At 68.4% G+C, this 55,364-nt stretch carries 55 protein-coding genes and 1 pseudogene (2 of these 56 running past the window's edge); 33 read left to right on the forward strand and 23 right to left on the reverse strand.

Features of this window, described 5'->3' with window-relative positions; all coding sequences use genetic code 11:
- The 5 genes from BrevBR_RS10595 to flgK form a co-directional block, all read right to left on the reverse strand.
- Nucleotides 1-356, reverse strand: partial view of an ABC transporter permease gene (locus tag BrevBR_RS10595; RefSeq protein WP_332640031.1) — the start only. 760 nt of this gene lie to the left of the window's left edge; 356 of the gene's 1,116 nt are visible here — the first part of the coding sequence; its start codon is at nt 354-356; its stop codon lies beyond the left edge, outside the window.
- Nucleotides 357-474: 118 nt separating this feature from the next.
- Nucleotides 475-1,902: a UdgX family uracil-DNA binding protein gene (locus BrevBR_RS10600; RefSeq protein ID WP_340000922.1), complete on the reverse strand. Its 1,428-nt coding sequence runs from the start codon at nt 1,900-1,902 to the stop codon at nt 475-477.
- Entirely contained in the window at nt 1,903-3,144 is a 1,242-nt protein-coding gene (locus BrevBR_RS10605; RefSeq protein ID WP_340000923.1) for a putative DNA modification/repair radical SAM protein, read from the reverse strand.
- 64 nt (nt 3,145-3,208) lie between these two features.
- Complete coding sequence (locus BrevBR_RS10610) at nt 3,209-4,138, reverse strand: flagellin (protein ID WP_332640034.1); 930 nt, start codon at nt 4,136-4,138, stop codon at nt 3,209-3,211.
- Nucleotides 4,138-6,252 (reverse strand): flagellar hook-associated protein FlgK, encoded by a 2,115-nt coding sequence (gene flgK, locus BrevBR_RS10615; protein ID WP_340000924.1) that lies wholly within the window; start codon nt 6,250-6,252, stop codon nt 4,138-4,140. Before flgK ends, BrevBR_RS10610 begins: the two co-directional genes overlap by 1 nt.
- Nucleotides 6,253-6,645: 393 nt before the next feature.
- Between flgK and BrevBR_RS10620 the strand changes: the two genes are divergently transcribed.
- The 10 genes from BrevBR_RS10620 to BrevBR_RS10665 all read left to right on the forward strand — a co-directional run bounded on the left by BrevBR_RS10620 (nt 6,646) and on the right by BrevBR_RS10665 (nt 16,536).
- A complete protein-coding gene (locus tag BrevBR_RS10620) occupies nt 6,646-8,043 on the forward strand; it encodes a flagellar hook-length control protein FliK (protein WP_340000925.1) in 1,398 nt (465 codons plus the stop codon).
- Between the two features lie 3 nt (nt 8,044-8,046).
- A complete protein-coding gene (locus tag BrevBR_RS10625; RefSeq protein WP_332640037.1) occupies nt 8,047-8,727 on the forward strand; it encodes a flagellar hook assembly protein FlgD in 681 nt (226 codons plus the stop codon).
- A gap of 51 nt (nt 8,728-8,778) precedes the next feature.
- Complete coding sequence (flgE, locus tag BrevBR_RS10630) at nt 8,779-10,233, forward strand: flagellar hook protein FlgE (RefSeq protein ID WP_332640038.1); 1,455 nt, start codon at nt 8,779-8,781, stop codon at nt 10,231-10,233.
- Nucleotides 10,234-10,397: 164 nt separating this feature from the next.
- On the forward strand, nt 10,398-10,685 hold the full coding sequence (gene sciP / locus BrevBR_RS10635; protein WP_055831520.1) for a CtrA inhibitor SciP: 288 nt from the start codon (nt 10,398-10,400) through the stop codon (nt 10,683-10,685).
- A 160-nt stretch (nt 10,686-10,845) separates the two neighbouring features.
- On the forward strand, nt 10,846-11,214 hold the full coding sequence (locus BrevBR_RS10640; RefSeq protein WP_340000926.1) for a BlaI/MecI/CopY family transcriptional regulator: 369 nt from the start codon (nt 10,846-10,848) through the stop codon (nt 11,212-11,214).
- The gene (locus BrevBR_RS10645) at nt 11,204-12,796 is read left to right on the forward strand and encodes a M56 family metallopeptidase (RefSeq protein WP_340000927.1); all 1,593 of its coding nucleotides are present in this window, start codon (nt 11,204-11,206) and stop codon (nt 12,794-12,796) included. Before BrevBR_RS10640 ends, BrevBR_RS10645 begins: the two co-directional genes overlap by 11 nt.
- A gap of 42 nt (nt 12,797-12,838) precedes the next feature.
- Nucleotides 12,839-14,368 (forward strand): GMC family oxidoreductase, encoded by a 1,530-nt coding sequence (locus tag BrevBR_RS10650; RefSeq protein ID WP_340000928.1) that lies wholly within the window; start codon nt 12,839-12,841, stop codon nt 14,366-14,368.
- Nucleotides 14,365-14,703 (forward strand): hypothetical protein, encoded by a 339-nt coding sequence (locus BrevBR_RS10655; protein ID WP_340000929.1) that lies wholly within the window; start codon nt 14,365-14,367, stop codon nt 14,701-14,703. The genes BrevBR_RS10650 and BrevBR_RS10655 overlap by 4 nt, the downstream gene beginning before the upstream one ends.
- Nucleotides 14,704-14,759: 56 nt before the next feature.
- Complete coding sequence (mnmA, locus tag BrevBR_RS10660) at nt 14,760-15,971, forward strand: tRNA 2-thiouridine(34) synthase MnmA (RefSeq protein ID WP_332640042.1); 1,212 nt, start codon at nt 14,760-14,762, stop codon at nt 15,969-15,971.
- Complete coding sequence (locus BrevBR_RS10665; RefSeq protein WP_340000930.1) at nt 15,964-16,536, forward strand: hemerythrin domain-containing protein; 573 nt, start codon at nt 15,964-15,966, stop codon at nt 16,534-16,536. Before mnmA ends, BrevBR_RS10665 begins: the two co-directional genes overlap by 8 nt.
- A 177-nt stretch (nt 16,537-16,713) precedes the next feature.
- On the opposite strand, the gene BrevBR_RS10670 is transcribed toward BrevBR_RS10665, so the two are convergent.
- Nucleotides 16,714-17,550: an acyl-CoA thioesterase gene (locus tag BrevBR_RS10670; protein ID WP_340000931.1), complete on the reverse strand. Its 837-nt coding sequence runs from the start codon at nt 17,548-17,550 to the stop codon at nt 16,714-16,716.
- Between the two features lie 170 nt (nt 17,551-17,720).
- Between BrevBR_RS10670 and BrevBR_RS10675 the strand changes: the two genes are divergently transcribed.
- The 3 genes from BrevBR_RS10675 to BrevBR_RS10685 all read left to right on the forward strand — a co-directional run bounded on the left by BrevBR_RS10675 (nt 17,721) and on the right by BrevBR_RS10685 (nt 20,240).
- A complete protein-coding gene (locus BrevBR_RS10675; RefSeq protein ID WP_340000932.1) occupies nt 17,721-18,224 on the forward strand; it encodes a winged helix-turn-helix transcriptional regulator in 504 nt (167 codons plus the stop codon).
- Between the two features lie 3 nt (nt 18,225-18,227).
- A complete protein-coding gene (locus tag BrevBR_RS10680; RefSeq protein WP_340000933.1) occupies nt 18,228-18,977 on the forward strand; it encodes a glutathione S-transferase family protein in 750 nt (249 codons plus the stop codon).
- A gap of 81 nt (nt 18,978-19,058) precedes the next feature.
- Entirely contained in the window at nt 19,059-20,240 is a 1,182-nt protein-coding gene (locus tag BrevBR_RS10685; protein ID WP_332640047.1) for a thiolase family protein, read from the forward strand.
- A 3-nt stretch (nt 20,241-20,243) separates the two neighbouring features.
- On the opposite strand, the gene BrevBR_RS10690 is transcribed toward BrevBR_RS10685, so the two are convergent.
- On the reverse strand, nt 20,244-20,726 hold the full coding sequence (locus BrevBR_RS10690; protein ID WP_340000934.1) for an SRPBCC family protein: 483 nt from the start codon (nt 20,724-20,726) through the stop codon (nt 20,244-20,246).
- Nucleotides 20,727-20,744: 18 nt separating this feature from the next.
- Nucleotides 20,745-21,095: an ArsR/SmtB family transcription factor gene (locus tag BrevBR_RS10695; protein WP_332640049.1), complete on the reverse strand. Its 351-nt coding sequence runs from the start codon at nt 21,093-21,095 to the stop codon at nt 20,745-20,747.
- A 104-nt stretch (nt 21,096-21,199) separates the two neighbouring features.
- On the opposite strand from BrevBR_RS10695, the gene BrevBR_RS10700 reads away from it, so the two are divergent.
- On the forward strand, nt 21,200-22,171 hold the full coding sequence (locus BrevBR_RS10700; RefSeq protein ID WP_340000935.1) for an alpha/beta hydrolase: 972 nt from the start codon (nt 21,200-21,202) through the stop codon (nt 22,169-22,171).
- A gap of 178 nt (nt 22,172-22,349) precedes the next feature.
- On the forward strand, nt 22,350-22,688 hold the full coding sequence (locus tag BrevBR_RS10705) for a VOC family protein (RefSeq protein ID WP_340000936.1): 339 nt from the start codon (nt 22,350-22,352) through the stop codon (nt 22,686-22,688).
- Here BrevBR_RS10705 and BrevBR_RS10710 read toward each other — a convergent pair.
- From BrevBR_RS10710 to thiE, 5 genes are all read right to left on the reverse strand, one after another.
- Entirely contained in the window at nt 22,685-23,530 is an 846-nt protein-coding gene (locus BrevBR_RS10710) for a hypothetical protein (protein WP_340000937.1), read from the reverse strand. The two genes, BrevBR_RS10705 and BrevBR_RS10710, sit on opposite strands and share 4 nt — an antisense overlap.
- 160 nt (nt 23,531-23,690) lie before the next feature.
- Nucleotides 23,691-24,722 carry a cytochrome d ubiquinol oxidase subunit II gene (gene cydB / locus BrevBR_RS10715; protein WP_332640053.1) on the reverse strand — a complete coding sequence of 344 codons (1,032 nt, stop codon included), beginning with the start codon at nt 24,720-24,722 and terminating at the stop codon, nt 23,691-23,693.
- Complete coding sequence (locus tag BrevBR_RS10720; protein WP_340000938.1) at nt 24,722-26,143, reverse strand: cytochrome ubiquinol oxidase subunit I; 1,422 nt, start codon at nt 26,141-26,143, stop codon at nt 24,722-24,724. Before BrevBR_RS10720 ends, cydB begins: the two co-directional genes overlap by 1 nt.
- 91 nt (nt 26,144-26,234) lie before the next feature.
- The gene (locus BrevBR_RS10725; RefSeq protein WP_332640055.1) at nt 26,235-27,911 is read right to left on the reverse strand and encodes a sensor histidine kinase; all 1,677 of its coding nucleotides are present in this window, start codon (nt 27,909-27,911) and stop codon (nt 26,235-26,237) included.
- Nucleotides 27,912-27,985: 74 nt separating this feature from the next.
- Complete coding sequence (gene thiE / locus BrevBR_RS10730; protein WP_340000939.1) at nt 27,986-28,645, reverse strand: thiamine phosphate synthase; 660 nt, start codon at nt 28,643-28,645, stop codon at nt 27,986-27,988.
- Between the two features lie 116 nt (nt 28,646-28,761).
- Between thiE and BrevBR_RS10735 the strand changes: the two genes are divergently transcribed.
- Complete coding sequence (locus BrevBR_RS10735) at nt 28,762-28,947, forward strand: (2Fe-2S)-binding protein (RefSeq protein ID WP_332640057.1); 186 nt, start codon at nt 28,762-28,764, stop codon at nt 28,945-28,947.
- A 160-nt stretch (nt 28,948-29,107) separates the two neighbouring features.
- Nucleotides 29,108-29,608, forward strand: coding sequence for a bacterioferritin (gene bfr, locus BrevBR_RS10740; protein WP_340000940.1), 501 nt, complete (start codon nt 29,108-29,110; stop codon nt 29,606-29,608).
- Here the strand turns inward: bfr and BrevBR_RS10745 are convergent.
- Nucleotides 29,605-30,330 carry an ABC transporter permease gene (locus BrevBR_RS10745; protein WP_340000941.1) on the reverse strand — a complete coding sequence of 242 codons (726 nt, stop codon included), beginning with the start codon at nt 30,328-30,330 and terminating at the stop codon, nt 29,605-29,607. The two genes, bfr and BrevBR_RS10745, sit on opposite strands and share 4 nt — an antisense overlap.
- Nucleotides 30,330-31,268 carry an ABC transporter ATP-binding protein gene (locus tag BrevBR_RS10750; protein WP_340000942.1) on the reverse strand — a complete coding sequence of 313 codons (939 nt, stop codon included), beginning with the start codon at nt 31,266-31,268 and terminating at the stop codon, nt 30,330-30,332. The genes BrevBR_RS10745 and BrevBR_RS10750 overlap by 1 nt, the downstream gene beginning before the upstream one ends.
- 108 nt (nt 31,269-31,376) lie before the next feature.
- On the opposite strand from BrevBR_RS10750, the gene BrevBR_RS10755 reads away from it, so the two are divergent.
- The 5 genes from BrevBR_RS10755 to BrevBR_RS10775 all read left to right on the forward strand — a co-directional run bounded on the left by BrevBR_RS10755 (nt 31,377) and on the right by BrevBR_RS10775 (nt 34,285).
- Entirely contained in the window at nt 31,377-31,877 is a 501-nt protein-coding gene (locus BrevBR_RS10755; protein WP_340000943.1) for a DUF2975 domain-containing protein, read from the forward strand.
- A complete protein-coding gene (locus BrevBR_RS10760) occupies nt 31,877-32,119 on the forward strand; it encodes a helix-turn-helix domain-containing protein (RefSeq protein ID WP_332640063.1) in 243 nt (80 codons plus the stop codon). Before BrevBR_RS10755 ends, BrevBR_RS10760 begins: the two co-directional genes overlap by 1 nt.
- 54 nt (nt 32,120-32,173) lie before the next feature.
- Entirely contained in the window at nt 32,174-32,722 is a 549-nt protein-coding gene (locus BrevBR_RS10765) for a tryptophan-rich sensory protein (RefSeq protein WP_340000944.1), read from the forward strand.
- An 88-nt stretch (nt 32,723-32,810) separates the two neighbouring features.
- Nucleotides 32,811-33,377, forward strand: coding sequence for an elongation factor P (gene efp / locus BrevBR_RS10770; protein WP_332640065.1), 567 nt, complete (start codon nt 32,811-32,813; stop codon nt 33,375-33,377).
- 104 nt (nt 33,378-33,481) lie between these two features.
- A complete protein-coding gene (locus tag BrevBR_RS10775; protein ID WP_340000945.1) occupies nt 33,482-34,285 on the forward strand; it encodes an inositol monophosphatase family protein in 804 nt (267 codons plus the stop codon).
- 67 nt (nt 34,286-34,352) lie between these two features.
- Here BrevBR_RS10775 and recN read toward each other — a convergent pair whose 3' ends face one another.
- Both recN and BrevBR_RS10785 read right to left on the reverse strand, forming a co-directional pair.
- Nucleotides 34,353-36,053 carry a DNA repair protein RecN gene (recN, locus tag BrevBR_RS10780; RefSeq protein WP_340000946.1) on the reverse strand — a complete coding sequence of 567 codons (1,701 nt, stop codon included), beginning with the start codon at nt 36,051-36,053 and terminating at the stop codon, nt 34,353-34,355.
- A gap of 90 nt (nt 36,054-36,143) precedes the next feature.
- Nucleotides 36,144-37,001, reverse strand: coding sequence for an outer membrane protein assembly factor BamD (locus BrevBR_RS10785; protein WP_442881321.1), 858 nt, complete (start codon nt 36,999-37,001; stop codon nt 36,144-36,146).
- A gap of 206 nt (nt 37,002-37,207) precedes the next feature.
- Here BrevBR_RS10785 and BrevBR_RS10790 point away from each other — a divergent pair, with 206 nt between their 5' ends.
- From BrevBR_RS10790 to ychF, 7 genes and pseudogenes are all read left to right on the forward strand, one after another.
- A complete protein-coding gene (locus BrevBR_RS10790; RefSeq protein WP_332640069.1) occupies nt 37,208-38,143 on the forward strand; it encodes a ribose-phosphate pyrophosphokinase in 936 nt (311 codons plus the stop codon).
- Between the two features lie 69 nt (nt 38,144-38,212).
- Complete coding sequence (locus tag BrevBR_RS10795; RefSeq protein WP_340000947.1) at nt 38,213-39,436, forward strand: hypothetical protein; 1,224 nt, start codon at nt 38,213-38,215, stop codon at nt 39,434-39,436.
- Nucleotides 39,437-39,562: 126 nt separating this feature from the next.
- Nucleotides 39,563-40,651: a hypothetical protein gene (locus BrevBR_RS10800; RefSeq protein ID WP_332640071.1), complete on the forward strand. Its 1,089-nt coding sequence runs from the start codon at nt 39,563-39,565 to the stop codon at nt 40,649-40,651.
- Between the two features lie 141 nt (nt 40,652-40,792).
- A pseudogene (locus BrevBR_RS10805) lies at nt 40,793-41,365 on the forward strand (50S ribosomal protein L25/general stress protein Ctc); the annotation flags it as partial.
- 212 nt (nt 41,366-41,577) lie between these two features.
- Nucleotides 41,578-42,198, forward strand: a complete 621-nt coding sequence (gene pth / locus BrevBR_RS10810) for an aminoacyl-tRNA hydrolase (protein WP_332640073.1) — start codon at nt 41,578-41,580, stop codon at nt 42,196-42,198.
- Between the two features lie 63 nt (nt 42,199-42,261).
- On the forward strand, nt 42,262-42,738 hold the full coding sequence (locus BrevBR_RS10815; protein ID WP_340000948.1) for a copper chaperone PCu(A)C: 477 nt from the start codon (nt 42,262-42,264) through the stop codon (nt 42,736-42,738).
- A 126-nt stretch (nt 42,739-42,864) separates the two neighbouring features.
- Nucleotides 42,865-43,959: a redox-regulated ATPase YchF gene (ychF, locus tag BrevBR_RS10820; RefSeq protein WP_340000949.1), complete on the forward strand. Its 1,095-nt coding sequence runs from the start codon at nt 42,865-42,867 to the stop codon at nt 43,957-43,959.
- Here the strand turns inward: ychF and BrevBR_RS10825 are convergent.
- Nucleotides 43,952-44,437 carry a hypothetical protein gene (locus BrevBR_RS10825; protein ID WP_340000950.1) on the reverse strand — a complete coding sequence of 162 codons (486 nt, stop codon included), beginning with the start codon at nt 44,435-44,437 and terminating at the stop codon, nt 43,952-43,954. The two genes, ychF and BrevBR_RS10825, sit on opposite strands and share 8 nt — an antisense overlap.
- A 130-nt stretch (nt 44,438-44,567) precedes the next feature.
- On the opposite strand from BrevBR_RS10825, the gene BrevBR_RS10830 reads away from it, so the two are divergent.
- The gene (locus BrevBR_RS10830; protein WP_332640132.1) at nt 44,568-44,831 is read left to right on the forward strand and encodes a hypothetical protein; all 264 of its coding nucleotides are present in this window, start codon (nt 44,568-44,570) and stop codon (nt 44,829-44,831) included.
- A gap of 76 nt (nt 44,832-44,907) precedes the next feature.
- Here the strand turns inward: BrevBR_RS10830 and BrevBR_RS10835 are convergent, their stop codons facing one another.
- The 3 genes from BrevBR_RS10835 to ppdK all read right to left on the reverse strand — a co-directional run bounded on the left by BrevBR_RS10835 (nt 44,908) and on the right by ppdK (nt 49,229).
- On the reverse strand, nt 44,908-45,438 hold the full coding sequence (locus BrevBR_RS10835; RefSeq protein WP_340000951.1) for a porin family protein: 531 nt from the start codon (nt 45,436-45,438) through the stop codon (nt 44,908-44,910).
- 161 nt (nt 45,439-45,599) lie between these two features.
- Nucleotides 45,600-46,487, reverse strand: coding sequence for a 2-dehydropantoate 2-reductase (locus BrevBR_RS10840; protein WP_340001191.1), 888 nt, complete (start codon nt 46,485-46,487; stop codon nt 45,600-45,602).
- Between the two features lie 48 nt (nt 46,488-46,535).
- A complete protein-coding gene (gene ppdK / locus BrevBR_RS10845; protein ID WP_340000952.1) occupies nt 46,536-49,229 on the reverse strand; it encodes a pyruvate, phosphate dikinase in 2,694 nt (897 codons plus the stop codon).
- A gap of 185 nt (nt 49,230-49,414) precedes the next feature.
- On the opposite strand from ppdK, the gene BrevBR_RS10850 reads away from it, so the two are divergent.
- From BrevBR_RS10850 to BrevBR_RS10860, 3 genes are all read left to right on the forward strand, one after another.
- Nucleotides 49,415-50,494 (forward strand): site-specific DNA-methyltransferase, encoded by a 1,080-nt coding sequence (locus tag BrevBR_RS10850; RefSeq protein ID WP_332640126.1) that lies wholly within the window; start codon nt 49,415-49,417, stop codon nt 50,492-50,494.
- A gap of 124 nt (nt 50,495-50,618) precedes the next feature.
- Nucleotides 50,619-51,731 (forward strand): glycosyltransferase family 4 protein, encoded by a 1,113-nt coding sequence (locus tag BrevBR_RS10855; protein ID WP_332640124.1) that lies wholly within the window; start codon nt 50,619-50,621, stop codon nt 51,729-51,731.
- A 110-nt stretch (nt 51,732-51,841) separates the two neighbouring features.
- On the forward strand, nt 51,842-53,989 hold the full coding sequence (locus BrevBR_RS10860) for an amylo-alpha-1,6-glucosidase (RefSeq protein WP_332640122.1): 2,148 nt from the start codon (nt 51,842-51,844) through the stop codon (nt 53,987-53,989).
- 10 nt (nt 53,990-53,999) lie between these two features.
- Here the strand turns inward: BrevBR_RS10860 and BrevBR_RS10865 are convergent, their stop codons facing one another.
- Entirely contained in the window at nt 54,000-54,485 is a 486-nt protein-coding gene (locus tag BrevBR_RS10865) for a hypothetical protein (protein ID WP_332640120.1), read from the reverse strand.
- 60 nt (nt 54,486-54,545) lie between these two features.
- On the reverse strand, nt 54,546-55,364 hold the 3' portion of the coding sequence (mutY, locus tag BrevBR_RS10870) for an A/G-specific adenine glycosylase (RefSeq protein WP_340000953.1). 222 nt of this gene lie beyond the right edge of the window; only the last 819 of its 1,041 coding nucleotides appear in the window; its start codon lies off the right edge, out of view; it ends in the stop codon at nt 54,546-54,548.

A 55,364-nucleotide genomic window follows, 5' to 3' on the forward strand; every position in this document is an offset into this window, starting at 1 on the left:
TCGCCGACCCCACGTCCGACCTTGGCGAAACCACGCACCCAGCCGGGGGACCTCCGCGGCGGGCCGGCGCTTTCGCGTTCCAGCTTCTCGACCAGGGCGTAGGTGCGGCCAGCCTCGGGGCGTTGCGCCCAGGCGGACTGCGGCAGGACGCAGTTGGCGGCCTGCACGATGGCCAAGGCGCCCGCCGTGTCGAACCGGCCCATGTCGGACAGGTCGACGGCCTCGACCTTGCGGTCATGCAACTGTTCGTCGAGCCGGCGCGAGACCCGGCCGAGTTCGGTCGCGGTCCAGTCGCCGGTCAGACGCAGGGTCAGCCCGGGTTCGCCGTCGTCGATCTGGAAATCCGCTGCGGCCATGCCCCTACCTAGATTGCGCCGGTCGTTTTGCCTACGCCGCCCGAACGGCAAAGCTGGGGCAGACATCACAACGCCGCCCGGCCGTATTCGTTCAGCCACGGTTTCAGGCGTTTACGGATCAGAGCAACCTGCGGACGCGTTTCAGATCGTCAGCGAACCGTCCGCGTTCGGCAGCCCGGGTTTCCTCGTCAGGCAACCGCAGCAACCAGGACGGATGGACGGTCAGCAGCACCCTCGAACCGTCGGGCTGGGCGATCGCCTCGCCGCGCTCCTTCGTGACCGCGACCTTGCGGTTCAGTACGCCCAGCGCCGCCGTCGCTCCCAGGGTCAGGATCACCTTCGGCTTCACCAGACGTCGCTCGGCGTCCAGCCACCATCGGCAGGCGCTGACCTCGCTGACCAGGGGCGTCTTGTGGATGCGCCGCTTGCCCCGCGGCTCGTGTTTGAAATGCTTCACGGCGTTGGTGACGAAGACATCCTCCCGCTTGATCCCCGCTTCCGCCAGCGCGGCGTCCAGCACCCCGCCCGCGGGCCCCACGAAGGGCCGGCCCGCGAGATCCTCCTGATCGCCCGGCTGTTCGCCCACGATCATCAGTCGCGCCCGCTTCGGTCCCTCGCCGCAAACCCCTTGGGTCGCGTCGCGCCACAGGGGGCAGCGACGACAGGCCTGCACCGCCTGCCCCAGTTCCTCCAGCGTCGACGGGACAAAGCCCTCGTCGAACGAATGATCGCGGTTCATTCGCGAAAGCGTCTTCGCCAGACGCAGGTTCGGCTGGGCGGCGGGGGCGGCGACCATGGCGTCTGTTCGAACCGCCGACTGCGCCACCAGTTCCGGGATCAGCGACGCTTCCGGCAGGTTCTTCCAGTACCGTTTGGGCATTTCGCCCTGCATCGTCTTCGTCTTCAGCCGCGCCGGGTTGAAGGTCGAGGCGTAGTAGGTTTTCCAGAATTCCTCGATCCCGTCCTCGGCCGGCGCCATGTCGCGCGTCGCCGGCGGGCCGAGACTCAACGCCTCCCGGTCCCAGATCGCGCTCCCGTCCGGCGTCAGGATCGACCACCGCATCGTGGTGAAGCGCCGGACGAAGAAGGGCGCCGTCTTCTCCATCACCCTGTGCGCGGGCTCGAACCAGGCCACCCACCGTTCGCCTTCGTCGTCCTCGACCTGCCTGAAGCGGACAAAGGCCTTCATCTTGTGGCTGGCGCGACTGACGTTCTTCGCCCGCTCCAGCGCGTCGAACACATCGATGTCGGTGACGACCTTTATCAGGTCAGGCTCGTCCCGCAGCCGCCAGAGCAGCCGGTACAACAGATCGAACCGGTCAGCCGATCGGTGGAGGATCACCTCCCCGGCCAGATCCACAAACGCCCTGGGCACTCCGAATGCAGGCTCCACGACCGGCGGCGAGGCGTCGTCGAAAAGGCCGCCGCCCGCGTCGCCGACCCGGAAGATGGCCTCGGCCGGCTCGACGCCGGCCTGCCGGAAACCCCGCGCCGCCCGTCGCCAACCGTTGAAATCCGTCTCGTGGGAAAGGACTGCCGCCTTCATTCAGAACAGACTCAGCTGAACCGGCTTCGGCTCGGGCGCGACGCGGGCTCGCAGGTCCGCCGCATCGGTCAGTCCGCCCGGAGTCCAGTCCAGCGCCGTAATGAAGGGCCGCACCTTGTCTATGCCGCGGCAGAGCCGACCGACGTCCTCCAGCCGCAGGGTCCGCCAGCGCCGCACCTGCAGGATCCGGTCGACCGACTTCACGCCCAGACCCGGCACCCGAAGCAGCATCTCGCGCGGCCCCGTATTCACATCCACCGGAAACGAAGCCCGGCTGTTCAACGCCCAGGCCAGTTTGGGGTCGATGGCCAGATCCAGCATACCGTCGACGGTCGCCTCGCCGATTTCGGGCGGCGAGAAGCCGTAGAACCGCATCAACCAGTCAGCCTGGTACAGCCGGTGTTCGCGCATCAGCGGCGGCTTCGACAACGGCAGGGCGCTGGACGAATCCGGAATGGGGCTGAAGGCTGAATAATAGACCCGGCGCAAACCGTATCCCCCGTACAGCGACGCCGACCGGTCGATGATCTCCGTGTCCGGCGCGCCGTCGGCGCCAACGATCAACTGGGTCGACTGACCGGCCGGGGCGAATTTCGGCGGCCTGGCGCGGTCCGCCTTTTGTGGTCGCGCGGCGTCCACCTTGACCCGGACCTGGCCCATGGCCTTCTTGATGACCCCCACATCCTTTTGCGGAGCCAGTCGTCGCAGCGCCTCGTCGCGCGGCAGTTCGATGTTGGCTGACAAACGGTCAGCGTACAGCCCCGCCTGCTCGATCAGTTTCGGATCGGCCTCGGGTATCAGCTTCAGATGGATATAGCCGCGGAAGTCGTGCTGCTCGCGCAGCATCTTCGCCACCAACACCAGCTCTTCCATGGTGTAGTCGCCCGAGCGGATAATGCCCGACGACAGGAACAGGCCCTCGATATAGTTCCGCTTGTAGAAATTCAGCGTCAGCTCGACGACCTCGTTCACGCTGAACCGCGCCCGCTGCACGTTCGAGGACGCGCGGTTGATGCAGTAGGCGCAGTCGTAGATGCAGAAATTCGTCAGAAGTATCTTGAGCAGCGACACGCACCGGCCGTCGGGGGTGTAGGCGTGGCAGATCCCCATGCCCTCGGTGGAGCCCACGCCCTTGCCGCCCACGGAGTCGCGGTTCGACGAGCCCGATGACGCGCAACTGGCGTCGTATTTGGCCGCGTCCGCCAGGATCGCCAGTTTTCTGCGGAGGTCGATCTGGGCCATGAGTTCATGATATGTTCCATAACCCGGTTCAGATCCAGCATAGCCTTAGGGACGTATTGTCGCGTCAGTTCAGATAGTTGAGCAGAGACACCTGGCGGAGTTGGCCGATCACCTGGGCCGAAGCCTGAATTGCGATCTGCGACAACTGCAGGTCGGTTACGGCCCGGGCCATGTCCGCATCCGTCCGGCCCGAGACCAGTTCGTCCAGCGCGTTCTTCTGGGCCGTGTGCCCGGCCGAGATGCTCTCGACCTGTTTGGCCAGCGAGCCGGTCTTGGCGATCTTGTCGACGACCGCCGTGGCGGCCTGTTCCAGTCGACCGAGCTGGGTGGTCAGGAAGGTCTTCTGCGCCTCCGTCAGCTTGCCGGTCAAAGGACCCTGCCCCGCCGTGGCGTGGAAATTCTGCACGTCGCGCAGAATGTTCAGCACGTCCGTGCCCAGTTCGTCGGCCAGGAAGCCGGTCTCCAGCGTGGTTCCGTCCGCCACCCGGCTGGCCGTTTTCAGGGTGTCGTTGTTGAAGACGGAGGGGATGGTCGGGGCGGCAGCGAGCTCCGCCAGATTGGCCGGGGTCAGGGGCGCGGTCGTGGTCGACGCGCCTGCGAACAGATAGCCGCCCTGATGCCTCATGTTCAGGCCTCCCCGGATCGACTGGAACTGGCCCTCCATTTCGAGCATCAACGAGCCGGCGGAATCCGTGGACAGCGCGTCCCCGATGGCTTCGCGCAGACCGCTGATGCCGTCGTTGATCTGGGTCATGGCCAGATCCTGCGTGGTCAGGCGCGACGTCACCGCCTCGGCCGTGTCGATGAAGCCCTGTATTCGGCTCTGTGCGCCCTTCAGCGCCGTAAGCGTTTCGGACTGGCGGCCGAAGCCGGTCAGGTCGGTGGCGTTCTTCTGCGTCGACACCCGCTCCTGCGCCTCGGCCGATCGCGCCTGGGTGGTCATCAGATTCAGCAGGGCCGACTGATAGTTTCCGTAGGTGGCGACGCGGGTCATCAGATCATTCCAATCAGCGTGTCGTACATGTCCTTGCACGCCTGGATCAGACGGGCGGAGGCGTTGAAGGCCTGCTGATAGGTCGTCATCAGCACCAGTTCCTCATCCAGATTGACCCCCTCATGCGCGGTCTGGCGCGCGGTGGCCTCGGTATACAGGGCGGCCGACGTCTCGTGACGGTTCTTGGCCGCCGCCGCCCGTCCGCCGATCTCGCCAGAGAGTTCGGACGCGTAGCGCGACACCGAGATCGCCCCTCCCGTCGAACCGCCCGCCGGCTGGAAGTTGGACGTTCGTTCGCCTGCGTCAGCCAATAGCAGTGCGCCCCGGCCGTCGCCGGCGCTCAGGGCCGGCGTGCCAGCCGCCGCCGCCAGATTGAGTTGCGCCAGCGCCAGTCTGGAAGGCGTCTGCCGAATATCGGACCGCAGCGAGAAGCCGTCCGCGCGCGACGATCGGACCCCTCCCGCAATGCCGAACAGCTCTGTCACCGAGACGCCCGACGGAATCTGGGTCGTGGTGTCCGCCAGGACGCTGAGGGTCGGGGCGGGGTTGCCATAGCCGGTGAAGCTCAGCGTGCCGTCGGATGCGAGGGCGAACGAGCCGAAGCGGCCGATGCCCAGAGCCGGGTCGTTCAGCTGGGTGATCAGGTCGGCCACGGTCCCGCCGGCCGGAATCTCGACCTCCAGATCGCGCAGACGCGAACCTGTTTCGCCCGTGAACCGGAACGTCAGCGTCTCGCCGGCGGTGAAGCCGAGCGTGGAGCCCAGGGTCAGGCCGTTGTCATAAAAGGCCGGACGGTCCGTCGAGATCAGGTCGTTCAGGCCGAAATAGTGCGAGAAGCCGCGGCCCGCCTTGCCGGAAGGCGTGGTGGGATCGTCCGCTATAGCGACGCCGTTCGGCGCGGTCGCGGTGATGCTGAGACGGCCGTCGGTGAAGCTGGCCGTGGCGGCTCCGCCCAGCTGGAGGTTCAGCTCGGCCAGGAAGTTGGCGGGCGTGGTGGGCGCGCCGTTGACCGTCATGGTCGCGCCCGAAAAGACGATGTCCGCCTGGCTCTGGATGACGCCCGCCGCATTGGTCACCGCGACCGTCGTCCGGCCGGTGAAACCGGCAATGGCGGTCTCGAACGTCTGGCCCACATTGCGGCCGGTCAGACGGACCGGGGCGGGCACCGATGAGTTGGCGTTGTGAGCCCGGTTCAGTTCGTCAGCGACATGGGACACCAGTTCCGCTAGCCGTTCGGCGGCCTGCGGAGCCTCGATGTCGCGCAGTTCGACCAGCCCCTTGATCTCGCCGGAGACGACGCTGTCCATCAATGAGCGCTTCTGGCCGCCCGGTTCGGTGATCCAGATTTCGTTGAATGCTGTTTCGCCCGTGACCGTACCGGCCCTGTTATATTCCAGGGTCGCCGCGCCTTCGCCGGCCAGCAGGGTGCCCGCCCCCGTGCGGATCGACACGCCGCCGACGGCCCGGGTCGAAACCCGGATGTCGACCAGCTCGGCCAGCTGTCCAATCCAGGCCGCCTGGGCCGTTTCCGCGCCCGAGGCGTCGCCGTTCACCGCGGTCGCGCGGGCGATTTCCAGGTTCAGGCTCTCGATCTGCTGGAGCAGGCCGTTGGTCTTTTCCACCGCGCTCTGAATGCGGCCGTCGGCGTCCTCGCGGACCGCCTGGATCTGCTTGCCGATGCGGCTCGCCTCGTCGAACAGCGCCTGGGTCTTGAACAGGGCGTCCTGCCGGCGCGGCGACGAGGTGGGATCCTCGGCGCTGGCGGCGAAGGCCGAGAACACGCCATCGACCTGGGAGAAGAAGCCGGTGTCGCCGCCCGGATCGCCGAACAACGACTGGATGCGGTCGTACAGTTCATAGCGCACGCTTTCGCGCGCGGCGTTGGCGCCCGCGTTCAGACTGGCGGCCTGGAGGAAGCGGTCGGTCGCCAGACGGATGCGCGAAACCTCGACGCCCGAGCCCATACCCTGGCTGGTCAGTGTGGTCTGATCCGCGATCTTGCGGACATATCCGGGCGTGTTGACGTTGGAGACGTTGTCCGAGACGACGCGCAGCTGGGTCTGGGCCGTGGCCAGTCCCGAGGTCGCCGTGTTCATGATGGCGTTCAGCGACATCCGGCGACCTCCATAAGGGCGGCGCCCGGCAAGCCCTGCCAGCCCACGAGCGTTTTTTGCCCGGCGTCCCGAGAGGGCGCGCTCGACAAGTCTTTGATTTTACGCGCTATCGCGTTTCGCGCCTGGTTCATGACCATTCAGGAGCGCAAGGCGCGGGCCATACGCGCCCGGCGGCCGCCTTTGCTCCGGCGCCGGGCAAGAATCGTCGCCACGCGGCAAGTTTCGACCGGCGGCCGGCCGTTAGTCCGTTTCGACAGGCCAGGTTTTCCGACGTCTTTTCAGCGATTTCGGTCCATCGGCGCGGTTGGCCCGCGACTTGCGCCACGGGTTCCGAATGTCCGGCGCAGCACGCGCCCCAGCCACCATCGCCGTCGCGACCATCCCATCGGGACAATGTCCGCCCTCGCCCTGCCGTCCGTCATCGCGCCTGCCAAAGCCAGCGCCCCGCAAGGGTCGACCGGCGCCGTCGACGCGACCGGCTTCGGGAGCCTGCTGGCGGCCTGCCTGGACAAGGACGCAGCGCCGGTGGAAGCGGAAGGGCCGGAACCCGCGCCCGCCAACGACGAGATGGAGGCTGTCGCAACGGCGAGCCTCCCGACGGCCCCGATCCCGGTCCCTCCGCCCGTCGTCGCGATCCCCCCCACAGCACCCGTCGCGCCTGAAGCCGGGGCGTCCGCGCCAGCCGTCACGGCTCCGACTGAACCCGACCCTTCGACCTTGCTGCAGTACAACGGCGAACCGGCGGTCGCCGCCGCACCGGTCACCGGGAAGAGCCCCGACCCGACGCCGGCCCTGGCCGCCGCGCCGTCTCCGATCGCAGCAGCCGCACCGGCGCCCGTCGAGACTGACGCGCCGGCGCTCGACGCCCCTGCCCCTGCCCCTGCCCCTGCCCCTGCCCCTGCCCCGGCCCCTGCCCCTGACGCCGCCCCCGTCCCTACTTCAGCAACGGCCGTGGCGACCGGGACGAAGGTAGCGACAGCGGCCGACGCCATCGCGGCCGCCTCGCCCGCGCCTCAGCCCGCTCCTCAACCTGCGCCGCCATCCTTGCGCGCACTGGCGGAACGAACCTCGCGGCCGCTTGACCCGCCGGTGGACAAGGCGGCCGACGGTTCCGCATCCGCTGCAGTCGCATCCGGCGTCAGGGCCGGGGCGGCGAGCGCAGCCGCCGCCGGCGCCGGCGCACAAACCACTCCGGAACGGGTGGTCGGTTCGACCGACGCCGCGCATAAGGCGGCGGCCGACATTCCCGGCTCCGACCAACCTTCCATCGACGCGGCGCCTGCTGCGGAAAGCGCTGCGCCCTCCACCTCGTCTTCCACCCAGATCCGCGAGACCAGCCTCTCCGGCCTGTCACGCGCCACTATCGACGCCACAACCCAGATCGCCGCCCAGATCCTGCGCAAGCTGGAGGGGCGCTCGACGCGGTTCGAAATGGCCCTGAGACCCGACGACCTGGGGCGCGTCGACGTCAAGCTGGACATCGATTCGGAAGGCCGCCTCGCCGCCCGGCTGGCCTTTGACAACCCCGTAGCGGCCACCGACCTGCGCGGCCGGGTCGACGACCTGCGGCGCGAGCTTGAGGAGGCCGGCTTTCATCTGGCCGACGACGCCTTCGAGTTCGCCGAGCGCGACAGCGGATCCAGCGGCTTCGACCGCGGGCAGGACGCCCGTCACGGCCAGAACCGCGCCTTTGCCGCCGCGTCCCGTCTGAATGCTGAAATCGACGTCGCCCAGCCTCCCCGCTGGATGGCGCTCTCCCTCTCGCCCGCGGGCGTGGATCTGAAGGTCTGATCGATGGTCGACGCCGTCTCAACCAACAACGCCGAGTCCCGGATCAACGCCGGCACGGGCATGCTGGCCTCGAATTTCGAGACCTTCCTGACCCTGCTGACCTCACAGCTGAAGAACCAGGACCCGCTGTCTCCGGTCGACTCCAACCAGTTCACCGCCCAGCTGACCCAGATGGCCGGCGTGGAGCAGCAGCTGCTGACCAATGACCTGCTGAAGAGCCTGGTTTCGGCCCAGGGCGGCGGCGGCCTGGGTCAGGCGGCCACCTATATCGGCAAGGAGGCCACGGCGGCCTGGTCGGCTACGCGGATGGCCGACGGCGAGGCGAGCTGGAGCTATGAGCTGGGCTCGAACGCGGCCTCGGCCACGCTTCAGGTGCTGGACGGAACCGGCAAGGTCATCTGGTCCGGCGACGCGCCGGCCAAAACCACCGGCATGCATGACTTCACCTGGGACGGTAAGGCGACAACCGGCAACGATGGTCAGGACGGCCAGGTCTATTCGCTGAAGATCGTCGCCAAGGACGCCGCGGGCGGCGCGGTCGACGCCCAGGTCCTGACCCGCGGCCGCATCAGCGGCGTCGAGATGTACGACGGCGAAGCCTATCTGACGATCGGCAAGTCGATCGTGCCCCTCTCCACCATCATCGCGCTTGAAGAATCCGAGGATCCGGCACTCGCCGCCTGATTTGCCCCGCCATGACCCTTTCAAACCGTTTCTCGTAAGGAGCCCCGCGCCATGAGTATCAACAGCGCCCTTCTGGCCGGCGTGTCCGGCCTGACCGCAAACTCCGCCGCCCTCGCGGCGATCTCGCAGAACATCGCAAACGTGAACACCGTCGGTTACAAACGCACCGCCGGCGAGTTCCAGACCGTGATCAACAGCCAGTCGCAAGGCGCCGGCTATTCCGCCGGCGGCGTCCTGGCCTCGGCGCGTCATTACACCAGCCAGGCCGGACAGTTGCAGCGGACCACCTCCGCCACTGATCTGGGCATCGCCGGCCAGGGCTTCTTCGTCGTCACCGAGAAGCCGGAGAACCTGCAGGTCACCGACAGCCGCCTGTTTACCCGGGCCGGAGCCTTCACCGTCGACAACCTGGGCTATCTGAAGAACACCGCCGGTCTGTACCTGCAGGGCTGGCCGGTGGATGCGGAAGGCAATATCGCCACCGACCCTTCGGATCTGAACCGACTGCGCACCATCAACGTCGGCTCGGTCGGCGGCACGGCGGAAGCCACGACCCGCATCCAGCTGAACGCCAACATCAAGTCCAGCCAGCTGGTCTCGGCCGAGGCGACCGACGCTGCCGCCACGCCCCCGGGTGCCAACGCCTACAACGCCACGACCAACTCCATGGCCATGTGGGATCCGGAGACCGGCGCCGGCGTGAAGCCCGACTTCGAACTGACCATCCCCGTCTCCGACTCCAAGGGCGGCCAGCGCACGATCGCCATCTCCTTCCTGAAGAGCACGGTGCCGAACCAGTGGTATTCCGAGATCCGCGCGATCCCGGCGTCCGACGTCGTCACCGGCGCGGGCCTGACCAACGGCCAACTGAAGACCGGTCTGGTTTCCTTTACCCAGGACGGCCGTCTGGACGTGGACGCCATGGCCGCCCTCGGCGCCGCGGCCCTGTTCCCTGATCCCACCGCCGCCTCCCTGACATTCGGGTCGTCGGACAGCGCGGCTCCGGCGGCCGGGGGCTTCAAATGGGCGCCGGGCCTCGGCATCGACGATCAGTCCCTGGCCTTCGACCTGTCGGCGTCCGCAGGCGGCCTGACACAGTACGACAGCGCCTCGGTCGTCCAGGCCGTGCTGACCAACGGCACCGCCTTCGGCAACCTGTCGGAGGTCAAGATCGACGACACCGGCTTCGTGACCGCCATCTTCGACAACGGCGTCACGCGCCAGATCGCGCAGATCGCCCTGGCCACCTTCCCCAGCCCCGACAGCCTGTCCCAGACCTCAGGCAACGCCTACCGCGTCAGCCAGGGGTCGGGCACCTACAACCTCAAGGCCGCTGGCAGCGGCGGCGCGGGGTTGATCGGGGCCTCGCAGCTGGAAGCCTCAACCGTCGATCTCTCGGCCGAGTTCACGGGCCTGATCACCACCCAGCGCGCCTACTCGGCATCGTCCAAGATCATCACCACGGCCGACGAGATGCTGGCTGAACTGATCAGCATCAAACGCTGATCTCTGAGTAACGGGCCGTAAACCTCAATGAATCTTTTATTGAATATTGAGAGGGTGGACGGAAGGCATTTTAGGCTTTCCTTCACCACGACGCTTAAACGGCCCTTAGCCGCCGGTCGCTATGGTCACGCTCTTAGTGGTGGTGGTCAATGAGGCATAAGCCCATGTTGCAAGAGCGACGTCTTAATAGCCGAGGCGAACAGTATGTGGTCGGGCCTACGGGCACGCCTTTGACGATGCACGATCTTCCCCCGGCCAATACCGACCGCTGGGTGATCCGTCGCAAGGCCGAAGTCGTGGCCGCCGTGCGTGGCGGCCTGATCAGCCTGGATGACGCCCTGGCGCGTTATCGTCTGACGGCCGAGGAATTTCTGGCCTGGCAGAAGGCCATCGACAAATGGGGCATGCAGGGCCTGCGCACGACGCGGATCCAGCACTACGGCCGCCCGTAAATCTTCCCCCCGAGCCGACTGCGGCCGCTTCCGGAAACGGAGGCGGCCGTTGTCGTTTCCGAAGGGCCGTTACCGCGAATTAATCCAGGCTGCCGCGGCTCGGTGTTGACAGGTTCGATCACAAGCGTAATCAGAAGCAGCGATTACGGATGTGAACGATATGCGGATCAGTACGGCCGAAAGCCTTGTGATGGAGTCCCTCTGGCGTGCCAGTCCCCGAACGGCGGACCAGATCGCGGCCGAAATCGCCTCCGATCAGGAATGGACGGAGGCGACGGTGAAAAGCCTGCTCAATCGTCTGCTCACGAAAGGGGCGATCGCCGCCGAGCGCGACGGACGCCGCTACCTGTATCGGCCTCTGATTGCGCGGGGCGACTATGTCCACGCTGAGAGCCGGGGCCTGGTCGATCGGCTGTTCGACGGCCGTCTCGCGCCGCTGGTGGCGCATTTCTCGGCGCGGGAGACTCTCTCTGCCGAGGATATCGCCGACCTGAAACGCCTGATCGAGGAGATCGACGATGGCAGGTGACCTGCTGATTTTCGGGCTTGAGGTCGTGGCGGTTGTCACAATCGCCCTTCTGGCCGTCTTCCTGCTGCGCGGTCCCGTGCGCAGCCTCTTCGGCGCCCGCGCGGCCTACTGCCTCTGGCTGCTCGTTCCGACGATGGTCGCAGCCATCGCCCTGCCGCGAGCCGCCGCTCCCGAGCCGACGGCAGCGGCGGAGCCTGCGGTCGCAGCGTCCCTTGTGAACGCAGAGACCCCGGCGCCGACTGCGGCCGGACGCGTTGCCTTGCCCGAACGCCCGGACTTCCTGCCCAACCCCGTTGACCTCGCGACGCCCCTTCTTCTGCTGTGGATCCTGGGCGTCTTCGTCTTCGCCGGACTTCTCGTCTGGAGCCAGAGTCGGTTTCTGCGCAGCCTGGGCCCCCTGCGGGTCGAGCGGCGCGCCGACGGCGCCCTGTTCCACGCCGAACGATGCGACGTCGGACCCGCGCTGGTCGGCGCGTTGAGCCCTCGCGTCGTTCTGCCCGGCGATTTCGCCCAACGGTTCAGCCCTGAGGAACAGGTGGTCGTGGTGGCGCACGAGCGCGCCCATCTCGCCGGTGGCGACGCCCAGATCAACCTTGCGGTCGCCGCGGCCCGGGCCCTGCTGTGGTTCCATCCGCTCGTCCACATCGCCGCCCGCCTGATCCGCGCCGATCAGGAACTGGCCTGCGACGAAACCGTTGTGACCCGTCATCCAGGGGCCCGGCGGGTCTATGCCGAGGCGATGCTGAAAACCCAGTTCTGCGGCGTCCCGACGCCGCTGGGCTGCCACTGGCTGGCCGGCGGCAAGCCGGAACTGCAGCGCAGGATCATTCGTCTGACCTTGGCTCCGGGCCACGGACGCCGCGCCGCGGGCGCCGCTGTCGCCGTCGTGCTGGCTGCGACCGGAGGCGCCGCAGCCTGGGCCGCCCAGCCCGCCAGCGCGCTTCAATCCGTCGATGCGCCGCCCTCCGTCTCGGCCGGGACACGCGATCTGATCGCCGCCATCCGGAATGGACGCAACACGGACGCCGCCGAGCTTGTTCGCGGCGGCGCCGACGTCAACGGCTGGCGGCCGGGAGACGGCTCGCCCCTGATCCTCGCCGTGCGCGACGGCCAGTTGGAGCTGGCGCGCCTGCTGCTCGACAACGGCGCCAGGCCGGACCTGTCCGTACCGGGCGAAGGCGCGCCCCTGATCGTGGCCGCCGACAACGGCGACCTGGACATGGTCAGCCTGCTGCTGGAGCGGGGCGCCAATCCCGACCTTCCGGTGCGGGGCGACGGCAACCCGTTGATCGCCGCATCGGCCGCGGGCCATCGGGAGGTCGTCGACCTGCTGCTGGCCGCCGGCGCGACGGTCGACGCGATCGTTCCCAGCGACGAAACCGCCCTGATCACCGCCGCCCGGCTCGGTCATCTGCCGGTCGTCAAACGGCTGGTCGAGAAAGGCGCCGACGTCAATCTGGCCGTCATGGCCCCCCGTCTCGAACCCTTGCGGCCCGAACTCCGGTCTCCGCTAGGCATGGCGCGACGGGCCGGACGAAGGGACATCGTCGACTATCTGACGGCCCACGGCGCCCGCGCCTGATCCACGCCTGATTTTCTGAAACCCCCTCCCACGGAGAAGGCCATGCCTTTGACCGACGCCCGAACCTTGCCTGACGCCAGCCGCATCGAGGCCGATATCGTGATCATCGGGGGTGGCATGGCAGGTCTCGCGATCGCCCATGAGTTCGCCGGAACCCCGGTCCGCGTCGCGGTGCTCGAGAGCGGCGGCCCCGAGCCGGACATGGAGCTTCAGGCGCTCTACGACGGACCCGGCGTCATGTCGGGCCCCGGCAATCCGGACCGGCCGATCAACGAGTATCTCGGCCAGTCCCGCGTTCGGGCCCTGGGTGGATCCGGCCACGTCTGGGGCGGAAAATGCGGCCCGCTGGACGAGGCGGACTTCGCCCGGCGCGCCTGGCGCCCGCGGAGCGGCTGGCCGTTCGGCCGACGGGAGCTGAAGCCCTTCTATGATCGCGCTTGCGACCTTCTGAAGCTGCCGCGCTTTCCGGTTGATGATGGACCGCCTGAGGGCGGGACGCTGCCGGCGGTCGGCGCGTCCGATGGTCCGTTGCGGTCCTCGCCCCGCGCCTACAGCCCGGTTTCGGGCCGCGTCGATCCCGTGGCCTTCGCCGCCTTCCGCGACGCGCCGGCCTTGGCGGCGAACATCCTCGTCCACACCCACATCAACGTCACCGGCATCCGCCTCGGCGCCGACGGCGCCGTCGACCGGCTGGAGCTGCGATGCCTGACCGGGACCCGGCACGAGGCGCGCGGCCGCATCTACATCCTGGCGACGGGCGGTGTCGAGAACGCCCGCCTGCTGCTGGCGTCCAACGCCGACCGGCCCGAGGGGGTCGGCAACGCCGGCGATCTGGTGGGCCGCTGCTTCCAGGGCCATGTCACCATCTCGACCGATGACAACGATCCGCGCGGCGACGCCGAGATCGCCTTCGTCACCGCCGCCGATCTGTCGCTGTACGACAATCGGCCCCGCGACCGGCCCCATGCCGTGTTCGTTCTGGACCTGCCGACCCATGAGCGGCTGGGAGCCGGCAACTGCACCCTGACCCTGTCGGTGCGGCCCAAGCCCGACGCCGCCGCAGGCAGCGCCGGCGCGGCCGCAGGACAGCTGGCCGCCCTGCTGGAAGCGGAACCGGCCGTCCGCCGACAGGACTATTTCCTGATGTCCGAACAGGCGCCCCATCCAGACAGCCGCATCACCCTGGCGGACGAGACCGATGCTCTGGGGCAACGCCGCGCGCGGCTGGACTGGCGCTACACCCAGGCCGACTGGGACTCTCTGGCCGCTTCGGCCGACGGCTTCGGCGCCGCCTTCGCGACCGAGGGCCTCGGCCGGGTCTGCTGGCCGATCGAGAGCGACGGGCTTGTCAGAATTCTGAGCCCGTCGCGTCACCACATGGGCACGACCCGGATGGACCCGGATCCGGCCAAGGGGGTGGTCGACGCCGACTGCCGCGTCCATGGCGTGGACAATCTCTTCATCGCCGGCAGTTCGGTGTTTCCGACCTCGGGTCTCGTCAATCCGACACTCACCCTGACGGCGCTGGCCATCCGCCTCGCCGACCACCTGAAGACGGAGATCGCCCGATGACCGCCCTGAGCAAACGCCGACTGCTGCAGGCCTTCGTCGGCCTCGGCGCCCTGGGCGTCACGGGGGTCGCATTCGCGGAGGTTCCCGGCTCTCTGTCGACGGTCGATTCCGTCGGAGCCGCGGAGATCGGCCGCGCGTGGCTGGCGGTTCGAACCGGCGTCACCGCCCGCGCCCTGACCGCCGACCTGTTTCCGCGCGGGCTGGACGACGCAGGAGTCAGAGCGCTTGGGGAGCGCGCCCGCGACGACTTCCGGAGGGCCGCGATCTTCCGGCACAAGGGCTGGCGGTTGTCCGAAACGGAGGCCCGTCTCTGCGCCCTGATCGCCCTGTCCTGACCGCCTTCTGATCACCGGCCTCGAAATCGCGCGGGTTTCGCACTAGATAGCGCGCCATGACGCTGGCCGAGCCCCTCTGCCCGATCCCGAACATCGCCCCCATGACCGGCCAGGCCGACATGGACGCGGCGATCGAGTCCGCGCGCGCGGCGGTCGGCCTGCCGGTCGGATCGCGGGTCGTCGCCGCCATGTCGGGCGGGGTGGACTCCACCGTGGTGGCCGGCCTGCTGCACAAGGCGGGCTATGACGTCGTCGGCGTGACCCTGCAGCTTTACGACCACGGCGCGGCGCTGAAGAAGAAGGGCGCCTGCTGCGCCGGTCAGGACATTCACGACGCCCGACTTGCGGCCGAGACGCTGGGCATCCCCCACTACGTCCTCGACTACGAAAGCCGCTTCCGGGACGCGGTCATCGACCAGTTCGCCGACAGCTATCTGGCCGGCCAGACGCCGGTGCCCTGCATCCGCTGCAACCAGACGGTCAAATTCCGCGACCTGCTGGACGTCGCCCGCGACCTGGGCGCCGAGGCCATGGCCACCGGCCACTACGTCCGGCGCGCGGTCGTCGACGGCCGGGCCCAGATGCGCAAGGCGATCGACCATTCGCGCGACCAGTCCTATTTCCTGTTCGCCACCACGGCGCAGCAACTGGACTATCTGCGCTTCCCGCTGGCCGATCTGGAGAAGCCCCAGGTGCGCGGCGTGGCGCTGGAGCTGGGTCTGCGCATCGCCGCCAAGCCGGACAGCCAGGACATCTGTTTCGTGCCCAACGGCGACTATCGCACCCTGATCGACAGGCTGCGTCCGCAGGGCCGCGAAGCCGGCGACATCGTGCATATGGACGGCCGGGTGCTGGGCGCTCATTCGGGCATCACAGACTATACGATCGGCCAGCGCCGGGGCCTGAACGTCGCCGTGGGCGAGCCTCTGTTCGTGACGAAGCTGGATCCGGTCAAACGCCATGTGATCGTCGGCCCGCGCGAAGCCCTTCTGACCGCCGCCCTGACGCTGGACGAAACCAACTGGCTGGGCGACGAGGCGACCATCGAGGCGGCGGCCGGGGCCGGCGCACCCGTGCTGGCCCGCGTCCGCTCGACCCGTCCCCCCTCCCCCGCCCGGCTGGCCCTGATCGACGGCGCCGTCGCGGTGCTGTTCGAAAGCGGCGAGGAAGGCGTGGCCCCCGGTCAGGCCTGCGCCCTGTACGATCCGGCCGATCCCGACCGGCTGCTGGGCGGCGGCTTCATCAAGACGACCAGCGCCGTTGTCTGAGACGGACGACGCGCTGGCGCTGGCCAGGCGCGCCGGCCTGCCGTCGGAGTTCCTGTATCTGCGCGACGCCTTCCCGCGCGACCGCTGGACCGCGAAACTGGACGAGACGGCGGCCTTCTGGCTGCAGATGCACGCCAGCTTTCGCGGCCATCAGGCGCATATGGACGGACTGGTCAGCCAGTGGCGGGCCAACGGCGACGTCGCCGCCCTGCACCGCCAGCTGATCCCGGCGCTCCAGTCCTTCCTGCAGCATCTGGACGGCCACCACCGGGTCGAGAGCGGCCGGTATTTTCCGATGATGCGCCGGATCGATCCGAAGATCGGCGCTGGCATCGACCTGCTGGACCGCGACCACGACGCCATCCACGAGACGCTGGAGGCGCTGTTCCAGAGCGGTCTGGCCTTCCATCAGGCCGTGACCGGCAAGGCGCCCGACGCCGCGGACAAGGCCAACCGGCTGTCCGACCTGATCGACGGCAACGCCCGCCCGCTACTGCGCCATCTGGAGGACGAGGAAGATATCGTCATCCCCCTGATCCAGCTGCGTGGTCTGCACCAGATCTGAGCGAGAATTGCGGTGTTAGCCGGACAGGCAAAAACACTGTCCGGATGGTCCGGATGGTCCGCCCCGGCTTCTGCGAGATTCGATTTTCAAAGACCGGACCCGGAAGGGTTTGGTCGATGAAAGCACGCCCCCCCGTCAAAAACGGACGCAGCTGTCGGCCAGCAGGGGTCGCTTGAGTCAGGCGCGGGTCGGCATCAGCTTCCGCCGCTGGCGGACCAGGGCCAGGGGCCTGCCGTCCGGAGCCCAGGCGACCCCGTCCTCCACCGCCCAGCCGCCGCCGACGTCGCGGCTGGTGAAGTGGAAATACGCCCAGCCCTCCGGCGAGGTGTCAGGCGTCAGTTCGGTCAGCAGGTCAGCGCGCAGGTCGACGCTGGCCGAGGTGATCGGCGGCGCCGGGAAGGCCGTGAAATAGGTCGGGTACAGGCCGTCCAGCAGGAACAGCAGACGGGCCTCATCCAGCGGCGCCGCGTCGACGGTCCGCATCCAGCAACCGAGCTCCGGCGTCCTGCCGGCGTTCTCGCCGAACAGTTTCGAGCCTGCGACGAAGCGGTGATCGATGTGGCGGGTGAACCAGGGACCGAAGGTCGGGTCCATCGGCGATGGCTCCAGCTCCTCGACCGGGCGGGGCGAGGCGGTCAGCGGCGTGAGAACGGGTCCCGCGACATCCCGGCCCCAGGTGCCGAGGGCCTGAATCGCCGGCCGGTCCGCCTGGCCGCCGGTGACAGAGGCATAGGCGACGTTGCGGCCGCCGCGGTTCATCGTCGGGGTGAACACGGCGTCCTCGAACCGCGCGGCGGCGAGATATTGGATGGTCAGGGTCTGGAGCGGCGCCGCTATGCCCAGCCCCTGACGCATGGCCCGCGCCGCCAGCGCCGCCATCAGGCCGCCGAAAGGCGCGCCGCGCTCCTGCGGAGCGGACTGCGGGGCGTTGGAGAAGCCGCCGTCCAGACGCGCCGTCAGGCCGCCCTCGCCGTCGTCGGTCAGGGTCAGGGCTTCGGCCAGTGTCTGGGTCATGCGGTGTCGTTATCTTGGAGAAAGGTCGGGCGGAAGACGGGGAGGCCTTCCGCCCGCAGTCCGGGGATCAGGAAACGCCGCGGCGCCTCCGTAGCCAAACAAGACTGACCCAGTCCGTCCAGATTGGCAACCCTCTTGCCAAACGGCTGACGCAGGGTCACTTTCCCATCATGGGACGCACCGCAGACTACTCACGCCAGAGCTGTTCGATCGCCGCGACGCTGGAGGTCATCGGCGATCCGTGGACGTTGCTGGTCATTCGCGACGCCTTCAACGGGGTCAGCCGGTTCGAACAGTGGCAGGAGCGGCTGGGCGTGGCCCGCAACGTTCTGGCCGCGCGGCTGAAGACCCTGGTTCAGCACGGCGTGCTGGAGCCGCATCTGTATTCCGAACGCCCGCCCCGCAACGAGTACCGCCTGACGGCCAAGGGCAAGGATCTGTACGGGGTGCTGGTCACCCTTCACGCCTGGGGCTCGCGCCACGTCTATGGCGAGACGGATTCCGGCTTCGCGATGATCCACAAGGAGTGCGGCAAGGACCTCGCGCCCCGTATCGCCTGCGGCCACTGCAACGAGATCGTCAAGCCGCGCGACATCCAGCTGGTGCACGCCAAGGACTGCCCGACGGTCGGCGACGTCATGCCGCGACAGGCGGTCGACGAAAAGGCGGCCTGAGTCGTGGCCGCCGTCACCCTGATCGGCAGCCCGGTCTCGCCCTATGTGCGCAAGGTGCTGGCCGCCTGCGCGATCAAGGGCGTCGAGGTCGAGCTGGACCCGATCTCGCCCATGTACGGTAATGACGATTTCGAGCGGATCAGCCCGCTGCGCCGGGTTCCGGTGTGGATCGAGGGCGATCTGGTGCTGTGCGACTCGAGCGTCATCGTCCAGTACATCGAGGAGACGCGGCCCGGCCCGTCGCTGTGGCCGGCCGATCCGATCCAGCGGGCGAAGGCGCGCTGGATCGAGGAGTTCGCCGACACCCGCCTGTTCGATGTGCTGGGCTGGCGGCTGTTCTTCCAGATCGCCCTGAAGCCGCGCTTCTTCGGGACCGAGGCCGATCCCGAGGTGGTCGAGAAGGCCCGCGACGTCGAACTGCCGCAGATTCTCGACTATCTGGAGAGCCAGACGCCCGAGACCGGCTTCCTGTTCGGGGAGCTGTCGATGGCGGACCTCAGCGTGGCGCCGGCCTTTCTCAACGCCCGCGCGGTTCAGATCAACGTCGATCCCGAACGCTGGCCCCGTCTCGCGGCCTGGCTGGAGCGGATGAACGAGGAGACGCCGTTGGGGCCGCTGAACAAGCTGGCGCGCAACCTGATGCGCACCCCGCTGGCCGCCCATCGTGACCGCCTGACCGAGTTCGGCCTGGCTCCGGCCAGCCGCAGCTGGATGGGCGAAGCCGCCCGCCGCGGGCCGATGACGCCGCAGTAGCCGCGGCGCTTGCCCAGGGCGCGCAACCGGTCCATTCACCCGTCGAAATTTGTTCCCGATCCCTCCCCCAGGTTTTCCGCCATGTCCGATCCCGTCGTCATCGTCTCCTTCGCCCGCACCCCGATGGGCGGCTTCCAGGGCGCCCTGTCCGGCGTGAAGGCTACCGAACTGGGCGCGACGGCGGTGAAGGCGGCGGTCGAGCGTGCGGGGATCGCGCCTGCAAAGGTCGAGCAGATCTACATGGGCTGCGTCCTGCCCGCCGGCCTCGGTCAGGCGCCGGCCCGTCAGGCCGCGATCGGCGCCGGCCTCGGCCAGCACGTCGAGGCGACGACGGTGAACAAGATGTGCGGCTCGGGCCTGCAGGCCGTGATGATGGCCTCGGATTCCCTGTCCGCCGGCAGCGCCGACGTCATCGTGGCCGGCGGCATGGAGTCGATGTCCGGGGCCCCGTACCTGATGACCAAACACCGCGGCGGCGCCCGCATCGGCCACGATATCATCGTCGACAGCATGTATATGGACGGTCTCGAGGACGCCTACACCCCCGGCAAGCTGATGGGGGCCTTCGCCGAGGACTCGGCCCGCACCTATCAGTTCACGCGCGAGGCCCAGGACGAATACGCGCTGGAAAGCCTGAACCGCGCGCTGGCCGCGATCAGTTCCGGCGCCTTCAAGGCCGAGATCACTCCGGTCGAGGTCACGTCGCGCAAGGGCGTCGTCACGGTCACCGAGGACGAGCAGCCCGGCAAGGCCATGCCGGAGAAGATCCCGACGCTGAAGCCCGCCTTCTCGAAGGACGGCACCATCACCGCCGCCAACGCGAGCTCGATCTCGGACGGCGCCGCCGCCCTGGTGATGACGCGCGAGAGCGTGGCGCGGGCGCTGGGCCTGCCGGTCGTGGCCCGCATCGTCAGCCACGCCGCCCACGCCCACGAGCCCGGCCTGTTCACCACCGCCCCCGTCCCGGCCATGCGCAAGGCGCTGGAGAAGGCCGGCTGGTCGGTCGAGGACGTCGACCTGTGGGAGATCAACGAGGCCTTCGCCGTGGTCGCCATGATCGCCATGCGCGATCTGGGCATCGACCGGGCGAAGCTGAACGTCAACGGCGGCGCGACAGCGCTCGGCCATCCGATCGGGGCCTCGGGCGCCCGCGTCCTGACCACCCTGCTGGCGGCGCTTCAGGCGCGCGGCGGCAGGAAGGGCGTGGCCAGCCTGTGCATCGGCGGGGGCGAGGCCGTCGCGGTGGCGGTGGAACTGGCCTGACCGTCAGGCCGCCATTTCCGCCAGCAGGCCGTCGAGATGGGTGTAGCCGGCCTCCATTCCGTCGGTCATGCCCGACATCTTCGCCCCGTCCCGGGCCGCCTGTGAGGCGTAGAGGATGTGGGTGCGCAAGGTCGTGCCGCCGTCCGTGTCGTGCAGGCTCTGGGTGACCAGGGTCTCGCCACCGGTCCAGTCCTCGTCGAATTTCTCGGTGGCGACCAACCGGTCGTTGGGCGCAATCTCGCGGATCACGCTGGTCAATCCCATGGACCGGCCATCGTCATTGGCCCATTCGAACCGCATCTTTCCGCCGACGCGCAGATCGATCTCGCAGACCGGCATGGACCAGCCGGGCGGACCCAGCAGCCAGCGCTTGACCAGCGGCGGCTCCACCAGGGCGCGCCAGACAAACTCGCGCGGCGCTTTGAACCGGCGCTCGATCAGGATTTCCCGGTCGCCCGGCGTCATCATCTTCAGCGGTTCGCCCATCATCGTCTCTCCATTCTTCTATTTGTCCGCGGAATCGCGGGTGGATTTCAGTTCGTCCAGCACGGCGTCCAGGGCCTCGTAACGGCCCTCCCACAGCGTGCGGAATTCCAGCAGCCAGTCGTTGGCCACCATCAGCGCCACCGGCTCCAGCCGGCGGGGCCGGCGCTGGGCGTCCTGGCCCGTCGAGATCAGGCCGGCGCGCTCCAGCACCTTCAGGTGTTTGGAGATGGCCGGCTGGCTCATGGCGAACGGCTCGGCCAGTTCGCTGACCGAGGCCTCCCCGGCGGCCAGCCGCTTCAGGATGGCGCGGCGGGTCGGGTCCGCCAGGGCGGCGAAGGTCTCATCCAGTTTCAGTGCGGCGGCGGCCATATTCATAACCTTAGTGTTGTATAACCATATGGATATATTCAGGTGCCGTCAAGCGGCTTTTCTGACACCGGTTTCCTGCTAGCCTTCGGCCACGGGAGACACGGATGTTGCTGAACCGAAGAGGGGCGCTGGGGCTGGCCGCCCTGGCCGCCGCGCCGAAACCGTCAGGGCCGCAAACGAAGGCTCCTCCGGACCCGCAGGAGATCATCCGGCTGTGGCCCGGCGCGGCGCCCGGCGGCGCGACTGTGACGGTGACGCCCCGGGTCGTCGAACGCTCGACCGACCCGGCCTTCCACGACCGCTTCGCCCAGTACACCACCGACCCGATCCTGACGGTGCTCAGACCCGACCGGCCGAACGGCGCCTCCCTGCTGCTGATTCCGGGCGGCGGTTACCGATGGGCGGTGGTGGACAAGGAGGGCCTGGACTGCGCGCGTCCGTTCGCTGCGGCGGGAGTCACCTGTTTCATCCTGCGCTACCGCCTGCCGGCCGATGGCTGGGCGGCCGGGCCCGCCGCCCCGCTGCAGGACGCCCAGCGGGCCATGCGGCTGGTGCGGCGGACGGCGATGGCGGAGGGACTGGATCCGCAGCGGGTGGCGGTGCTGGGCGCCTCGGCGGGCGGGCACCTCGCCGGCGCGCTGACCGCCGGCAAGGACGCCGTCTATGAGGCGGCGGACGAGGCCGACGCCCTGCCGTTCAGGCCCGACCTGTCGATCCTGATGTATCCGGTGGCGACCATGGAGGGGCCGTTCGTCCATGCCGGGTCGCGCCAGCACCTGCTGGGGCCCGATCCCTCGCCGGACGCCGTCGCCCGCTGGTCGCTGGAGCGGATGGACTGGACCGGCGCCCCGCCGACCTTCCTGCTGCACGCCATGGATGACGACTCGGTGCCGGTCGAGAACAGCCTTCAACTGCTGGCCGCCATCCGCGCAGCCGGGGTGAAGGCAGAGGCGCATCTGTTCGAGGAGGGCGGGCACGGCTTCGGCATTCGCCTGATCGCCGGCAAACCCGCCTCGATCTGGCCTCAGCTGGTCCTGGCCTGGGCCGCGCGCCGGGGCTGGACCGCGCCGGCCTGACGGTCTCCGCCGGCCGGCCCCGGACGGCGCTCGCCGGCCATCAGACGGACAAGGCCGGTCTGGCCGACACCGAGCACGATCATCGCATCGCTCCTGTGTTGCGAACGATTCTCAGGTTTGCCCGGAAGGCGGCCTGTGGCAAGCCCGAAAACGGATGGCTTTCGAACGGAGCAGGACGATGCGTGAAGATGGAAAGCTGGATTATCTCGAAATGCCGGGCGGCGACCTGGGCGCCGTGAAGGCCTTCTACGGCGCGGCCTTCGGCTGGACCTTCCAGGACTATGGGCCGACCTATGCGGCGTTCGATCAGGGCCTGGACGGCGGGTTCGACGCCGACGCGGCGCCGGACGCAAAGCCCCTGCCGGTCCTGTTCGCCCGTGACCTGGAGGCCATGGCTGCGAAGGTCGAGGCGGCGGGCGGGCGGATCGTCAAGCCGATCTTCGCCTTTCCGGGCGGGCGCCGGTTCCACTTCCAGGATCCGGCCGGCAACGAACTGGCGGTCTGGTCGGAAACCTAGAGGCCGGGCCGCAGGTCGACTGACTGGGCGATGCCTTCGGCCATCGCCCGGTCGGCGCCGTCCAGGCTCATCGTCCAGACGTGGATCTCGCGCGGGGCGTCCGGGCGCTGGAACAGATGCTCCTGGGCGTGGCGCACGCCGTCCTCGGTCGAGACCACCGAAGCGCGTCCGCCCGCCTCGACCATCTGGCCGCTGTAGATCGGGAACTGCGAGGCAGGGCCGGCATAGACCATGACGAACGACTGGTCGCCGCGGCGGATCGTATAGATGCGAAAGTCCGGACCGGGACGGCCGGTGACGATCTCGAAGCCCGGGGGCAGGGTCACGGTGAAAGGCAGGGCGGCGCGGGCCGCGCTGTCCAGCACGGTGACGGTGGACACGCCCGGAGGCGGCGGCGGCGGCGGCGTCGGGGCCGGCGTGGCCGCAGGGGCCGCAGGCGCCGTTGCGGGCGGGACGGCCCCGGCGGCCGGAGCCGTCGCCAGAGGCTGGGTGCGGGGCGCGGGCGTCACGGCCGGCGGCGTGATCGGCGCCGTGCGGGGCTGGGTCGCCGGGGCCGCAGGGATCGGCGTCGTGCGCGGCGGAATCGTCGCCGTCGGCACGGCGCCAGGCCCCGACGGAGTCGCCGTGGCCGGGGAAGGCGCGGCGGTCGCCGGGGCGGCCGGCCTCGGCGCGGGGGCTGCGACCGGCGCGGGGGGCGGCGCGATATAGGCGGCGGGAACGGGCGGGCCGCTGTTCAGGTCGCGGGTCAGATCGCTGGCGGGCGGGGTCGCCGGCGCGGTCTGGGCGTGAGCGGAGCCGGCCAGGGCGAGAACGGCGGCGGCGATGAACAGGCTGGCTTTCATGGACAGGACCTTCGCGCCTCAGCCCGAGAACGGCAAGGCCCTGAGCGCATAGGCGACCACGGCGGTGAGGCTCGATGCAGCCGCCGCGAGGCCGAAGAACCAGGCCAGCCGCCGCCACAGCGGGCCGCTGTCCTCGTCCGGTCCGGGTGGCGGGACGGGCCTAATGATAGCCGGCCTCCGCATCCACCTTGCCGCGGAAGACCCAGTAGACCCAGGCCGTGTAGCCGAGGATGGCGGGCAGGATCACCGCCGTCCCGATCAGCATCAGGCCCAGCGCATTGTCGGGCGCCGCCGCCTGCCGGAAGGTCACGGCGTAGGGGGCGACATAGGGGGTGAAGCTGGCGGCCAGACCCAGATAGCCCGACAGGAACAGCAGCAGCGCGCCGGCGAAGGGCCAGCGATGCGACCCTCGCCGCGCCATGCCGACGACCAGCCACAGGCCGATCAGGCCCAGCGCCGGAATGACCAGCAACGGCGCCAGCGCGCCCCAGTCGACCGCGAATCCCGAGCCGAGGTCGAAACCCCAGCGGCTGGCGATGCGCGGATGGATGAACAGGGTCGCCACGCTGACCGCCGCCAGAAGGCCGCCCACCGCCGCCGCGCTGATCAGGGTCCAGCGTCTGGCGTCGCCATGCAGACTGTCCTTCGTCTTCATCATCAGCCACGCCCCGCCCAGCAGGGCGTAGCCGGCCACGATCCCGGCGGCGACGAGCAGGGTGTAGGGCGTCAGCCAGTCGAACGGCCCGCCCGCGAAGCGCTCGTTCTCGACCGTCACCCCCTGGATGAAGCCGCCCAGGATCAGGCCCTGGGCCGCGGCGGTCAGGATCGAGCCCCCGGCGAACATCTGGGTCCAGAATTTGCGGCCGCGGTTGCGCGCACGGAAGCGGAACTCGAACGCCACCCCCCGCAGGATCAGGCCCGCCAGCATGAGCAGAACCGGCAGATACAGCGCCGGCATCAGCACCGAATAGGCCAGCGGGAATGCGGCCAGCAGCCCGCCCCCGCCCAGCACGAGCCATGTCTCGTTGCCGTCCCAGACGGGGGCGATGGTGTTCATCATCACGTCCCGCTCCTCCTTCGACCGGGCGAAGGGAAACAGGATGCCGACGCCCAGATCGAAGCCGTCCAGCATGACATAGAGCAGGACGGCGGTGGCGATCAGCCCGGCCCAGATCAGCGGCAGGTCCAGCATCAGACGCCCTCCCCCGGGCTGGTGTCTTGGGGCGCCTTGGCCAGCGCAGAGCCGGGGGCCCGGTCCTGACGCGGCGCCGGTTCGGCCAGGGCCGCGACCGGCCCCTCGGCCATCAGCCGCAGGATGAACAGGGCGCCGGCGGTGAAGACCACGGCATAGACGATCACATAGGCGGTCAGGCTGGCCGCCACCTCGGCCGCCGTAACGGGCGACACCGCATCGCGCGTCCGCAGCACGCCATAGACGACCCAGGGCTGGCGTCCGACCTCGGTGACCATCCATCCCGCCAGCACGGCGATGAAGCCTGACGGGCCCATGGCGACGCAGAAGCGCAGGAACCACGGGCTGTCGAACAGCTTGCGCCGCCAGATCAGGAGCGCGCCCACGCCGCCCAGCAGGATCATCAGCAAGCCCAGCCCGACCATGATCCGGAAGCTGAAGAAGGGAATGAACGGCGGCGGCTGATCCTCGCGCGGCCAGGCGTCGAGGCCCTGGATCACCTCGTCCCGGGGCAGGTTCTGAATGGCGTTGCCGACGCCGGGGATGGCGACTTCCAGATGGTTCTTCTGCGCATCGCGATCAGGGACGCCGAAGACGATGAACGGCTGGTCGGCGCGGGTTTCCCAATAGCCCTCTATAGCGGCCGTCTTGGACGGCTGGTGCTCATGCCCGACCGTGCCCGACCAGTGGCCGGCCAGCAGTTGGAGGGGCGCCAGCACGGCGACGAGGCCGACCGCCATCACCAGCGAGATGCGGCTTTCAGTCCAGCCCGTCACCGTCGGATCAGCCCGTTCCTTGAGAACCCGGAAGGCCGAGGCCGCGCCCACGACCAGGCCGGTGGTCAGGAAGGCGGCCAGCATCATGTGAACCAGGCGCGACGGGAAGCTGGGGTTGAAGACAACCTGCATGAAGTCGGTGGCCTGGAACCGGCCGTCCGCCATGATCTCGAACCCCTGCGGCGTCTGCATCCAGCTGTTGGCCGACAGGATCCAGAAGGCCGAAATGGTGGTTCCGACCGCGACCAGACAGGTGGCGGTGAAATGCAGCTTCGGCCCCACCTTCTTCCAGCCGAACAGCATGACCCCGAGGAAGGACGCCTCGAGGAAGAAGGCGGTCAGGACCTCGAACGCCAGCAGGGGCCCGATGACGCCGCCGGTCAGTCGGATGAACTCGGACCAGTTGGTGCCGAACTGGTAGCTGAGCACGATGCCCGAGACGACGCCCATGCCGAAGCTCAGGGCGAAAATCTTGACCCAGAACAGGTACAGGACCTTGAACGCGTCCCGCTTCGTCCAGAGCCACAGCCCCTCAAGCACCGCCAGAAACGCCGCCAGACCGATGGTGAAGGCGGGGAAGAGGATGTGAAAGGCGATCGTGAAGGCAAATTGCAATCGCGACAGCAACAGCGCGTCGAATTCCACGGCCTGCATCCTCGGTGACCTGACAGGTCAGAAATGCGCCCATGCCGGTCTGGTGTCCATGGGCGATCCGCCGCGCGGCGGATCGCCGCGATCAGGCGGCGGGCATCTCGACCCAGAAGATCGCGCCTTCGCCCGGCGTCGAGGTCACGCCGATGGTCCCGCCCTGCAGTTCGACGAGACGTTTGGCCAGGGCCAGGCCGATGCCGTGCCCCTCGACCGTCGACCGTTCCAGACCCAGGCGGTTGAACGGCTCGAACAGCTGGGCCTGTTTCTCGGCCGACAGGCCGGGACCGCGGTCGCTGACCTCGATCCGCACGCCGTCGTAGATCTTGCTGGCGCGGAAGATGACGATGCCGCCCGCTCCGCCGTATTTGACCGCGTTGGACGCCAGGTTGGAGATGACCTGGGTCAGGCGCTGGGAATCGGCCAGGGCGACCAGGCCGTCGCCTTCGCTGATCACCTCAAGCCGCACACCCTCGGATTCCGGGCGCAGGGCCACGGCCCGTTTGACATCTTCCAGCACGCCCGGCACGTCGGTGGGGCGCAGTTCGACCTTCACCGCTCCGGACTCGGCGCGGGCGACGTCCAGCAGGTCGTGGGCCAGCGCCTCGACCTGACGGGCCGTCTTGACCAGCATCTCGGCCATTTCGCCCTGGGTGGCCGTGACCGGTCCCAGTTGCCCGGTCTTCCACAGTTCGCCGATGCCTATCACCCCGCCGACGGGACTCTTGATTTCATGGGCGACGTTGGCCAGCAGGCGCGACTTGGCTTCCGAGGCGCGTTCGGCGCGGACCTGGCCGGCCTTGGCGCGATCCGACAGACGGTCCCGCTCTTCCAGAAGGGCCGCGACCAGCATGATCGGCATATAGCCGAACAGGATCAGCAACTGGGCCATCATGGCGCGATCGGCGCCCTCGAAGGCGGCGCCGTAGGGACCCAGCCCCCGCATGGCTCCGCCAACGGCCAGTACGGCGATGATGACCAGGGCCGCGGTGACGCCGAGTATGCGGAGCCGAACGGCGATCAGAAGCAGCAGCGGCATGGTGACGAAGCCGATCGGCAACTGCTGCGAAAAGACGACAATGCCCAGCCCGGTCAGCAGGCCAAGGAGAACCAGCGCTTCAATGGCGCGGGCGGGCGCGCGGAAGCGGACGATCTCGCGTTTGGTGAGCGCCAGGCCGAAGCTGGACAGCACCGCGACCCCCAAAGCGTGGCCGAACCACCAGGTCTGGACGCTGTCCAGAAAGTCAGCCCCGTTCATCCACCACAGCATGGCTCCGGCGAACAGGGCGGCCGGCAGCGGCCCCACGATGGCGGCGCTGATCAGAAAGCGGCATGCGCCCTGCACCGAGGCCAGATTCAGCGTCGGCGCGAAACGGCGCGCCAGCAGAACGCAGACATAGATTTCCAGCATGTTGGCGACGGTGAACATCACCGTCAGCCGGGTGGAATTCCCCGCCAGCAGTTCGCCGGCCGCTATTCCCATGGCGACGAGGGCGCCGAACGACAGATCGTAGAGAGGGCCGCGCGAGGTCCGCAGCCAGACCGCGACGGCCAGACCGCCTGCGCCCCACAGGGCGGCGACCACGCCCGCGGACCGGGCGAAACTGAGGGCCAGGACGACCAGGACCATCACCGCCATCGCCGTGAAGACCGGCGCCAGCGGCGGGCCAACGCCGCTGGTCGGACGCGGGATGTCCCGAACGCGCGGAGCCGGGGGCGTGGTCACGCCGGGAGCGGGCTCCAGGGGTTCGAGCGCGCGGCTCATCTGCATATCTGGTCCTGGCACGACAGCGTAGTCCCCTGACCCTTATGCCGGCGCTTCCTAATATCCCCTGAAGGTCAGGCGTTTGCCGCCAATACCTCGGTCAGCTCACGCACCGCGGCGGCCGGGCCGTCCGGATGGCCCCATACGGCGGAACTGACCGCCACGAAGTCGGCCCCGGCGCGGGCCAGTTCTCCCGCCGTCGCTGCGGTTATGCCGCCGATGGCGACGCAGGGGATTTCCACCGTCTCCTGCCAGATGGTCAGGATTTCGGCGTCGGGCCGATGAACCGTCTCCTTGGTCGTCGTGGGGAAGAAGGCGCCGAAGGCGACGTAGTCCGCCCCGGCCTCGGCCGCGTCCATCGCCAGTTCGCGGCTGTCATGGCAGGTCACGCCGATCATGGCGTCGCGGCCCATGCTCGCCCGGGCCTGGGCCACCGACCCGTCCGCCTGCCCCAGATGCACGCCGTCACAGCCCGAACGGGCGGCCAGATCGGGCCGGTCGTTGAGAATGACCGCCACGCCGCGCGCATGGGCGATCGGCTTCAGCGCCGCCACGGCGGCCAGAACCGTCGCATCGTCCACGTCCTTGAGGCGGATTTGCAGCGCCGCCACCTCGCCGGCGTCCAGCGCCGCCTCCAGATCGCTTGCGAAGGCGGCAAGATCCGGGAGGGCGGGCGGCGTGATCAGATACAGCTGACAGGGCGGACGGGTCGGGACGACGGGTTCTCGGGCCATGGGCGGGAAGTGCGACGGACGCGCGCCTGCGTCAACTCCAGCTCTGCGAACGACTTGCATTCGCCACGATTGGCCTGTTAAGAAGAACCATTCGCAACAAGCCTTTCGGATTCGCCTTGTACGTCTGCAACTGCAACGGCCTTCGCAAACGGGATGTCGCCGCCGCCATCGAGGCCGGCGCCACGCGTCCGCGCGACGTGTTCGCCCGCAACCAATGCACGGTCAAATGCGCCAGATGCGTCTGTGAAATGCGCGAAATGATCCAGGAAACCCGCGAAACCTTCGCCATGGCGGCCGAATAGGTCCCTGCCCTCCCCGAGGGGAGATTCATTCGCATTTTCAATGTTGTGAGAAGTGTTCGCATGTGAACACAAGGCCTGTTTGCGTGTTAAAACAGGCGCTCGCAGCCGGTGATTCACGACGGTCGGGCTGACCGACGCGCCGCTGTCAGGAATGACGACCATGAAGGGCGATCCCGCGATCATCCGCACGCTCAATGCGGTTCTCACCAACGAACTGACGGCGGTGAACCAGTATTTCCTGCACGCGCGGATGTTCGAAAGCTGGGGCCTGAAACATCTGGGCCAGATCATCTACGACGAATCGATCGGCGAGATGAAACACGCCGACAAGCTGATCAAGCGGGTGCTGTTCCTCGACGGCCTGCCGAACCTGCAGGACCTGCACAAGCTGAAGATCGGCGAGAACGTCTTCGAATGCCTCGGCGCCGACCTGTCGCTGGAGCTGGGCGGGCGCGACACCCTGCTGGCCGGCATCGCCCAGTGCGAGGCGGCGTCCGACTTCATCAGCCGCCAGATCCTGACCGAGATCCTGGCCGACACGGAAGAGCACATCGACTTCCTGGAGGCCCAGCACAAGCTGATCGAACAGCTGGGCGAGCAGAACTACCTGCAGTCGGCCATGACCGAGATCGCCCCTGACCGGTCCGCCACCGGCAACTAGAGAACCTCTCGCCGGGTCAGATGGGCGACGGCGAGAACCAGCGCGACCAGGCCGAGACCGCCGCCCAGCGCCAGCGCCGTGTTCACGCGCCAGACCTCGGTCGCCAGCATGTTCACAGGCATCTGCCAGGGGAAGAAGACGCCCGCCCTGGCCGAGGTGGCGACCACCGAGAAGAAGGTCCCGCCGATCCCGACGACCAGCGCCGGCACGAAGCTGGCGAACCGCAGGGCGGTCCACAGCTGGATGGCGACCATCAGGATCGCGGCCAGGAAGACCTTGCCCATGGTCGCGGCGTAGGCGGCCATATCCAGCGGCCCCGTGGGCGTCAGGTTCGGCTTGATCGCCGTCGCCAGCATCACCGCGCTCCACGTCATGATCAGGGTCGCGGCGCTCATGACCGCCACCATCGCCAGCACCATAGCCGCCTTGGCCGCGTAGAGCCGCCAGCGCGGCAGCGGCAGGCTGCGCAGATGGTCCCATGATTTCGGCCCGTGTTCCATCTGGGCGACCAGGGCCGTCAGGGCCGTCACGCTCATCGGCAGCATGAAGAAGGACCAGATGCCGATCGAACTGACCATCCACATCTCCCACGGCTGGGGGGCCTTACCGCGCAGCAGGTTGAAGAAGGTGAAGATGGCGATCAGCGCCGGCGCGGCGACGGCGAGCAGGGCGGCCAACGACCGGTTCAGCTTGCGGATTTCCACGGAAAGGACGGCGTGCATCAGACGAACTCCGGCCGGGGTGCGGGGACGGTGGCGGACGCCTGGCGGTAGATGCCCTCCAGCGATCGGGCCCGGGCCCCGATGGCGAACACGGCGACTCCGGCCTCGACGAGGGCGCGGTTCATGGCCGAGACCGCGGCGTCCGGATCGTCTCCGGAACTGAGCCGCGCGGTCAGGCCGTCGTCGGCCGCGGAAAGCGCCAGATCGAATGGCTTGAGCACTGAGGACGCGCGACCCGCATCATCGACCCGCAGGGCGATCTCGGGTGCGAGGTCCGCCTTGATCCGCGCCAGGTCGCCCTCCAGCACCAGCCGCCCGTCGTGGACGATGCCGACATGGGTGGCGATCTGCTCGATCTCGCCAAGCAGATGGCTGGACAGCAGCACGGTCGCCCCGGTCCGGGCGGGCAGGTCCCTGAGGAAGCGGCGCATGTCGGCGATGCCGTCGGGGTCCAGACCGTTGGTCGGCTCGTCGAGGACCAGCACCGGCGGGGCGCCCAGCATGGCGCGGGCCAGTCCCAGCCGCTGACGCATCCCCAGCGAATAGCCCGATACCCGGCGTCCGCCGTGCTCCGACATCTCGACCACCTCCAGCACCCGGTCGATCTCGGCCGCCGGAAGCCCCAGAAGGGTGCGGGTCAGGTCGAGGTTCTGACGTCCGGTCAGATTGGCGTAGAAGCCGTGCGCCTCCAGCAGCGCCCCGACCTTGCGGGCCGCGCCGATGCGGTCGCGGGCGACGTCGACCCCGGCGACCCGCGCCGAGCCCGACGTCGGATGGATCAGGCCCAGCAGCATTTTCAGCGTCGTCGTCTTGCCGGCCCCGTTTCGCCCCAGGAAGCCGTAGACGGCGCGGTCCGGCACGGTCATCGAGACCGCGTCGACGGCTCTGTGGGAGCCGAAGCAACGGGTCAGGGCCTCGGTCTCGATGGCGGCTGTCATGGCGGCGGCGCTCGCGTTCGTTTAAGTCTGATATAAAGTTGCGAAGCTCGCGTCTTTAAGTCAAGATTAAAGATCAGACATGATTCCACCCCTCCTCGGGAGCGCCGCGTGAGCCAGACCGATCTCGTCCGCTTCCGTCGCATGTGCGGCCAGTTCCGCTGGTTGGCGGTGTTCATGGTCGTCACCGTGGGGGGCGGATTGTTGCTGACATGGATCGGCGCGCCGCTGATCTTCTGGCTGCGCGAAGGCCGCCCGCCCCTGCAACCCGGCACGATCGCCGGCCTGATCTGGTTCAGTCCAATGGCCTTCTACCTCTTCGGCGTCTGGTCGATCGGATCGGCCATGGGCCAGCTGGCCAAAGGACGGCTGATCCAGCCGACCCTGTCCTCAGCCCTGCGGCGCGTGGGGCTTTCGCTGGGACTGGGCGGGGTGCTGAGCGTCTTCGTGGTGTCCAATCTCGTCCGGCTGGTCGAAAGCGGACGCGGCGGCTTCCTGCATTTCGATGTCGCGGGCATGACCCTGGGCATGATCGGCGGGGCCCTGTTCCTGCTGGGCCGGGTCGTCGATCAGGCCGGCCGGGTCCAGGCCGAGCTGGACGAGATGATCTGATGCCCGTCCGCGTGACGCTTGACGCCCTGATCGTGAAAAAGGGCCTGAAGGCCCGCGATCTCGCCGCAGAGGTGGGCCTCAGCGAGACCCAGTTGTCCCTGTTCCGCTCCGGCAAGGTGAAGGGCATCCGCTTCCGCACACTGGCGCGGCTGTGCGCGGCGCTGGACTGCAAGCCCGGCGATCTGCTGGACTATGGCTACGACGCCGCCGATCTGGCGCCGGTGGACGACGACGAGGCCTGACGGAACCGCAAAGCCGCCCCGCCATTGTCTGTGCGCAGACAGGGAGAGCCGCGCGTGACCGATATCGACGACATCTTCGACGACGCGCGCGACGCCGCCGGCGACTTCCTGAACGCCAATGAGCGCGACATCGGCCACGTCGTTCTGGGTGTGGCGGTGACCGTCGGCTTCGCCCTCGGCGCGGCACTTCTGGCGCGGACAGCCATCCGGCCCCGTCCGATGCGCCTGGCGAACGACGACGCCCCGATCACCGAACGGCCGCGCGGACCGCTGAGCCTGATCCTGCCGGCGGTGTTCTCGGTGACCACACTGTCGGCGGTGCGGGTGTGGAACGCCCCCGCCCGCCCCGAGCGCACCACGGCCATGGGCCTGTGGGCCGCCGCCCAGGCGCTGAACGCCGTCTGGATCGCCATGCGGCCGGCCAGCCGTACGCTGCAGATCGCCGCCGCCATGTCCTCCGCGGGCCTGGCCGCCGCCTTCGCCCATGAAGCTCGAAAGCTGGACAACCGGGCGGGCAAGCTGGCCGCCCCCAGCGGCGGATCGGTGCATCTGGCCAATCTGGTTCAGGGCAGGTCCCGCGATCGGGCGCCGACTGTTCACTGACCCGCGCCTTGCCGGATCACGCCGCATCCTCTAGGGACTGCGCCCGTTCGCGCGCCACGAGGCTGCGCCCTTCCCTTCCGAGAACCCGATGAAGATCAACGGCAACAACATCAAGCCCGGCATGGTGCTGCAGGTGAACGGCGGCCTGTGGGTCGTCACCAAGGCCAGCCACGTCAAGCCGGGCAAGGGCGGCGCCTTCGCCAACGTCGAGGCCAAGAATCTCGAGACGGGCAACAAGCTCAACGAACGCTTCCGGTCGGAAGACAAGGTCGAGCGCGTGACGCTGGAGCAGAAGGACTTCTCGTACCTGTACGAACAGGGCGACGCCCTGGTCTTCATGGACGACGCCACCTACGAGCAGATCGAACTGCAGAAGGACTGGGTCGGCGAAGACAGCATCCCCTATCTGCAGGACGGCATGAAGGTCGTCATCGAGATGCACGAGGAGCGTCCGATCGGCCTGACCCTGCCGGAACAGGTCACGCTGGAAGTCGTCGAGACCGAGCCCACCGTGAAGGGCCAGACCGCCTCGTCGTCCTACAAGCCCGCCATCGCCAACAACGGCGTGCGCATCATGATCCCGCCCTATATGGGCGTCGGCGAACGCATCGTCGTCGACACCACGACCGGCGAATACGTCCGCCGCGCCGAATAGGCCCGACCGACATTGCGACCCGGGGGCGCGATCCTGCGCCTCCATGACCTTCTCCGACTGTCCGGGCATATGCCTTTGAAGGACTTTCGGACCAGGAGATCCCCATGGCCCTCGCCTCCGCCCTCGTCTCCGTCATCATCGACGCGGTCCGCAAGACCGCGCGGCCCATGCTGCGCGACTTCGGCGAGGTGTCCCAGCTGCAGGTGTCCCGCAAGGGCCCGGGCGACTTCGTCACCGCCGCGGACATCAAGGCCGAGGACACCCTGTACGAACTGCTGATGAAGGCCCGCCCCGGCTACGGCTTCCTGGGCGAGGAGCGCGGCATGATCGAGGGGACCGACAAGTCCCACATGTGGATCGTCGACCCGATCGACGGCACGACCAACTTCATGCACGCCATGCCCCATTTCGCCATCACGGTGGGCCTGCAGCGCACCGCGCCGGACGGAACATCCGAGATCGTCGCGGGCGTGACCTACAACCCGGTCATGAACGAGCTGTTCTGGGCCGAGAAGGGCAAGGGCTGCTACCTGAACGACAGCCGGATCAGGGTCGCCGGCCGCCGCGACCTGTCGGAAAGCCTGATCGCCACCGGCCTGCCCTTCATCGGCAAGACGGGCCACGCCCAGTCGATCAAGGACATCCACGCCATCGGTCAGCGCGTCGCCGGCATCCGCCGACTGGGCTCGGCCGCGCTGGACTTCGCCTGGGTCGCGGCGGGGCGGTACGACGCCTACTACGAGCGCAATCTGAATCCCTGGGACGTGGCGGCGGGCATCCTGTTCGTCACCGAGGCGGGCGGGATCGTCACCACCATCGACGGCGAGGGCCGGCCGGAGACGGGCGCGCAGATCCTGGCCTCGAACTCCGAGCTGCATCCGCAGATCCAGAAGGTGTTGCGGGGATAAAGGTCCTCGCCTTCGTCATCCTCCGGCAAGCCGCGTAGCGGCGCAGACCGGGGGATGACGAAAGGGGCTAGCCGATCAGCGACCGCGCCGCCGCCCGCGCCTCGTCCGTGATCACCGCCCCCGACAGCATCCGCGCGATCTCCTCCCGTCGCGCCTCGTCGTCCAGCGCATCGACCGTGGTGGTCGTCATCCCCCCGGCGTCGGCCTTGCGCACCTTCCAGTGGGCATGACCGCGCGCCGCGACCTGCGGGCTGTGGGTCACGACCAGGACCTGGGCGCCGTGCGACAGCCGTTGCAGACGCGCCCCGACGGCGGAGGCGACGGCGCCGCCGACGCCCTGATCGACCTCGTCGAAGATCATCACCGGCTGGCGCTGATCCTCGCGGCCCGCCAGCGCCGCCTTCATGGCGAGAGCGAAGCGGGCCAGTTCGCCGCCCGAGGCGATGGCGTCCAGCGGGCCGAAGGCGGTCCCGGCGTTGGTGGCGATCTCGAAGCGGACGGTCTCCACCCCCAGCGGCCCGCGTCGGCCCTCGGATACAGGCTCGAAGGCGACGCGGAAGCGGGCGCGATCCAGCTTCAGCGGACCCAGCTCGGTCATGACGGAGGCCGTCAGCCGTTCGGCGGCGGCCTCGCGCGCGGAGGTCAGCAGCATGGCGGCGACATCGTAGGCTTCGCGCGCGGCTGAGGCGGCGCGTTCGGCGGCGGTGATGGCCTCGGCCCCGTCCTCGATCAGGCGCAGCTGGTCGCGGAAGCGGACGCGCAGGACGGGCAGACTCTCGACCGACGCATTCAGCTTGCGGGCGGCGGCGCGCAGGGCGAACAGCCGTTCCTCGGCCTTGTCCAGCCGCCCGGGTTCGAAGTCGAAGGCGTTGGCGGCGGCGTCGACGCAGGCGATGGCCTCCTCGGCCTCGACCATGGTGCGGTCGATGGCCTCGGCGGCGGCGGTCAGCTTCTGCAGCAGGGGATGCTCGGGGTCCGTGCCCGCCTGCCCGGCCCTTTGCCGGGCATGCTCGACGGCGCGCAGGGCGGCCGACAGCTTCTGGGACAGCTTGTCGCCGCCCAGCTGGGCGCGGGCGTCGGCCAGGTCGCCGATGGCTTTCTCGGCCGCGCCGAGGATGGCGCGTTCGCCGGCCAGTTCGGTCTCCTCGTCGGCGCGGGGGTCCAATTCGTCCAATTCGGCGAGGTTCTGCGTCAGCTCTTCGGCGTGGGCGGCGGCGTCGGCGGCGGCGGCCTTCAGGTCGGAGACCGTGCGCTCGGCGGCCTTCAGCTTCTCCGCGGCGCCGGCCACGCCGTCCAGCTGGGGCTGCAGGCCCCCGTAGTTGTCCAGCAGAGCGCGGTGGGTCTTCCAGTCCAGCAGGCCGACGGTCTCGTGCTGGCCGTGCACCTCGACCAGGGCCTGGCCGATCTCGCGCAGGGCGGCGACGCCCGCGGGCTGGTCGTTGACGTAGGCGCGGCTGCGGCCGTCGGCGGCCACGGTGCGGCGCAGGATCAGTTCCTCGCCCGGCGCGACCTCGAAGCCGCGCTCGGCGATCATCTCCAGCAAGGCCGGATCGTCGGGCGCTGTAAAGACAGCGGTGGCCGAGGCCTGTTTCGCGCCGGCCCGCACCAGGCCGGCGTCGGCCCGCGCGCCCAACGCCAGACCCAGGGCGTCCAGAATGATCGACTTGCCGGCCCCGGTCTCGCCGGTCAGCACGGTCAGGCCGCCCTCGACCTCGAGATCAAGAGCGTCCACCAGAACGATGTCGCGGATGGAAAGGGCGGTCAGCATCTGGGCGCTGTCGTCCGGTTCTGATTCGCCATGGTCGTCAGTCTAGCCGTCCTCGACCATCCTGACCGCCCCCTGTGTCAGAATCGGTCGTCAGCCCGGAATGATCCGGCGCAGCCAGCTTTCGCGCTGGCCGGTCGGGGCGACGCCGGGCTGGCGGCCTTCCTCGGTCAGCAGGGCGTAGGCCTCGGCGTACCAGGGGCTGCCCGGATAGTTGAAGCCGAGAACCGCGCCGTTGCGGGTCGCCTCCTCCTTCAGGCCCAGCGTCAGATTGACCTCGACCAGCCGGTACAGGGCCTCGGGCGTGTGCGAGGTGCGCTGATAGGCTTCGTTCTCGATGACGGCCTTGTAGCGGTTGATCGCCGCCAGCGGCTGTCCGGCGCGCTGGTAGTAGCGGCCGATGGCCATTTCCTTGCCCGCCAGCTGGTCGTTGACCATGTCGATCTTGACCGAGGCGTCGATGGCGTATGACGTGCCCGGATAGCGCCGCTGCACATCCTTCAGCCCGTCCAGCGCCGCCTGGGCGTAGCCTTGGTCGCGGCCAACGTCGGTGATCTGTTCGAAATTGCACAGGGCCTTCATGTAGAAGGCGTAGGGCGCGGACGGATTGCCCGGGAACAGCTGGATGAACCGGTCTGAAGCGGCGATCGCCTCGGCGTAATTGTTGTTCTGATAGTAGGCGTAGATCTGCATCAGGATCGCGCGGCGCGACCACTCCGAATACGGATGCTGACGCTCGACCTCCTGGAAATAGTCGATGGCGTCGGCCCAGCGGCGGCTCTGCAGACGCTGATAGCCGGTGTTGTAGAGCGCCTCGACCGGGCGCTCCTCATAGGCCAGGCGAGGACGATTGGCGCCGCGGTTACAGGCCGAGAGCGTCAGGGCCGAAACAGCCACGGTGGCCAGGATCAGGCCGGCGCGGAACTTGGAAGCAGGCAAGGACGACCTCAAAATGCAAGCCGGCGAGCGCGAACCCGTCGGCGCCCCCGAAAACGAGACGCGATCTCTACACCAGCGGACTTGTCTGCGCCAATGCGCGAAGAAGACCTGCAAAAAGACGCCGTGCGCCTTGTAGCCGGCCCATCCGCTGGTATGTAGCGCGCCAGCGCCACGGCGGCATTCTCAGCCCGGCGATGACGGCGAAAGGATGACCGGACATGAAGCTGCTCTCTGGCAACTCCAACCGGACCCTGTCCCAGGCCATCGCGGCCCACCTCGACATGCCTCTGACCAAGGCCCAGGTGAAGCGGTTCGCCGACAATGAGGTCTTCGCGGTCATCGAGGAAAACGTCCGCGGCGAGGACGTCTTCATCCTCCAGTCGACCAGCTATCCGGCCAATGACAACCTGATGGAGCTGCTGATCATGACCGATGCGCTGGTGCGCGCCTCGGCCAAGCGGATCACGGCGGTCATGCCCTATTTCGGCTATGCCCGGCAGGACCGGAAGACCGGCGGCCGCACGCCCATCTCGGCCAAGCTGGTGGCCAATATGATCACTCGCGCGGGGGCGCATCGGGTCCTGACGATGGATCTGCACGCGGGCCAGATCCAGGGCTTCTTCGACATTCCGACCGACAACCTGGTGGCCACCCCCGTGCTGGCCCAGGACATCAAGGACCACTATCCGCGCGGCGACGACCTGATGATCGTCTCGCCCGACGTCGGCGGCGTGGTCCGCGCCCGCTCGCTGGCGTCGCGTCTCAACGCCGATCTGGCCATCGTCGACAAGCGGCGGGCCCGGGCGGGCGAGAGCGAGGTCATGAACATCATCGGCGACGTCGAGGGCCGCCGCTGCATCCTGTTCGACGACATCGTCGATTCGGGCGGCACCCTGGTGAACGCCGCCCAGGCGCTGATGGACAAGGGCGCGGTCGAGGTTTCGGCCTACATCAGCCATGGCGTGCTGTCGGGACCGGCCGTCCAGCGCGTGACCGACGGGCCGCTGAAGGAGCTGGTCATCACCGATTCCATCGAACAGCCGTTCGAGGTTTCGTCCTGTTCGAAGATCCGCACCGTCTCCGTCGCTCCACTGATCGGCGAGGCCATCCGGCGGATCGCCAACGAGGAATCGGTCTCCAAACTGTTCGATTGACGAACCGGGCGCCTCAAATTGGCCGGGAGCGCGTTCTCTGCTCCACGACGGACAGTTCGAGGAGATTTCATGCGTTCGGCAATGATGCGACGCGGCCTTTCACTGGCGGCCCCATCTCTGGCGGCCCTGTGCGCGGCGGCTGTCCTCGCAGGCTGCACCTCGGGCCCGAGCGAAGCGGAGGTGGAAGCCGCCCGTGTCGCCGCGGAGGCCGCCGCCCTGGCCGCCCGCACGCCCCCGCCGATCAATCTGTCGCAAAGCGTCGCCCAGGATGCCGCGATCTATCTGGCCTTCTCCCGCGACATCGCCGCCATCCGGGGCGGCTTCGAAAGCCCCGAGGCCATCCAGGCCGCCCTGCGTCAGGGCGCGACCTATGACCCGGGCCAGATTTCCCGGGGCCTGGTCGCCTACGCCTCCATCGTCGCGCTGCAGTCGCCGGCCTTCGTCTCGGGCGTCAACCAGTACGGAATCAACCCGACCGGCAGGCAGGAGATGATCGCGCGCATCGTCGCCGACCCCCGCGTCGCCTCCTACATGCCCGGAGCGCAGGAAGCCGCCGGCCTGATCATGGCGGCCCTGGACCGCGAGATCGACGCCCTGAGCGCCGCAGCCAACTCCGTCGAGAACGACGCCTACGCCGCCCAGGCGGACGGGCGGCGCTCGTGGGCCATCGCCCATGTGGCCGACCGCGAGGCCCGTCTGGCGGGGGCCAAGGACCTGTCAGGCCAGACAATGGCGGCGCCGGCGGCCGAGTCGGCGCGCCTGTTCGCGGCGGCCAGCAACGGCGCAGGACTGGGCGCGACCGGCGGCCGCCGCCGCGATCCCCCCTATCCGCCCGTGGTGACCAACGCGCTCGCTCTGGCGGCTCTGGCGGCGCTCGGCGCGGCGGGCGAGGACGCGCGCGCCAACACCGCCGCCCTGCAGTCCGAAGGGGTCAGCCAGAACTGCCTGAACGAGTCCAAGCTCAATCTGTACCAGTGCCTGGCGGCCTCGCGGCCGAGCTATGAGGACATGTTCTGTCTGGGCCGCCATATCGTGCGCGACCTGGCGACCTGCACCCGCGGCGCGGCCATGCCGGCGGCGACGGTCACGGTTTCCAACCCCGTCACGGTGGAGGTTCGTCCTCCGGTCATCGTGACCGCGCCGTTCGAGCCGCCTGCGCCCCCGAGGCCGGCCACGCTCCAGCCCACGACCCTGCCCACACCCGAGTCCTCGCCCCCGCCGGCCACGATGACGCCGACCCAGCGGCTGAACATCGAGCCCGGCGCGCTGGTCCGGACCGCGCCGGGCGGCTGAGCCTGGAAAGGCCGACGCCGATTCTGCTGGCGGATTAGTGATCGGCAAACAATTCGCGGAGCGTTATAAGGGCCGTGGAGTTTCGGCGTCCCGCGAAGGCGCCGTGCGTGTTCTGGGGAATCTCGCATGTTCATGGCCTATCCGCGTCGCGGCCTTTCGGTCGCTGCTGCCGCCGCCGCCCTGCTTCTGGCCAGTTGCGCCACGCCGGAGCCGGAGCCCGCTCCGGCGCCGCCTCCGCCGCCTCCGCCGCCGCCGGCCGTCAGCCTGAACGAGGGCGTGGCCCAGGCCGCCTCCATCTACGTCGCCTTCATGCGCGAGGCCGGCACCATCAGCGCGGGCTTCGACAGCGCCGAGGCCATCCAGGCCGCCATCCGCAAGGGGGCCTCCTATGAGCCGGCCCAGCTGTCGCGCGGCATGATCGCCTATGGCTCGATCCTGGCGCTGCAGTCGCCCGAGTTCGTGCAGGGCGTCCGCACCTACGCCGTCGACCCGGCCCAGCGCCAGCAGATGATCGCGCGCATCATCGCCGACCCCGCGACCGCCGCGACCTTCCCCGGCGCGGATGCCGCCGCCGGCCTGATCGTCGACACCATCGGCAAGGACTCGGCCGCCATGCTGATGATCGCCAACGCCGTCGAGGAAGACGCCTATACGATCCAGGGCCGCAGCGATCCGCGGCGCCGCTGGGCCACCGTGCACATCACCGACCGCGTCACCCGGCTGGAAGGCGCCAAGTCGCTGTCGGCGGTGACGATGCTGCCCTCCGCCGAAGAGTCGGCCCGCCTGTTCGCCGCCGCCAACAGCGGCTCGGGGCTCGGCGCCAGTTCCGCCCGTTCGGGTCCGCCCTATACGGCCGCCGTGGTCCGTTCGCTCGCCGTGGCCGCCCTGGCAGCGCTGGGAGCAGGCGGCGAGGAGGCCCGCGCCGAGACCGAGGCCCTGACTGTCGAGCAGAACAGCGAATTCTGTCTCAACATGTCCAAACTGATGCTGTTCCAGTGTCTGGCGGCCTCGCGACCCAGTTATGAGGACATGTTCTGCGTCGGCCGCCACGTGGCCCGCGACCTGGCCACCTGCACGGCCCAGAACATCACGCCGGTCCCGCTGGAGGTCCCCCAGACCGCCGTGGCGGGCGGGGCGCCCGAGCAGACCCCGGTCGCCGCCGAGGCGGCCGCCGCCTCCACCGCGGCGACGGCGACGCTGAACACCGGCGGCTGACTCCGTTCGCAGGGGGACGCCGCGGCCTGTTGCGTCGCGGGGTTCTTGCGTGTAATGACCCGCGCTCTTGAATTCAGGGTCCCTGACCCCGCCGCGAGGGCTGACTGGTCAGCGCGGCGTTTGTGTTGTTGAGGCGAGGCGATGGCCGAGATCATTCTGAACGTGGACGTCCGTGATGGCGTTGGCACCGGCGGCGCACGCGCCGCGCGTCGCGCGGGCATGGTCCCGGGCGTGCTGTACGGCGGCGACAAGGCCCCCGTCGCCATCTCGGTGAACGAGCGCGACTTCCGCAAGTCGCTGTACACCGGCAAGCTGCTGGGCCACCTGGTGACCCTGAAGTACGGCAAGGAATCGCAGCCGGTCATCGCCCGCGATGTCCAGTTCGACCCGGTCACCGACCGTCCGCTGCACTTCGACCTGATGCGGGTCGATGAAAAGCAGACCATCAAGATCGAAGTGCCGGTTCACTTCATCAACCAGGACCAGTGCGAAGCCTTCCGTCAGGGCGGTTCGCTGGAGATCGTCCGTCACTCGGTTGAGGTGAAGGTCCGCGCCGATCACATCCCGGAAGACCTGATCGTCGACCTGGCCGGCCACAAGATGGGCGACACCATCCGCTGGACCGACCTGAAGGGCACGGCCGACGTCGAGCCGACCATCACCGACCGTGATTTCGTGATCGCCTCCATCAAGACCTCTTCGGCCGCCAAGGCCGCCGACGAGATCGAGGAAGCCATCGCCGAGGAAGTCGCCGCCGCCGAAGAAGCCGCCGCGGACGAAGTCCCCGCCACCGAACAGGCCGATGGCGAAGAAGCCGCCGACGCCGAGGGCGAATCGACCGAGGGCTGATCGCCCTCCTTCGACTGTTTTGCGAAGCGGCCCCTTCCGGCTACGGATGGGGCCGTTTCCTTGTCTGGACCTGAGCCATGATCATCATCGCCGGCCTGGGCAATCCGGGCCCCAAATACCAGGGCAACCGCCACAACATCGGCTTCATGGCCGCCGACGAGATCGCGCGGCGCTGGTCGTTCGGGCCCGAGCGGGCCAAATTCCAGTCTGTGATCCGCGAGGGTGAGGTTCCGACAGCGGACGGGCCGGTCAAGGTCCTGCTGATGAAACCCCAGACTTATATGAACGAGAGCGGCCGCGCCGTCGGCGAGGCGGCGCGCTTCTACAAGATTCCGCCGGCGCAGATCATCGCCTTCCACGACGAGATCGATCTGGCCCCCGGGCGGTTCCGCATGAAGACCGGTGGCGGCGCGGCAGGCCAGAACGGCGTGCGCAGCCTGATCAGCCAACTGGGCGCCGACTTCCGCCGCGCGCGCATGGGCGTCGGCCACCCGGGCGAGCCGCAACTGGTTCATGGCCATGTGCTGAGCGACTTCCACAAGGCCGATCAGGCCTGGCTGGAGCCGATGCTGCACGCCGTCGCGGACGCCCTGCCCTTCGCCCTGGCCGGGAACGACGAACGCTATCAGGCCGAGGTCTTGCGTCTGGCCCCCGCGCCCAAATTCAGCCCGCGTCAGGCCGCACGGGGCGACGACTAGACGCACCGCCTTGTCCGCGGTCGGCGGCGGCGATAGACCGCGCCCAGCCCTGAAGGAACCGCCATGATCCGCGCCACCGTCTCCGCCGCCGCCTTGTTGCTGCTGGCCGCCTGCAATTCGGGCGAACAGGCGCCTGCGCCCGGCGCGCCGACGGTCACGGTCGCAGACGCCCTGTGTCGCCCGACGCCCAAGGGCCGCCAGACGACCGGCTGCTACATGACCCTGACGGCCAGCGGCGACGACCGGCTGGTCTCCGGCGAAAGCCCGCAGGCCAAATACGTCCAGATCCATGAGAGCCGCATGGAGAGCAATATGATGATGATGCAGCAGATGCGGGACGGCCTGCCTCTGGCCGCCGGTCAGGCGACGTCTCTGGCGCCCGGCGGCAACCACCTGATGCTGCTCGGCGTCGAGGAGCCGCTGGCCACGGGCGACACCGTCACGCTGAAACTGACCTTCGCCACGGCGGCGCCGGTCGAGGTCACGGCCCGCGTCGCCCAGCCGGCGGCCGGCGAATACGACCACGTCGCGGCGCACTGAACCGCCGAACCTGACAAACGGGGCGCGACCCGCTAAAGGCTCGCCTTCATCCCTTCGCTTTGCCGCCTCTCGCGGACCGGACCCGCGTCCGTCCGCCTGAAGAGGCTTCTGGAACCGCCCAAGCCCATGGCCCTTAAAGTCGCGATCGTCGGCCTGCCCAACGTCGGCAAGTCCACCCTGTTCAACGCCCTGACCAAGACGGCGGCGGCGCAGGCGGCCAACTATCCGTTCTGCACCATCGAGCCGAACACCGGAGACGTGGCGGTGCCCGAGCCGCGTCTCGAAGCCCTGGCGGCCATCGCGGGTTCGAAGGAAATCATCCCCTCGCGGATCACCTTCGTCGACATCGCCGGCCTGGTGCGAGGCGCGTCCAGGGGCGAGGGCCTGGGCAACCAGTTCCTGGCCAATATCCGCGACTGCGACGCCGTGGCCTTCGTCGCCCGCTGCTTCGTCGACGACGACATCACCCACGTCGAGAACCGCATCGACCCGGTCAGCGACCTCGAGATCATCGAGACCGAACTGATGCTGGCCGACCTCGAAAGCCTCGAGAAGCGCGTCGTCAACGTCGAGAAGAAGGCCAAGGGCGGCGACAAGGAGGCCCAGACCACCCTGCGCCTGATCAACATGGCCCTGACGCCCCTGCGCGCCGGCAAGCCCGCACGCGTCGTCGAGGTGTCGAAGGAGGACGAGAAAGCGTGGCACATGCTGCAGCTGCTGACCTCCCTGCCCGCCCTGTATGTCGCCAACGTGGACGAGGGCTCGGCCGACAAGGGCAATGAACTGTCGGACCTGGTGGCCAGACGCGCCGCCGCCGACAACGCCAAGTCGGTGGTGATCTCGGCGAAGATCGATTCCGAACTGGCCGTGCTCGATCCGGAAGAACAGGCCGAATTCCTCGAAAGCCTGGGTCTGGCCGAGCCGGGCCTGAACCGCCTGATCCGCGAGGCCTACGCCCTGCTTGGCCTGCAGTCCTACTTCACCGTGGGTCCCAAGGAGGCGCGCGCCTGGACCATCCCGATCGGCGCCACCGCCCCCCAGGCCGCGGGCGTCATCCACACCGACTTCGAAAAGGGCTTCATCCGCGCCGAGACCATCGCCTACGACGACTTCGTGGCCCTGAAGGGCGAAGCGAAGGCGCGCGAGGCGGGCAAGCTGCGCGCCGAGGGCAAGGCCTATGTCGTCAAGGACGGCGACGTGATGAACTTCCTGTTCAACTAGACGGCTCCGTTTCGCCCGGCGTCGGGCAGCGGACCAGGCTGACCACCGCGCTGTTCCGGTTCAGCCAGGTCAGCCGCATGGCGTCGCCCTGGACCTTCATGCGGACCCGCTCGCGCGATGTCTGGCCCTCGGCCGAACAGGCCAGCCCGGCCTCATAGCCGTCAGCAACCTGGCTGACCGACAGGATGCCGCAGCTGTTTTCATAGCCTTCGAACCGGGTGGTGCTGATTTCGATCGGCCGCTCGGCGCCCTGCGGATTGGCGCACCACCCCCTGTTGGCGGCCCACAGACCCACGAATGTCTGCGGACCGGAGCCCGGCATGATCGAACCGACTCCCGGCGGCGGCGCGGGAGGCGCCGGCACCTCTGCCTCCGGGGTGTTGATCGGCGCGGCGGGATCGGTGGGCGGATTGGTCTCGGACGCGCCGCAGGCGGCGAGCATGAGAAGGGCGAACGGAGCGAGGCGGTGCAGGATCATGGGTCTGGAAACGCGGTTCGCGGGCGAGGGCTCCCGATCTCGCCTCGATCACGAATTCGCGGTCACGCTTGCATCCGCCGGAAGATTTTGCGACCGGTTCGCCAGTGTCGAGAACAAGGGGGCGTCCCGCATGACTCAGAACACCAATCCATGGGCGTCGCAGGTCGATCCGCTGGCGCAGGATATCGCCGCGGTGCTCAAGCGCATGGGCGGCTCGGCCCACCAGCGCGACGTGGTCCAGTGCGTGGCCGCGATGAAGCGCCAGCGCGGCGAGACCGTGGCCCAGGACCTCGCCAACAAGATCGTCGAGGTGTTCGAAAAATACCGCGACCTGTTCTTCAAGCCGTTCGGCGAAGGCTCGATGCGCTGGGCGCTGCAGCCAGGCGTCGTCTGACCCATCCGGGCTGAACCAACGAAACGGCGCGCCCCCGGAGGGGGCGCGCCTTCGTCGTTTCGGAAGCCGTCAGCCTTTAGAAGCGGCGGACGTAGCTCAGGCCGTAGGTGTCCAGTTCGCCGCCGTTGTCGTCGGTGAAGTCGCGGCGGGTCCAGTCGGCGCGGACGCCGTTGCGGCCGTCGAAGAAGTAGTTGGCGCCGGCGCCGTAGTTGACGCTTTCACCGTCTTCGGTGGCCGAGAGACCGGCGGCCTCGGCCTTGATCTGGGTCGTGCCGTAGCCGACGCGGCCGAACAGTTCGAAGTTCGGGGTGACCGGCAGGGTGCCGACGACATAGGCCGCAGCGTCGTACTCGTGGGACAGGTCGCCGGTGACGCCGGCGACGGTGATCTCGTCGTCCTTGACGCCGAACGAGGCTTCGCCCTCGACGCCGACATAGCGGTTGAAGTTCGCCGTCAGGCGTCCGGTGACCGCGCCCAGGGTGGCGTCGTCGCCGTCCAGCTGGGTGTAGCCGATCGAGCCCTTTACCTCAGGGTTGGAGATGCTCTGCGCCATCGCGGGCGCAGCAATGAGAGTAAGAGCGGCGGTGGCGAGAAGAACGTTACGCATAGTTTCTTGTATCCTCTAGATGTGGCGACCGACGGTCGCCAGCCCCATCCAGCGGAGACACAAATGGGCGGTGGCCAGCTCAGTTCCAGATGCTAACGGACACTTCATTCCGACTGTGCATGCCGAAGCACATACGGCGTTATACTTGCCGCCTTGCAGCCTTATTTCATAACTGACAGCAGCGTCGCCGCCATTGCGTTCAGGGGCGTCGGGATTCCGTGCGCCTCACCCAATCGGGCGATGACGCCGTTGCGGGCGCCCCATTCCATTGGCCGGCCCGCCAGCCGGTCGCCGAGGATCGAGTTCACCGAATCCGGTGGAGAGGTTTCGGCCCGCTCCACGACCCAGTCCGGCAGATGATCGCCGAGGTTCGCGCCGACCGCCCGGCCGACCAGCACGCATTCACGCACCATCCCGCGCATCAGGTCTGCGACGCCCGCCTGTCTCACCACCCCGCCCGGCAGACCCGTCAGGGCGTTGACCGCTCCGGCGCAGTTCAGCGACAGCTTGGTCCAGGCCACGGTGACGAAGTCGTCGGTCGTCGAGGCGTCGATGACGCTGTCGGCAAAAAGGGCGGCGAAAGCCCGCCCCGCCGGGCCCGCAGGGACCACGATCGTACCGTCGCGGCGTTGCTGGATACGCCCCGGCGCGCTGCGTTCGGCCGGGATGTCGACGGCCACGGGCACGATGCGCTCGACGGGAACGAAGGGCGCGAACCGCTCGACATGCTCGACGCCATTCTGCAGCACGGCGACGCGGGTGTACGGCCCCAGCAGCGGGGCCAGCCAGCGCGAGGCGGCGGCGACGTCATAGGCCTTGGTGGCGACCAGGATCCAGTCGACCGGTTCGGTGATTTCAGCCGGATCCGTGACGACGCGGGGATCGGCCTCGATCACGCGGCCGTCGGGGGCCTCGATCACAAGCCGGTCCAGCGGCGTGCGAGCGCAGAGGATGACCGATCCGACCCGCTCACTGTGGGACAGCCAGGCCGCGACCGTGCCGCCGATGGCGCCGGGGCCGATGATGGCGACGGAATACTTCGCGGGCATGTTCATGTGGCGGAGATGGTCACCGGTCGCTCACCCCGCAACGCGGGCTCAGCGGTCCTTTTCCCGCTCGGTTCCGGCGCGCACGTGCAGGGCGGCCTGGGCCGCCGCCAGACGCGCGATGGGCACGCGATAGGGCGAGCAGCTGACGTAGTTCAGCCCGACTTCCTCGCAGAAGGCGATCGACGACGGATCGCCGCCGTGCTCGCCACAGATGCCCATCTTGATGTCCGGACGCTTCGACTTGCCTCTTTCGGCGGCGATGCGGATCAGGTCGCCGACGCCTTCCTGGTCCAGCCGGACGAACGGATCGGACTCGAAGATGCCCTTGTCCATATAGGCCTGCAGGAAGCGGCCGGAGTCATCGCGGCTGATGCCGAAGGTGGTCTGGGTCAGGTCGTTTGTGCCGAAGCTGAAGAATTCGGCGTGCTCGGCCAGATCGGCGGCGCGCAGGGCGGCGCGGGGCAGTTCGATCATCGTGCCGACCAGATATTCGACGCGGTCCCCGGCCTCGGCGAAGACGGCCTCGGCGGTGCGGTCAGTCAGTTCGCGCAGGTATTTCATCTCCAGACCGAGGGCGACCAGCGGATGCATGATCTCGGGGATGGGCGCCGCTTCGGACGATGCTTGCTTCACTTCCAGCGCCGCCTCGAGGATGGCGCGGACCTGCATCTCGTAGATCTCGGGATAGGCGACGCCGAGGCGGCAACCGCGGTGGCCCAGCATGGGGTTGGTCTCGTGCAGCTCCTTCGCCCGCCGTTTCAGCTTGGCGGCGTCGAGGCCCTGGGTGACGGCCAGGGCGTCGATCTCGGCCTCGGTGTGGGGAATGAACTCGTGCAGCGGCGGGTCCAGCAGGCGCACCGTCACCGGCAGGCCGGCCATGATTTCGAACAGCTGGACGAAGTCGGCCTTCTGGAACGGCGCGATCTTGCCGAGTGCGGCGCGGCGGCCCGCCTCGTCGTCGGCGAGGATCATCTCGCGCACGGCGGCGATGCGGGCGTCGTCGAAGAACATGTGCTCGGTCCGGCAAAGGCCGATGCCCTCGGCCCCGAAGCCGCGGGCGGTCTTCGCATCGAGCGGCGTCTCGGCGTTCGCCCGCACCTTCAGGCGGCGCACCTTGTCGGCCCAGCCCATCAGGGTCTGGAAGTCGCCGGTCAGTTCCGGCTCGATCATGGCCACGGCGCCCTCGAGCACCTCGCCCTTCGAACCGTCGATGGTGATGATCTCGCCGGCCTTGAAGACGCGCCCCCGGGCGGTGAAGGTCCCGGCCTTGTCGTCGATCGACAGTTCGTTGATGCCGCAGACGCAGGGCCGTCCCATGCCGCGCGCCACGACGGCGGCGTGGCTGGTCATGCCGCCGCGCGCGGTGACGATACCGCGCGCCGCATGCATGCCGTGGATGTCCTCGGGGCTGGTTTCCTCGCGCACCAGAATGACGGCGTCGCCAAGCTGCGACAGGCGCTCAGCCTCGTCGGCGTCGAAGACGATCTTGCCGGTCGCCGCGCCGGGCGAGGCGGGCAGGCCGGCGGCGACCACATTGCGCACGGCATTCGGGTCGAGTGTGGGGTGCAGCAACTGGTCCAGCGCCGAGGGCTCGACGCGCGACACCGCCTCCTCCTCCGAGATCACCCCCTCGGCGGCCAGATCGACCGCGATCTTGAGCGCGGATTTGGCGGTGCGCTTGCCGTTGCGGGTCTGGAGCATCCACAGCCGGCCCTGTTCGACCGTGAATTCGATGTCCTGCATGTCGCGGTAGTGGCTCTCAAGCCGGCCCACCACGCCGACGAATTCGGCGAAGACCTCGGGCATGGCCTCTTCCATCGAGGGGGCGGTCTCGCCCATCTCCTCGCGGCCCGCCCTGGTCAGCGACTGGGGCGTGCGGATGCCGGCGACGACATCCTCGCCCTGGGCGTTGATCAGGAATTCGCCATACAGCCGGGCCTCGCCGGTCGACGGGTTGCGGGTGAAGGCGACGCCGGTGGCCGAGGTGTCGCCCATATTGCCGAACACCATCGACTGGACGTTGACCGCCGTACCCCAGCTTTCGGGGATGTCGTGCATGCGGCGATAGAATTTGGCCCGGTCGTTCATCCAGCTGGCGAAGACCGCCGAGACGGCGCCCCACAGCTGGTCATTCGGATCCTGCGGGAAGGGCTGACCCAGGCGGTCCTCGACCACCGTCTTGTAGTCGGCGACAACCTTCTCCCAGTCCTTCGCGGTCAGGTCGGTGTCGATGGTGACGCCGAGCCGGTCCTTGTGGTCGTCCAGCACTTCCTCGAAGTCGTCGTGCGACAGGCCCAGGACGACGCTGGAGTACATGGTGATGAAGCGGCGGTAGCTGTCGAAGGCGAAGCGGCGGTCGCCGGAAAGTGCGGCCAATCCTTCGACCGTCTCGTCGTTGAGGCCCAGGTTCAGAACGGTGTCCATCATCCCCGGCATGGAGGCCCGGGCGCCGGAGCGGACCGAGACCAGCAGCGGGTTGGAGGCGTCGCCGAAGGTCTTGCCGACGACGGTCTCGACCTTCTTCAGGCCGGCGGCGACCTGTTCGGCCAGGTCGGCCGGATAGGTCTGGCCGTTGGAATAGTAGTGGACGCAGGCCTCGGTCGTGATGGTGAAGCCCGGGGGCACGGGCAGGCCCAGGGAAGACATCTCGGCCAGGTTCGCACCCTTGCCGCCCAGCAGGTTCTTCATCGACGCATCGCCGTCGGCGGAACCCCCGCCGAAGCCGTACACCCACTGAGTCATGCCTTAGCCCCTGAGCCTGTCGTTCGTCCGGCCTGACTAACGTGCTGCGCCCGCGAAGGCGAGGCCGGGACTGTAACAAACCGTGAGGTCTTGTGACGGTTCCTGCGAAAAGCTTCGCATCTCAACCAGCCCTTAACCGCGATGATTCACCAATCGGTCTTCAAGCTGAGCGGGGCCGCGTACCAATGTCCGAGTTGAAGACCGACGTCGTCATGAGGGGTGACTGCATCGAGGTGTTGCGGTCCCTGCCCGACGCCTGCGTGGACATGGTCTTCGCCGACCCGCCCTATAATCTGCAGCTGGGCGGCGACCTGCTGCGGCCCGACAACAGCCTGGTCGACGCGGTCGACGACGACTGGGACAAGTTCGACAGCTTCGCCGCCTACGACGCCTTCACCCGCGAATGGCTGGCCGAGTGCCGCCGCGTGCTGAAGCCGGAAGGTTCGATCTGGGTGATCGGCAGCTATCACAACGTCTTCCGCCTGGGCACGGCGATCCAGGACCTGGGCTTCTGGGTGCTGAACGACATCATCTGGCGCAAGTCCAACCCGATGCCGAATTTCAAGGGCACACGCTTCACCAACGCCCATGAGACCCTGATCTGGGCCGCGCGCAGCCGCGAGCAGAAGCGCTACACCTTTAACTACGACGCCCTGAAGGCCTTCAACGAGGACACTCAGATGCGGTCCGACTGGACCCTCGCCCTGTGCACGGGCGAGGAACGGATCAAGGACGCCGACGGGAAGAAGGCCCATCCGACCCAGAAGCCCGAAGGCCTGCTGCATCGCGTGCTGTTGGCGGCGACCCGGCCCGGCGACGTGGTGCTGGACCCCTTCTTCGGCACCGGGACGACGGGCGCAGCCGCCAAACGGCTGGGCCGCCACTTCATCGGCATCGAGCGCGACGAGACCTATGCGAAAGTCGCCGAGAAGCGGATCAAGGCGGTCATTCCCGCCGCCCCCGAGGATCTGGTCGTCATGGGTTCCAGACGGGCCGAGGTGAAGGTGCCGTTCGGGGCGCTGGTCGAAGCCGGCCTTCTGTCGCCGGGCGACAAGCTGTACTGCCCGCGCGGCGACCGGGAGGCCCGGGTGCGGGCCGACGGCTCGCTGGTGGCCGGCGAACTGACCGGCTCGATCCACAAACTCGGCGCCCTGTTCGAAAACGCCCCGGCCTGCAACGGCTGGACCTACTGGCGATTCAAGACGGATCAGGGACTTAGGTCGATCGACACCCTCCGGGCCGAGGTCCGCGCCGGGATGCAGTGACCGATACCGGATACTGAAAACATTGTAACCCACGCAGTTTACACAAGAAATACTGGCGTTCGGGGAACTTCGCATCTGCGAGATAGTTGATATCGGGTCCAACCCCAGGGCTCCGGATATCGTTATGAAAATCGCGCAGGTCACTCCTCTGTATGAAGCTGTGCCGCCGAAGCTGTACGGCGGCACCGAACGCGTCGTCGCCCATCTGACCGACGCCCTGGTCGATCTGGGTCATGACGTGACCCTGTTCGCCGCGGCCGACGCCGAGACCCGCGCCCGCCTGATCCCCGTCCGCGATCAGGCCATCAGGCTGGATCCGGCTCCTCTGAAGTCCGATCTGGCCGCGCACATGACCATGCTCGCCGAGGTCCTGAAACGCGCCGATGATTTCGACGTCATCCATTTTCACACCGACATGGCTCACTTTCCCTTCTTCTCGCGCTGCGCCGACAAGACGGTCACCACCCTGCACGGGCGGCTGGATCTGAAGGATCTGCCGGGGGTCTACGAGCGGTGGCCCGAGTTCGGTCTGGTTTCGATCTCGGACGACCAGCGCCGGCCGCTGCCCCTGGCCAATTGGAAGGCCACGGTGCACCACGGCATGCCCGGCGACGCCTATCGGTTCTCGCCGAAGCCGGAGGGCTATCTGGCCTTCCTGGGCCGCATCTCGCCCGAGAAGCGGCCGGACCGCGCTATCGACATCGCAACCAAGCTGAACAAACCGCTGAAGATGGCCGCCAAGGTCGACGCGGCCGACAAGATCTATTGGGAGACCGTCATCAAGCCGATGGTCGACGGAAATCCGCTGATCGAATTCGTCGGCGAGATCGGCGACCACCAGAAATCCGCCTTCCTCGGCGGGGCCGAGGCCCTGCTGTTCCCCATCGACTGGCCCGAGCCGTTCGGCCTGGTGATGATCGAGGCCATGGCTTGCGGCACGCCGGTGGTGGCCTTCCGTTGCGGCTCGACGCCCGAGGTCATCGAGGACGGCGAGACCGGCTTCCTCGTCGACACCCTGGAACAGGCCGTCGCCGCCGCCGGGCGGGCGCATCTGCTGGACCGGGAAGCGATCCGCGCCCGGTTCGATCTGCGCTTCTCGGCCACGGCCATGGCGCGGCGGTATCTGGACGTCTACGGCGACCTGCTGGCCAAACGGCCGTTCGCCGAGGAGCCGCTGGCCGACGTGGTCACGCCCCTGCGTGGGCTGGAAGGCCGCAGCTTCGCCGCCAACCGGTGATCGGGGGCTGAACCGCCCGCCTCTTCGTCCATTACCGTACCGAGGCGCCATCAAGCGTCCCCATTCGGGTGAGACCTTCCGGCGATCCTGAACCGCCCCCTGGAGCCTTCATGGACGACGCCTATACCGTTCAGACCACCGCGCTCGATGCCTCCGAAACGGACGGGCTGGAGCGGCTGATGGCGCTGAAGGACGGTGACACGTTCGCGGTCGCCGACGGCTGGGGCGACATGAAGGGCGGGGCCGACGGCCTGTTCGACCACGACACGCGCATCCTGTCCCGGCTGATCCTGACCTTGGGGCTGGCGCGGCCCTCGCGGCTGAGCTCGGGCGTCAGTCAGGACAATGTCTATTTCACCTGCCATTCGACCAACCGCCCGCTGCCGCCAATGGGCGGCCGCTCGGCACCGGCGGGCGTGCTGCACATCGAGCGACGGCGGTTCGTCTGGAACCGGCGGATGTTCGAGCGCATCCGGATGGTCAACCACGGCACCGAGGACATGCTGCTGCCGCTGGCGCTCGATTTCGCCGCCGATTTCGCCGACATCTTCCAGGTGCGGGGCACGCTGCGCGAGAAGCGGGGGACCACCGAGACGCCGACGCACGACGGGCGGCGGGTGACCTTCGCCTATGTCGGGCTGGACGGCGTGCGGCGGACCAGCTGTCTGGCCTTTTCCGAACCGCCCGCCCGGCTCGGCGGAACGCGGGCGGAGTTCATGTTCAGCCTGCCCCGGGGCAAGCGCAGCGACCTATACATCGAATGCGGCCCCGACCGCTGCGACACGCCGGACGAGGCGCGCTACCGGATCAACGCGGTGCAGGCGCGGCTGGCCATGCGCACACGCCGGCGGCGCGGAGCCTCGCTGCGGGGGCCGCGCAGTCCGCGCTTCAATGACTGGCTGGATCAGAGCCGGGCGGACGTGGCGCTGCTGACCACCGACCTTCCGACCGGGCCGTACCCGTATGCGGGGGTGCCGTGGTTTTCGACGCCGTTCGGGCGGGACGGGATCATCACCGCCTGGCAGATGCTGTGGCTGGATCCTTCGCTGGCCCGGGGCGTCCTGACCTATCTGGCCATGCGACAGGCGACGGAGTTCTCGGCCTTCCAGGACTCGGCCCCCGGCAAGATCATGCACGAGACCCGGGGCGGCGAGATGAGCGCGCTCGGCGAGGTGCCGTTCGGCCTCTACTACGGCGGGGTCGACACCACCTGTCTGTTCGTCGCTCTCGCCGGCGCCTATGCCCGGCGGACGGGCGACTTCGCCCTGATCCGCAAGCTGTGGCCCAATCTGACCGCCGCCGTGGGCTGGATGAAGGATCACGGCGACATCCAGGGCGACGGCCTGATCAGCTATCAGCGCGGCGCCGACACCGGCCTGTCCAACCAGGGCTGGAAGGATTCCGAGGACTCGATCTTCCACACCGACGGCCGCTATCCGAAAGGACCGATCGCCCTGCTCGAGGTTCAGGGCTACGCCTACGCCGCCTGGCAGGCCATGGCCGACCTGGGGGCGGCGCTGGGCGATCCGGGCACGCTGGGCTGGGCCAGCGAGGCCGACCGGGTGCGTGCGCTCGTGGAGGACCGGTTCTGGATGGAGGACGAGGGCTTCTACGCCATTGCCCTGGACGGCGACGGCGAACAGTGTCGTTCGGTCGGGTCCAACGCCGGCCATCTGCTTTTCACCGGCCTGCCCTCGCCGGAACGGGCGAAGCGGGTGACCAAACGGCTGCTGAGCGCCGAATTCCGCTCGGGCTGGGGCGTGCGGACCTTGGCCACCGGTCAGGCGCGATTCAATCCGATGAGCTATCACAACGGCTCGGTCTGGCCCCACGACACGGCCATGGCGGCGGCCGGCATGGCGCGCTACGGCGAACGCCGGGCGGTGGCCCTGCTGCTGGGCGAGATCTACGCCTCGGCGGCCCATTTCCACCTGCGCCTGCCCGAACTGTTCTGCGGCTTCGAGCGCCAGCCGGGCGAACCGCCGATCGCCTATCCGGTCGCCTGCCTGCCCCAGGCCTGGGCGGCGGGGTCGGTGTTCCTGATGCTGCAGGCCGCGCTGGGGGTGAGCATCGATGCGATCGCCGGGACCGTCGAGATCGACGACCCGGTCCTGCCGTCGGGCATCGACAGGCTCAACGTCACCAATCTGCAGGTCGGCGACGGCGTCGTGGACCTGGCCTTCCAGCAGATGGGCGCTCACACCGTGATCATTCCGCAGCGGCGCGAGGGACCGGTCTCCGTGCGCACCGTCCGCTAGCCCGCAAACGTCATCCGAACGTCAGCGGGGTGAAACGCGAGATCCGGCCGCCCTCGTCCCTCTCGATCCTGAACAGGCGCGGGGGCGGATCGTCAGCGCACATCGCATGAGGCTTCGCCGGTTCGTCGATCAGTTCCGCCCCGTCCTCGGAGGCCGCCGAGGCGCCTACGCCGAACAATCCCGCCACGCCCGAGATCAGGTCGGCGCTCAGCGCTTCGTTCGTCTGCCCGAACGAGGTCAGCATGCCGCCGGAGAAATCCGCGGACAGTTCGCCGCCCAGCAGACCCGCGACCGGCCTGACCGACCGGATTCGGCCCGGCATGGTGGTCACCTCGACCACGGGCTGGCCGTCCTTGTCGCATTTCACGATCAGGATCGGTTCCGGGTCGTAGTAGGTCGCCCCTCCGGGCTTGTAGCCATCTGAAAATTCAAGCGTTGAACACCCGGCCAGGGCCATCGTCGCCGCGCAGCACAAGCCAACTGATCTCAATGACATGGTCGAACCTTTCGCTGTGTATGCGAAAGCCATACAACTGAAAGATATCAAAGACCAGCGTTATGCGACAGCGCGTTCCAGGGCTTTTCGGAACACGGTCGGCAGCGACGACAACGCCGGCTCGAGTTCCATCCACAGAAAGTCGCCCCCGCCCGTCGCTGTCCGCACCGAGAGCGTCAGCGAGAAATGGGTGAAGACATGCTCGATCGCGCCCGCGTCGCGCCACTTCGCCGCGACGGGCGGAGAAGGATCACCAGCCACTCCCGTCCAGTCCGAGGTCGGCAGCCCGGTCATCCCGCCTAACAGGCCCCTGTCTGGCCGCCGCACCAGCGCCACCCGGCCCCGGTCGTCGCGCAGGACCCAGGCCGTACCCGTCCGATGCGGCCGTTCGGTCTTTTTCGTCTTCAGCGGCCAGTGTTCCGGCTCACCCGACCGGAAGCCCGCGCACCATGAGGTCAACGGACATCGCTCGCACGACGGCCTGCCCGGACGGCAGACGGTGGCGCCGAGGTCCATCAGGGCCTGGGCCCAGTCTCCCGGTCGGTCGTCGGCGACCAACGACCCGGCCAGCCGGCGCAATTCGGGCTTTGCGGCGGGCGGCGCAGTCTGGACGGCGAACAGCCGGGCCATGACCCGCTCGACATTGCCGTCCACGACATTGGCGGCGCGCCCGAAGGCGATGGCGGCCACGGCGGCGGCCGTATAGGCGCCCACCCCGGGCAGGGCCAGCAGCCCGGCCTCGGTGTCGGGAAAGACCCCGCCGTGTTCTCCGGCCACGGTCCGCGCGCAGGCCAGCAGATTGCGTGCGCGGGCGTAGTAACCGAGCCCCGCCCATGCGGCCATGACGTCGCCGTCGTCCGCCGCCGCGAGATCCGACAC

Source organism: Brevundimonas sp. BR2-1, from assembly GCF_037626195.1.
Classification (GTDB): Bacteria; Pseudomonadota; Alphaproteobacteria; order Caulobacterales; family Caulobacteraceae; genus Brevundimonas.

Excerpts from the sequence above, each read along its gene's own strand:
- BrevBR_RS10855 (WP_332640124.1), top strand. The coding sequence starts at position 50,619 with ATGAAAATCGCGCAGGTCACTCCTCTGTATGAAGCTGTGCCGCCGAAG.
- BrevBR_RS10745 (WP_340000941.1), bottom strand. The coding sequence starts at position 30,330 with ATGCACGCCGTCCTTTCCGTGGAAATCCGCAAGCTGAACCGGTCGTTG.
- efp (WP_332640065.1), top strand. The coding sequence starts at position 32,811 with ATGAAGATCAACGGCAACAACATCAAGCCCGGCATGGTGCTGCAGGTG.
- BrevBR_RS10800 (WP_332640071.1), top strand. The coding sequence starts at position 39,563 with ATGTTCATGGCCTATCCGCGTCGCGGCCTTTCGGTCGCTGCTGCCGCC.
- recN (WP_340000946.1), bottom strand. The coding sequence starts at position 36,053 with ATGCTGACCGCCCTTTCCATCCGCGACATCGTTCTGGTGGACGCTCTT.
- BrevBR_RS10600 (WP_340000922.1), bottom strand. The coding sequence starts at position 1,902 with ATGAAGGCGGCAGTCCTTTCCCACGAGACGGATTTCAACGGTTGGCGA.
- BrevBR_RS10695 (WP_332640049.1), bottom strand. The coding sequence starts at position 21,095 with ATGGCCGCCGCCGCACTGAAACTGGATGAGACCTTCGCCGCCCTGGCG.
- BrevBR_RS10840 (WP_340001191.1), bottom strand. The coding sequence starts at position 46,487 with ATGCCCGCGAAGTATTCCGTCGCCATCATCGGCCCCGGCGCCATCGGC.
- BrevBR_RS10775 (WP_340000945.1), top strand. The coding sequence starts at position 33,482 with ATGGCCCTCGCCTCCGCCCTCGTCTCCGTCATCATCGACGCGGTCCGC.
- flgK (WP_340000924.1), bottom strand. The coding sequence starts at position 6,252 with ATGTCGCTGAACGCCATCATGAACACGGCGACCTCGGGACTGGCCACG.
- BrevBR_RS10725 (WP_332640055.1), bottom strand. The coding sequence starts at position 27,911 with ATGAGCCGCGCGCTCGAACCCCTGGAGCCCGCTCCCGGCGTGACCACG.
- BrevBR_RS10610 (WP_332640034.1), bottom strand. The coding sequence starts at position 4,138 with ATGACCCGCGTCGCCACCTACGGAAACTATCAGTCGGCCCTGCTGAAT.
- BrevBR_RS10640 (WP_340000926.1), top strand. The coding sequence starts at position 10,846 with ATGCGGATCAGTACGGCCGAAAGCCTTGTGATGGAGTCCCTCTGGCGT.
- BrevBR_RS10825 (WP_340000950.1), bottom strand. The coding sequence starts at position 44,437 with ATGATCCTGCACCGCCTCGCTCCGTTCGCCCTTCTCATGCTCGCCGCC.
- BrevBR_RS10830 (WP_332640132.1), top strand. The coding sequence starts at position 44,568 with ATGACTCAGAACACCAATCCATGGGCGTCGCAGGTCGATCCGCTGGCG.
- mnmA (WP_332640042.1), top strand. The coding sequence starts at position 14,760 with ATGACGCTGGCCGAGCCCCTCTGCCCGATCCCGAACATCGCCCCCATG.
- BrevBR_RS10625 (WP_332640037.1), top strand. The coding sequence starts at position 8,047 with ATGGTCGACGCCGTCTCAACCAACAACGCCGAGTCCCGGATCAACGCC.
- ppdK (WP_340000952.1), bottom strand. The coding sequence starts at position 49,229 with ATGACTCAGTGGGTGTACGGCTTCGGCGGGGGTTCCGCCGACGGCGAT.
- BrevBR_RS10860 (WP_332640122.1), top strand. The coding sequence starts at position 51,842 with ATGGACGACGCCTATACCGTTCAGACCACCGCGCTCGATGCCTCCGAA.
- BrevBR_RS10835 (WP_340000951.1), bottom strand. The coding sequence starts at position 45,438 with ATGCGTAACGTTCTTCTCGCCACCGCCGCTCTTACTCTCATTGCTGCG.
- pth (WP_332640073.1), top strand. The coding sequence starts at position 41,578 with ATGATCATCATCGCCGGCCTGGGCAATCCGGGCCCCAAATACCAGGGC.
- BrevBR_RS10790 (WP_332640069.1), top strand. The coding sequence starts at position 37,208 with ATGAAGCTGCTCTCTGGCAACTCCAACCGGACCCTGTCCCAGGCCATC.
- sciP (WP_055831520.1), top strand. The coding sequence starts at position 10,398 with ATGTTGCAAGAGCGACGTCTTAATAGCCGAGGCGAACAGTATGTGGTC.
- BrevBR_RS10685 (WP_332640047.1), top strand. The coding sequence starts at position 19,059 with ATGTCCGATCCCGTCGTCATCGTCTCCTTCGCCCGCACCCCGATGGGC.
- BrevBR_RS10690 (WP_340000934.1), bottom strand. The coding sequence starts at position 20,726 with ATGGGCGAACCGCTGAAGATGATGACGCCGGGCGACCGGGAAATCCTG.
- BrevBR_RS10760 (WP_332640063.1), top strand. The coding sequence starts at position 31,877 with ATGCCCGTCCGCGTGACGCTTGACGCCCTGATCGTGAAAAAGGGCCTG.
- flgE (WP_332640038.1), top strand. The coding sequence starts at position 8,779 with ATGAGTATCAACAGCGCCCTTCTGGCCGGCGTGTCCGGCCTGACCGCA.
- BrevBR_RS10700 (WP_340000935.1), top strand. The coding sequence starts at position 21,200 with ATGTTGCTGAACCGAAGAGGGGCGCTGGGGCTGGCCGCCCTGGCCGCC.
- cydB (WP_332640053.1), bottom strand. The coding sequence starts at position 24,722 with ATGCTGGACCTGCCGCTGATCTGGGCCGGGCTGATCGCCACCGCCGTC.
- BrevBR_RS10675 (WP_340000932.1), top strand. The coding sequence starts at position 17,721 with ATGGGACGCACCGCAGACTACTCACGCCAGAGCTGTTCGATCGCCGCG.
- bfr (WP_340000940.1), top strand. The coding sequence starts at position 29,108 with ATGAAGGGCGATCCCGCGATCATCCGCACGCTCAATGCGGTTCTCACC.
- BrevBR_RS10850 (WP_332640126.1), top strand. The coding sequence starts at position 49,415 with ATGTCCGAGTTGAAGACCGACGTCGTCATGAGGGGTGACTGCATCGAG.
- BrevBR_RS10815 (WP_340000948.1), top strand. The coding sequence starts at position 42,262 with ATGATCCGCGCCACCGTCTCCGCCGCCGCCTTGTTGCTGCTGGCCGCC.
- BrevBR_RS10710 (WP_340000937.1), bottom strand. The coding sequence starts at position 23,530 with ATGAAAGCCAGCCTGTTCATCGCCGCCGCCGTTCTCGCCCTGGCCGGC.
- ychF (WP_340000949.1), top strand. The coding sequence starts at position 42,865 with ATGGCCCTTAAAGTCGCGATCGTCGGCCTGCCCAACGTCGGCAAGTCC.
- BrevBR_RS10865 (WP_332640120.1), bottom strand. The coding sequence starts at position 54,485 with ATGTCATTGAGATCAGTTGGCTTGTGCTGCGCGGCGACGATGGCCCTG.
- BrevBR_RS10620 (WP_340000925.1), top strand. The coding sequence starts at position 6,646 with ATGTCCGCCCTCGCCCTGCCGTCCGTCATCGCGCCTGCCAAAGCCAGC.
- BrevBR_RS10645 (WP_340000927.1), top strand. The coding sequence starts at position 11,204 with ATGGCAGGTGACCTGCTGATTTTCGGGCTTGAGGTCGTGGCGGTTGTC.
- BrevBR_RS10655 (WP_340000929.1), top strand. The coding sequence starts at position 14,365 with ATGACCGCCCTGAGCAAACGCCGACTGCTGCAGGCCTTCGTCGGCCTC.
- BrevBR_RS10705 (WP_340000936.1), top strand. The coding sequence starts at position 22,350 with ATGCGTGAAGATGGAAAGCTGGATTATCTCGAAATGCCGGGCGGCGAC.
- BrevBR_RS10750 (WP_340000942.1), bottom strand. The coding sequence starts at position 31,268 with ATGACAGCCGCCATCGAGACCGAGGCCCTGACCCGTTGCTTCGGCTCC.
- thiE (WP_340000939.1), bottom strand. The coding sequence starts at position 28,645 with ATGGCCCGAGAACCCGTCGTCCCGACCCGTCCGCCCTGTCAGCTGTAT.
- BrevBR_RS10670 (WP_340000931.1), bottom strand. The coding sequence starts at position 17,550 with ATGACCCAGACACTGGCCGAAGCCCTGACCCTGACCGACGACGGCGAG.
- BrevBR_RS10650 (WP_340000928.1), top strand. The coding sequence starts at position 12,839 with ATGCCTTTGACCGACGCCCGAACCTTGCCTGACGCCAGCCGCATCGAG.
- BrevBR_RS10605 (WP_340000923.1), bottom strand. The coding sequence starts at position 3,144 with ATGGCCCAGATCGACCTCCGCAGAAAACTGGCGATCCTGGCGGACGCG.
- BrevBR_RS10795 (WP_340000947.1), top strand. The coding sequence starts at position 38,213 with ATGCGTTCGGCAATGATGCGACGCGGCCTTTCACTGGCGGCCCCATCT.